This is a genomic window from Thalassoroseus pseudoceratinae (assembly GCF_011634775.1).
Classification (GTDB): domain Bacteria; phylum Planctomycetota; class Planctomycetia; order Planctomycetales; family Planctomycetaceae; genus Thalassoroseus; species Thalassoroseus pseudoceratinae.
The window spans coordinates 1,038,085-1,095,755 of sequence record NZ_JAALXT010000002.1 but is presented as its reverse complement, the minus strand read 5'-3'; the positions used below and the strand labels follow the sequence as shown (position 1 = coordinate 1,095,755).

At 55.1% G+C, this 57,671-nt stretch carries 45 protein-coding genes (2 of these 45 only partly in view); 23 read left to right on the top strand and 22 right to left on the bottom strand.

Annotated features, from left to right (window positions below; genetic code table 11):
* On the top strand, positions 1 to 131 hold the 3' portion of the coding sequence (locus G6R38_RS09765; RefSeq protein ID WP_166823578.1) for a DUF1559 family PulG-like putative transporter. The gene continues 883 nt to the left of window position 1, outside the view; only the last 131 of its 1,014 coding nucleotides appear in the window; its start codon lies off the left edge, out of view; its stop codon occupies positions 129 to 131.
* On the opposite strand, the gene G6R38_RS09760 is transcribed toward G6R38_RS09765, so the two are convergent.
* Positions 128 to 268, bottom strand: a complete 141-nt coding sequence (locus G6R38_RS09760; RefSeq protein WP_166823573.1) for a hypothetical protein — start codon at positions 266 to 268, stop codon at positions 128 to 130. The two genes, G6R38_RS09765 and G6R38_RS09760, sit on opposite strands and share 4 nt — an antisense overlap.
* 2 nt (positions 269 to 270) lie before the next feature.
* Between G6R38_RS09760 and G6R38_RS09755 the strand changes: the two genes are divergently transcribed.
* Positions 271 to 1,350 (top strand): Gfo/Idh/MocA family protein, encoded by a 1,080-nt coding sequence (locus G6R38_RS09755; RefSeq protein WP_166823567.1) that lies wholly within the window; start codon positions 271 to 273, stop codon positions 1,348 to 1,350.
* A gap of 44 nt (positions 1,351 to 1,394) precedes the next feature.
* Here the strand turns inward: G6R38_RS09755 and G6R38_RS09750 are convergent, their stop codons facing one another.
* Positions 1,395 to 2,063, bottom strand: coding sequence for an RraA family protein (locus G6R38_RS09750; RefSeq protein ID WP_206028526.1), 669 nt, complete (start codon positions 2,061 to 2,063; stop codon positions 1,395 to 1,397).
* Positions 2,064 to 2,210: 147 nt separating this feature from the next.
* On the opposite strand from G6R38_RS09750, the gene G6R38_RS09745 reads away from it, so the two are divergent.
* Both G6R38_RS09745 and mfd read left to right on the top strand, forming a co-directional pair.
* Positions 2,211 to 3,698 (top strand): M81 family metallopeptidase, encoded by a 1,488-nt coding sequence (locus tag G6R38_RS09745; protein ID WP_166823562.1) that lies wholly within the window; start codon positions 2,211 to 2,213, stop codon positions 3,696 to 3,698.
* Positions 3,699 to 3,846: 148 nt separating this feature from the next.
* Positions 3,847 to 7,104, top strand: a complete 3,258-nt coding sequence (gene mfd / locus G6R38_RS09740) for a transcription-repair coupling factor (protein WP_166823555.1) — start codon at positions 3,847 to 3,849, stop codon at positions 7,102 to 7,104.
* A 40-nt stretch (positions 7,105 to 7,144) separates the two neighbouring features.
* Here mfd and G6R38_RS09735 read toward each other — a convergent pair whose 3' ends face one another.
* The 4 genes from G6R38_RS09735 to dxr form a co-directional block, all read right to left on the bottom strand.
* The gene (locus tag G6R38_RS09735) at positions 7,145 to 8,227 is read right to left on the bottom strand and encodes an EF-hand domain-containing protein (protein WP_166823549.1); all 1,083 of its coding nucleotides are present in this window, start codon (positions 8,225 to 8,227) and stop codon (positions 7,145 to 7,147) included.
* Positions 8,228 to 8,351: 124 nt separating this feature from the next.
* Positions 8,352 to 9,287, bottom strand: a complete 936-nt coding sequence (locus tag G6R38_RS09730; protein WP_166823542.1) for a UbiA family prenyltransferase — start codon at positions 9,285 to 9,287, stop codon at positions 8,352 to 8,354.
* Between the two features lie 73 nt (positions 9,288 to 9,360).
* Positions 9,361 to 11,517: a site-2 protease family protein gene (locus G6R38_RS09725; protein WP_166823539.1), complete on the bottom strand. Its 2,157-nt coding sequence runs from the start codon at positions 11,515 to 11,517 to the stop codon at positions 9,361 to 9,363.
* Positions 11,505 to 12,653: a 1-deoxy-D-xylulose-5-phosphate reductoisomerase gene (dxr, locus tag G6R38_RS09720; RefSeq protein ID WP_166823536.1), complete on the bottom strand. Its 1,149-nt coding sequence runs from the start codon at positions 12,651 to 12,653 to the stop codon at positions 11,505 to 11,507. The genes G6R38_RS09725 and dxr overlap by 13 nt, the downstream gene beginning before the upstream one ends.
* Before the next feature lie 256 nt (positions 12,654 to 12,909).
* Between dxr and G6R38_RS09715 the strand changes: the two genes are divergently transcribed.
* The 3 genes from G6R38_RS09715 to G6R38_RS09705 are packed head-to-tail and all read left to right on the top strand — an operon-like array spanning position 12,910 to position 17,314.
* Entirely contained in the window at positions 12,910 to 14,430 is a 1,521-nt protein-coding gene (locus tag G6R38_RS09715) for a M20 family peptidase (protein WP_206028525.1), read from the top strand.
* Positions 14,431 to 14,454: 24 nt separating this feature from the next.
* On the top strand, positions 14,455 to 15,546 hold the full coding sequence (locus G6R38_RS09710) for a quinone-dependent dihydroorotate dehydrogenase (RefSeq protein ID WP_206028524.1): 1,092 nt from the start codon (positions 14,455 to 14,457) through the stop codon (positions 15,544 to 15,546).
* A gap of 52 nt (positions 15,547 to 15,598) precedes the next feature.
* Positions 15,599 to 17,314, top strand: a complete 1,716-nt coding sequence (locus G6R38_RS09705) for a DUF4129 domain-containing protein (protein ID WP_166823532.1) — start codon at positions 15,599 to 15,601, stop codon at positions 17,312 to 17,314.
* 14 nt (positions 17,315 to 17,328) lie between these two features.
* Here the strand turns inward: G6R38_RS09705 and G6R38_RS09700 are convergent, their stop codons facing one another.
* Entirely contained in the window at positions 17,329 to 17,952 is a 624-nt protein-coding gene (locus G6R38_RS09700; protein WP_166823530.1) for an RNA polymerase sigma factor, read from the bottom strand.
* Positions 17,953 to 18,085: 133 nt separating this feature from the next.
* Positions 18,086 to 19,507: a DUF1501 domain-containing protein gene (locus G6R38_RS09695; RefSeq protein WP_166823527.1), complete on the bottom strand. Its 1,422-nt coding sequence runs from the start codon at positions 19,505 to 19,507 to the stop codon at positions 18,086 to 18,088.
* A 265-nt stretch (positions 19,508 to 19,772) separates the two neighbouring features.
* Here G6R38_RS09695 and G6R38_RS09690 point away from each other — a divergent pair, with 265 nt between their 5' ends.
* Together G6R38_RS09690 and G6R38_RS09685 are read left to right on the top strand one after the other, a co-directional pair.
* Positions 19,773 to 20,444 (top strand): EF-hand domain-containing protein, encoded by a 672-nt coding sequence (locus tag G6R38_RS09690; protein WP_166823525.1) that lies wholly within the window; start codon positions 19,773 to 19,775, stop codon positions 20,442 to 20,444.
* Between the two features lie 165 nt (positions 20,445 to 20,609).
* Complete coding sequence (locus G6R38_RS09685; protein WP_166823523.1) at positions 20,610 to 21,647, top strand: hypothetical protein; 1,038 nt, start codon at positions 20,610 to 20,612, stop codon at positions 21,645 to 21,647.
* Here G6R38_RS09685 and G6R38_RS09680 read toward each other — a convergent pair.
* Together G6R38_RS09680 and purE are read right to left on the bottom strand one after the other, a co-directional pair.
* Positions 21,626 to 22,786 (bottom strand): 5-(carboxyamino)imidazole ribonucleotide synthase, encoded by a 1,161-nt coding sequence (locus tag G6R38_RS09680; protein WP_166823521.1) that lies wholly within the window; start codon positions 22,784 to 22,786, stop codon positions 21,626 to 21,628. The two genes, G6R38_RS09685 and G6R38_RS09680, sit on opposite strands and share 22 nt — an antisense overlap.
* Positions 22,787 to 22,840: 54 nt before the next feature.
* The gene (gene purE / locus G6R38_RS09675) at positions 22,841 to 23,338 is read right to left on the bottom strand and encodes a 5-(carboxyamino)imidazole ribonucleotide mutase (RefSeq protein ID WP_166823519.1); all 498 of its coding nucleotides are present in this window, start codon (positions 23,336 to 23,338) and stop codon (positions 22,841 to 22,843) included.
* A 135-nt stretch (positions 23,339 to 23,473) separates the two neighbouring features.
* Here purE and G6R38_RS09670 point away from each other — a divergent pair, with 135 nt between their 5' ends.
* The gene (locus G6R38_RS09670) at positions 23,474 to 23,863 is read left to right on the top strand and encodes a hypothetical protein (RefSeq protein ID WP_166823518.1); all 390 of its coding nucleotides are present in this window, start codon (positions 23,474 to 23,476) and stop codon (positions 23,861 to 23,863) included.
* A gap of 18 nt (positions 23,864 to 23,881) precedes the next feature.
* Here the strand turns inward: G6R38_RS09670 and G6R38_RS09665 are convergent, their stop codons facing one another.
* A complete protein-coding gene (locus G6R38_RS09665) occupies positions 23,882 to 25,060 on the bottom strand; it encodes a hypothetical protein (protein WP_166823517.1) in 1,179 nt (392 codons plus the stop codon).
* Between the two features lie 278 nt (positions 25,061 to 25,338).
* Between G6R38_RS09665 and G6R38_RS09660 the strand changes: the two genes are divergently transcribed.
* Positions 25,339 to 27,138, top strand: coding sequence for a hypothetical protein (locus G6R38_RS09660; RefSeq protein ID WP_166823516.1), 1,800 nt, complete (start codon positions 25,339 to 25,341; stop codon positions 27,136 to 27,138).
* Here G6R38_RS09660 and G6R38_RS09655 read toward each other — a convergent pair.
* The 9 genes from G6R38_RS09655 to G6R38_RS09615 form a co-directional block, all read right to left on the bottom strand.
* Positions 27,130 to 27,657 (bottom strand): DUF1569 domain-containing protein, encoded by a 528-nt coding sequence (locus G6R38_RS09655; RefSeq protein WP_240928152.1) that lies wholly within the window; start codon positions 27,655 to 27,657, stop codon positions 27,130 to 27,132. The two genes, G6R38_RS09660 and G6R38_RS09655, sit on opposite strands and share 9 nt — an antisense overlap.
* Before the next feature lie 26 nt (positions 27,658 to 27,683).
* The gene (locus G6R38_RS09650; RefSeq protein WP_166823514.1) at positions 27,684 to 27,932 is read right to left on the bottom strand and encodes a hypothetical protein; all 249 of its coding nucleotides are present in this window, start codon (positions 27,930 to 27,932) and stop codon (positions 27,684 to 27,686) included.
* Between the two features lie 58 nt (positions 27,933 to 27,990).
* Positions 27,991 to 28,248, bottom strand: coding sequence for a hypothetical protein (locus tag G6R38_RS09645; protein ID WP_166823513.1), 258 nt, complete (start codon positions 28,246 to 28,248; stop codon positions 27,991 to 27,993).
* Positions 28,249 to 28,283: 35 nt separating this feature from the next.
* A complete protein-coding gene (locus G6R38_RS09640; RefSeq protein ID WP_166823512.1) occupies positions 28,284 to 29,210 on the bottom strand; it encodes an ABC transporter ATP-binding protein in 927 nt (308 codons plus the stop codon).
* 186 nt (positions 29,211 to 29,396) lie between these two features.
* The gene (locus tag G6R38_RS09635; protein WP_166823510.1) at positions 29,397 to 30,797 is read right to left on the bottom strand and encodes a sigma-54-dependent transcriptional regulator; all 1,401 of its coding nucleotides are present in this window, start codon (positions 30,795 to 30,797) and stop codon (positions 29,397 to 29,399) included.
* A 212-nt stretch (positions 30,798 to 31,009) separates the two neighbouring features.
* Complete coding sequence (locus tag G6R38_RS09630; protein WP_166823508.1) at positions 31,010 to 35,035, bottom strand: FtsK/SpoIIIE domain-containing protein; 4,026 nt, start codon at positions 35,033 to 35,035, stop codon at positions 31,010 to 31,012.
* 38 nt (positions 35,036 to 35,073) lie between these two features.
* Positions 35,074 to 35,316, bottom strand: coding sequence for a hypothetical protein (locus G6R38_RS09625; protein ID WP_166823506.1), 243 nt, complete (start codon positions 35,314 to 35,316; stop codon positions 35,074 to 35,076).
* 3 nt (positions 35,317 to 35,319) lie between these two features.
* Positions 35,320 to 35,850, bottom strand: coding sequence for a hypothetical protein (locus G6R38_RS09620; RefSeq protein WP_166823503.1), 531 nt, complete (start codon positions 35,848 to 35,850; stop codon positions 35,320 to 35,322).
* 72 nt (positions 35,851 to 35,922) lie between these two features.
* Positions 35,923 to 36,195 carry a WXG100 family type VII secretion target gene (locus G6R38_RS09615; protein WP_166823500.1) on the bottom strand — a complete coding sequence of 91 codons (273 nt, stop codon included), beginning with the start codon at positions 36,193 to 36,195 and terminating at the stop codon, positions 35,923 to 35,925.
* Between the two features lie 275 nt (positions 36,196 to 36,470).
* Between G6R38_RS09615 and G6R38_RS09610 the strand changes: the two genes are divergently transcribed.
* The 5 genes from G6R38_RS09610 to G6R38_RS09590 all read left to right on the top strand — a co-directional run bounded on the left by G6R38_RS09610 (position 36,471) and on the right by G6R38_RS09590 (position 45,116).
* Positions 36,471 to 37,943: a tetratricopeptide repeat protein gene (locus G6R38_RS09610; protein WP_206028523.1), complete on the top strand. Its 1,473-nt coding sequence runs from the start codon at positions 36,471 to 36,473 to the stop codon at positions 37,941 to 37,943.
* A 195-nt stretch (positions 37,944 to 38,138) separates the two neighbouring features.
* Positions 38,139 to 40,205: an HlyD family efflux transporter periplasmic adaptor subunit gene (locus tag G6R38_RS09605; protein WP_166823497.1), complete on the top strand. Its 2,067-nt coding sequence runs from the start codon at positions 38,139 to 38,141 to the stop codon at positions 40,203 to 40,205.
* Between the two features lie 38 nt (positions 40,206 to 40,243).
* Positions 40,244 to 41,455, top strand: a complete 1,212-nt coding sequence (locus G6R38_RS09600; RefSeq protein WP_166823494.1) for an FAD-dependent oxidoreductase — start codon at positions 40,244 to 40,246, stop codon at positions 41,453 to 41,455.
* A gap of 649 nt (positions 41,456 to 42,104) precedes the next feature.
* Positions 42,105 to 43,460, top strand: coding sequence for a DUF1559 family PulG-like putative transporter (locus tag G6R38_RS09595; RefSeq protein WP_166823491.1), 1,356 nt, complete (start codon positions 42,105 to 42,107; stop codon positions 43,458 to 43,460).
* A 231-nt stretch (positions 43,461 to 43,691) separates the two neighbouring features.
* On the top strand, positions 43,692 to 45,116 hold the full coding sequence (locus tag G6R38_RS09590; protein WP_166823488.1) for a sulfatase-like hydrolase/transferase: 1,425 nt from the start codon (positions 43,692 to 43,694) through the stop codon (positions 45,114 to 45,116).
* Here the strand turns inward: G6R38_RS09590 and G6R38_RS09585 are convergent.
* A complete protein-coding gene (locus tag G6R38_RS09585) occupies positions 45,101 to 45,466 on the bottom strand; it encodes a SpoIIAA family protein (RefSeq protein ID WP_166823485.1) in 366 nt (121 codons plus the stop codon). The two genes, G6R38_RS09590 and G6R38_RS09585, sit on opposite strands and share 16 nt — an antisense overlap.
* Before the next feature lie 136 nt (positions 45,467 to 45,602).
* Positions 45,603 to 46,901 carry a class II aldolase/adducin family protein gene (locus G6R38_RS09580; RefSeq protein ID WP_206028522.1) on the bottom strand — a complete coding sequence of 433 codons (1,299 nt, stop codon included), beginning with the start codon at positions 46,899 to 46,901 and terminating at the stop codon, positions 45,603 to 45,605.
* 275 nt (positions 46,902 to 47,176) lie between these two features.
* On the opposite strand from G6R38_RS09580, the gene G6R38_RS09575 reads away from it, so the two are divergent.
* The 7 genes from G6R38_RS09575 to G6R38_RS09545 form a co-directional block, all read left to right on the top strand.
* Positions 47,177 to 47,596, top strand: coding sequence for a hypothetical protein (locus G6R38_RS09575; protein ID WP_166823481.1), 420 nt, complete (start codon positions 47,177 to 47,179; stop codon positions 47,594 to 47,596).
* Positions 47,597 to 47,658: 62 nt separating this feature from the next.
* A complete protein-coding gene (locus G6R38_RS09570) occupies positions 47,659 to 48,549 on the top strand; it encodes a ZIP family metal transporter (protein ID WP_166823477.1) in 891 nt (296 codons plus the stop codon).
* Positions 48,550 to 48,613: 64 nt separating this feature from the next.
* Positions 48,614 to 49,888 (top strand): HEAT repeat domain-containing protein, encoded by a 1,275-nt coding sequence (locus G6R38_RS09565; protein ID WP_166823474.1) that lies wholly within the window; start codon positions 48,614 to 48,616, stop codon positions 49,886 to 49,888.
* Between the two features lie 138 nt (positions 49,889 to 50,026).
* Positions 50,027 to 51,007 (top strand): aldo/keto reductase, encoded by a 981-nt coding sequence (locus tag G6R38_RS09560; RefSeq protein ID WP_166823471.1) that lies wholly within the window; start codon positions 50,027 to 50,029, stop codon positions 51,005 to 51,007.
* Between the two features lie 5 nt (positions 51,008 to 51,012).
* The gene (locus G6R38_RS09555) at positions 51,013 to 52,005 is read left to right on the top strand and encodes a TauD/TfdA family dioxygenase (RefSeq protein ID WP_166823467.1); all 993 of its coding nucleotides are present in this window, start codon (positions 51,013 to 51,015) and stop codon (positions 52,003 to 52,005) included.
* Between the two features lie 115 nt (positions 52,006 to 52,120).
* Positions 52,121 to 54,430, top strand: a complete 2,310-nt coding sequence (locus tag G6R38_RS09550; protein WP_166823464.1) for an FAD-dependent oxidoreductase — start codon at positions 52,121 to 52,123, stop codon at positions 54,428 to 54,430.
* Between the two features lie 124 nt (positions 54,431 to 54,554).
* Positions 54,555 to 57,671: the 5' portion of a spermine/spermidine synthase domain-containing protein gene (locus G6R38_RS09545; protein WP_166823461.1), read on the top strand. 42 nt of this gene lie beyond the right edge of the window; the window shows 3,117 of its 3,159 coding nt (coding positions 1-3,117); the start codon lies at positions 54,555 to 54,557; the stop codon falls past the right edge of the window.

Here is a 57,671-nt window from a genome sequence, read left to right as displayed (position 1 = left end):
TTCATTTCGCATTCTGTGACGGGAGTGCTCGCCCCATCAGCGATTCCATCCAAGCGGACGTGTACCTCAAACTCGTCACGTCGGCCGGTTCGCTGCACGGTGAGGGAATTCTCAACCAAAGTGACTATTAGCCGGACTCTTCCCCGCTTTTCCGCGTTGAACTAGCCCGAAAATCGCCGCTTTCCGGATGCAATGGGTTGTTATTCCGAGCGTCACCGGCGAGAATCGCGACGAATAAAAAATCGTAGTTATCAGAAGAGGAACTCACCCATGCCTCACGGCTTTGGAATTGTCGGCTGCGGGATGATCTCGAACTTCCACGCCGAAGCCATCGCCCACATCCCGAACGCGGAACTTGTGGCTTGCTTTGACATGCGAGCCGAAGCCGCCGACAAATTTGCCGAGGAACGCGGCTGCAAAGCGTACCACGACCTCAGCGAAATGTTGGCCGATCCGGATGTGCACATCGTCACTATTTGCACGCCCAGCGGAGTCCATTTAGACCCGGCTGTCGCCGCCGCGAATGCGGGCAAACACGTGGTCGTCGAGAAACCGCTGGAAATCACGCTGGATCGCTGTGATCAAATCATCAATGCGTGTGAAAAGAACGGTGTAAAGCTCGCGACCATCATGCCGAGCCGCTTCAGTGAAGCGAACATGGCGTTGAAAAAAGCGATCACCGACGGACGATTCGGCAAACTTACCCTGGGCGACACCTACGTGAAATGGTGGAGGTCACAAGAGTATTATGACAGCGGCGGATGGCGAGGCACCTGGAAACTTGATGGCGGTGGAGCCTACATGAACCAAGCGATCCACAACGTGGATTTGCTGTACTGGCTCATGGGTGATGTCGACCAAGTCTGTGGTCTCACCGACACGCTGGCTCATGAACGCATCGAAGTCGAAGACACTGGCGTCGCCTGCGTGAAGTTCAAATCGGGTGCGGTTGGTGTGCTCGAAGCGACCACCAGCGCGTTTCCCGGGTTGCTCAAGAAAACTGAAATCCACGGCACTAAGGGATCGGCGATTGTCGAGCAGGACAGCATTCTGCTCTGGACCTTTGCCGACGAAACGCCCGAAGACGAGGAAATCCGCCAGAAGTTCGCTGCCCAAGGGGGAACCGGTGGTGCGAGCGATCCGAAAGCGATCAGTTTCGTCGGTCATCAAAAGCAGTTCGAGGAACTCTTGGAATCCATCGAAGCCGGCAAAGACCCAGTCGTCGATGGATACGAAGGCCGCAAGAGCGTGGAACTGATCCTGGCGATTTACCAATCGTCTTGGACCGGCCAACGCGTCGAGTTGCCGTTGCCCAAAGACCCCGACAACCCGAAGAAACCAGCCGAGTAATTCCATTTGCCAATCCGTCGACGGAAGTCGGCGGATTGGCTGCTTTACAGCACGCCGTACTTCTCCCACGCCTCTGTGGCTTTCATACCATCTTTGATGGCATCGCGGGTGATGTTTTCCGCGTGCACTTTCTCCCATGCGGATCGCACGACTTCCGTCTCGATTTCCTGCGGCACGACGACCACGCCATCGACATCCGCGACGACCAAATCCCCAGGCGAGAATTTTACGCCGTCGATTTCCACCGGCACATCGACATCAATGACACGTTGCCGATGCTGGCTGTCGTAAATGCAAGTTCCTCTTGCAAAGACCGGGAACTGCATCGCCCGCATCTTCTGCACATCTCGCACGGCTCCGTCGACAATCGAACCCACGCAACCGGTGTTTCGAGCGGCCGTCGAAAGCAACTCGCCCCAAATCCCCGATTGCACTGAGCCACCCGCCGCCGCGATCAACACATCATCCGGTTGGCAGCTATCAACCGCTTTGAGTTCCAACGCATACGGCTCCGGGTCCTCATGGAACATGTCGGCCCACAGCGTCGTCTTGCAGCGTCCGATCAAAACGCCGTCAACGGTCCAAGGCGGCAACGCCACCCGTGGTGATTGCCGACGAAAACCGTGTGCATCCAACGCATCGCAAACCACCGCGGAATAAAAACACTCCCGCATCATATCCAGAGAAATTGTGTCCGGAGTCGCATTCGTCATCGGTCAATCAGCCTTGGTGAAATTTTCAGGTGCGTGAGGCATCGCATCAACAATGACTTGTGATTATGCTGTAAACCGTCGCTCGCTGTCATCCCTACCAACGAAAAAACGCGTCCCATTTTCCTCTCAACCCCGAGATTGAGTTTTATGCGAGTTGGCATTGTCGCATTGCTGCATGAGTCCAACACATTCGTCCCCAAACCGACGACTGTCGAACTGTTTGAAACATGGACCTGGCAAACCAGTTCGGCCATGCGAACAGCGTGGCAAGACGCACATCATGAAGTTGGCGGTTTCTTCGCGGGGTTGGATGACGCACAAATTGAAGCCGTTCCGGTTTTCGCCGCCCGAGCACTGCCCTCGGGAACAATCACGGCGGATGCATTCGACTTTTTGCTGGATGAGATCGAATCCTCATTGAGCCAAGCCGGTGAACTGGACGGTCTTCTCGTCGCTCCCCACGGTGCAACCGTCAGCGAACGTTTCCCCGACGCAGATGGGCATTGGTTGGCGAAAGTTCGACAGCAACTTGGACCAGAAATCCCCATCATCGGCACCATCGACGCCCATGCGAATCTGTCCCGACAGATGGTGGACAGTGTGGATGCCCTGATCGCCTACCGGAGTAACCCGCACCTCGATCAACGCGATCGGGGCATTGAAGCAGCGAAAATGATGGTACGAACGTTACGTGGCGAGATCCGCCCGACCATGTCCGCCACATTCCCGCCATTGGCCATCAACATCGAACGCCAAATGACAAGCGAAGACCATTTCCGACCACACTACGAGTTCGCGAACGCGCAACTCTCACGCCCCGAAGTGCTCTCCAACAGTATCGTTCTCGGATTTCCTTACGCGGATGTGGACGAGATGGGGTCCGCCACGATTGCCATCACCAACGACAACCCCGAATTGGCGACACAAACCGCGAACGAATTGGCCATGCGTTTGTGGGAACACCGTGATGATTTTCGCGGTCGATTGCTCAGCGTCGATGCGGCACTCGAACAGTGTGATTCGATCCCCGGTCCCGTGTGCTTGCTCGATATGGGTGACAACGTAGGTGGGGGATCCGCTGCCGACGGCACAACGCTGCTACATGCACTGCACCAACGAAATCGCGGGCGAGCGTTTGTGTGTCTCTACGATCCAAAGGCCGTCGAAGCGTGTCGTCAGATCGAAACCGGAACACGGGTTGAACTTTCGCTTGGCGGGCACGTGGATGATCAACATGGCGAGCCATTCCACACCACTGTTACCGTCGAAAGTCTTCACGACGGGAAATTCCAAGAGTCGAAACCGCGACATGGCGGAATCATGAAATTTGATCAAGGACCAACCGCAGTTGTCACCACAGATTCCGGTGTCACGATCATGCTGACTTCGCGGCGAATGGTACCGTTCAGCTTGGAGCAAGTTCGATCGGGACAACTTGACCCTGCGGCGTTCGATATTCTCGTGGCGAAAGGAGTCAATGCACCATTGGCGGCATACTCCGAAGTCTGCCCGAGCTTTCTACGGGTCAACACACCCGGCTCGACGTGTGCCGACATGACGCAACTCCGCTTTCAAAATCGTCGTCGCCCCATGTTCCCGTTCGAGCAGAACACCACATGGGCACCGACGGTCTGAGCCGAGAAGATATTGCCAAGCCGCCTCGGTTCGCTAAAATTTCTCGATAACGGTTTCACGGTTCCAATTGCGGGTTCTGTCTCGCGACGCAGCGGGGACAACGGAGTTTTCGTCGCCATCGCGGACACAGAAGACCGTTGTACGGTCAATGCCAACCATACGGCAAGTTATTCACGGATTGAACGAACTGACGAGTTGTATTCGTCGGTTGCCGGGTTTCGATGAGGTTCTCAGCACGCTCCGATCGGGAGGGCACGCGAGTCTCGACGGAACGTGGGGTTCCGCGTGCGCGCTGGCCAGCCTGACTCTTGCCGAGGAGTCAAAAGGACCAGTCGTTGTCGTGCTGCCACGGATTGCGGATGTCGATGACTTCGCTCTCGACGTGGCAAACTTTGGCGATCTAACCCCCGAAATTTTTCCAGCTTGGGCGACGATGCCCGATGAACAGAGCATCGCCGACTCGGTATTCGGCGGGCGACTGCGGATTCTGCAAGCCGTATCCGGTCCGGAACCACCATCGCTGATCGTCACCAGTTTGCCGGCGTTGCTACAACCGGTTCCGTCCGCTCAGAATCGTGCCGATGGAACACGGCGTCTGCACGTTGGACTTGAGGTCGAGTCCGATGACCTCATGCAATGGTTGATCGACCGTGGTTTCGATCGGGTTCCCGCATTGGAAGCTCCCGGTGAATTTAGCATGCATGGGGGTATTCTCGATCTGTTTCCGCCGGACGCCGTCGATCCGTACCGCGTCGAATTCTTTGGGGACGAAATCGAATCCATTCGCCGCTTCGATGTCGAAACCCAGCGGAAACTTGAGGATCTCGATTCCATCTCGATCACCGTGATTTCCCCAGATTCCAATGATGAATCCGCAACCGCGAGTTTCCTGGATGATCTTCCAGAGACCGCATGGATCGGTTTCGTCGAACTGCCGGACATGGTCCAGGAAGGGCATGCATATTTAGATCGGCTGGGGCGGCCGCCGGGGTTATTCGATGTCGAACCAACGCTCGCAAAGGCTCGTCAATTTAGCACGGTCACGTTGTCCGCGATTGGTGATGCGGTCGAAGATGTGCACTGCCAACTCCAAGTGGAGAGCATCGAAAAGTTCGCCGGTCCGCGTTCGGATGTTCTGCTGGAATTAGCATCGGCTTTGCAACCGGACGAAACGGTGTTGCTCGCCTGTCACAACGAAGGCGAACAACGGCGGCTTTCGGAAATGCTCGCCGACCTTGATGACGAAATCGCATCACGGATTCACCTGTGTTTGGGACGGGTTGGTGAAGGATTTCGGCTTGGCAGTGAAAATCTTGTCGTGCTTAGTGACGCCCAATTGTTCGGGCGGACCGATGTCCGACGAGCACCACGTCGGAAACGGCGACACGGGGAATCCCGGGCACTCGATACGTTTCTCGATCTTCGTCCCGGTGATCTGGTCGTTCATCTCTCGCATGGAATCGGGCGTTTTCGCGGGATGGAGATCCTGGAAAAAGACGACCAAGCCGAGGAACACCTTGCGATCGAATTTGCCGACTCCGTGCGAATTCTGGTGCCGGTCTCGCTGATTCATCTGGTGCAGAAATACGTCGGTGCCGCCAAGAGTTCCCCGCCACTTTCTAAACTCGGTGGCAAGAGTTGGGCGAAGAAAAAGGAAAAAGCCGCGGAATCGGTTCGGGATATGGCGGCGGATATGATTCGTCTGCAAGCCGCTCGTGAAGCCAAACCCGGTGTTGCCTGCCCGCCGGATAGCGATTGGGTCAATGAATTCGCCGCTGCGTTTCCGTATGTGGAAACGGAAGACCAAGACCACGCCATCGCCGAGTGCAAAGCCGACCTGATGCGGCCACGGCCGATGGACCGGCTCATTTGCGGCGACGTCGGTTTCGGTAAGACGGAAGTCGCGATGCGGGCCGCGTTCAAAATGGTGGATTCCGGCCGACAAGTTGCCATCTTGGTGCCGACCACCGTACTCGCGGAACAGCACTTTCGCAGTTTTTGCGAGCGAATGGCCGAGTTTCCGGTGTCTATTGATGTACTCTCGCGGTTTCGCTCCAAACGGGAACAGCGGGAAATTCTCGAACGCATGGCGACGGGCAACGTCGATATCGTGATCGGAACACACCGACTCGTGCAAAAAGATGTCCGCTTCCGCGACCTGGGATTGCTCATTATCGACGAAGAACAACGGTTCGGGGTCGATCACAAGGAAATGCTGAAGCGGATGCGATTGGAGGTGGATGTCCTCACGCTCTCGGCCACGCCAATTCCGCGAACCCTGCACATGGCGGTTCTTGGCATTCGTGACATTTCCAACCTCACCACCGCGCCGCAAGATCGCGTGCCGATCGAAACTCGGATCAGCCGTTTCGATGAACACCTCATCCGCTCAGCCATCGTGCGGGAACTCAACCGCGGTGGGCAGGTGTATTTCGTCCACAACCGCGTTTACAACATCCAACGGATTGCCGACCGCATTCAGAAAATCGTTCCGGAAGCGAACATCGGAATCGGTCATGGGCAAATGACCGGCGATGAACTCGAAACGGTGATGTACGATTTCGTGTCCGGTCGGCTCGACGTTTTAGTGGCGACGACGATTATTGAATCCGGTCTGGATATTCCCAACGCGAACACAATCTTCATTCACCAAGCCGACAAATATGGATTGGCCGAGTTGCATCAATTGCGGGGGCGTGTCGGTCGATACAAGCACCGGGCGTACTGTTATTTGCTGCTCGAAGAAGGCAAAATTCTGACGAGCGACGCCACTAAGCGGCTCAAAGCGATCGAAGAGTACAGCGAACTCGGTAGCGGTTTTCGTATTGCCATGCGGGATTTGGAAATCCGCGGGGCGGGCAACATTCTCGGCAACGAGCAAAGCGGGCACATTGCATCCGTCGGTTACGAGTTGTATTGCCAACTGCTTGAAAACGCCGTGCATCGCCTTAAGGGCGAACCGATCCGCGAGCACGTGCATGTTAACACGAACCTGCCGGTCTCCGCTTTCATCCCGCAGGAGTACATTCCGCACGGGCGGCAGAAAATCGAGATGTACCGCAAACTTTCAGCGGTTCAAACTTTCCAGGAACTTGCATCCATCAAGGAAGAATTTCGCGACCGCTTCGGGCCAATTCCCGAACCAACCGAACGGTTGATCGCGGTGCGAAACATGCAGTTGCTCGCCGCAAGTTGGGGCATCGCCGACATCCGACTTGAAGACCGTTTCGCCGTCCTCGGATATTCAGATCGAGACAAGATCAATCGGTTAAAACAGCGAATCGGTTCGGATTTACGAGTTGTGGATCACCTCAGTGCATATCTCGTTCTTCCTAATCCTGAGATCGCCGGTGATCCACTCGTGGAGTTTCTTTCCAAGCACTTGCGGCTTGAGCAATCCGTGTAGAATCCGCTGAGCGGCCCCGATATCGGAGAGACACTTTCGCTCAGTTGTTTTGCGGACGCCCCTGCCGTCGAAACTCATCTGGAGTCACGAAACCATCGCCGTCGGCATCGAGCCGATCAAACCCGCGTATCCTTCGATTCGCGGCTTCCTCTTGAGAGATCTTGCCGTCTTCGTTCTTGTCCGCGTCTTGCAGGAATCGCGGGAAACCGTCTCGATTGTTGTTCGGTCGCGAACCGGCATTCGGTCGCCGGTCGCCACGCATTGATTGTTCGAGTTCGCCCAGCGTGACTTCGCCGTCGTCATCGGTGTCCAATTCGGCCAGAACTTCAGGAGCTTTCGCCAACTCTTCTTTGGACAAACGGCCGTTGCGGTCGGCGTCCAATTTGCGAAACAAAGGCGACGGTTGTGGACCGCGTGGCGGACGTGCACCGCTCATCGGACCGAATCGTCGCATCATTTCGGTGAATTCCCCTTTTGTGAGAGACTCCGCATCGGCTTTTCCCATTTGCTGCAGCATGCGTTTCACGCCATCACGCATCCTCTCCGGCATTTCGCTGAGTTCGATCTTGCCGTTCTTGTTGCGGTCCAACTGTTCGGTGAATCGGTCGCCGCCGGCCTGCATTTGTCGACCACGTGTCATGGCGGTCTGGAATTCTTCGAATGTCAGTTCTTCTTTCCCGAGACGATCGAACAACCGCATGAAACGTTCGCGGAACGGTTCCGGGACTTCGTCCTTCGAGATTTTTTGATTTCCGTCTCGATCAATTCGTCGCAACATTTGCGACATATCGCCTCCACGACGCTGATTGGGACCGCGGGAACTGAAAGCATCATTCTTTGCCGGTTCTTTGGGATCACTCGCTGTGGTAAATTCTTTTGCAGTTAGTTTGCCGTCATCATTTTCGTCAGCAACTCGTACTAAACGATCAAAGAATTTGTATTGATCTTCTTCCAATTCAGAACGCTCGAGAACCCCGTCGCCGTTTTGATCGAGTTGCTCGAACAACCCGGAAGGTTCAGCGACGTCCGTAGCTTCGTTCTCAGCGGAATGCAAGAGGGGTGCGTTACACGCCAGCAGACAACCGGGCAGAACACAATTGGAAAGGAAACGATGCCAATTCATGAATTCGATCCTCGAAGCGAAGGTGTGAGCCGAAACCGTGCAATGGTCTGGTTCATGAAACACCAAGCTTCGACAATCGGGCCGCAGTTTTCTCGCCGTCCTGCTTGTATCCCGAAAGATAGCGTTATGTGACGTAAATCCAACGTCCGACGGTCAACGCAGGGACCAGCAGACCTGCGACGACCAACCCCAGTGTGACATTTCCAGTCCAGGCAGAAAGGAGAACGGCGTCGATCATGATGATCGAAAGTAGCATCACCCGAACCGCCAATTGGACTTTCGCAGGCGATGGGGTTGCCAGGGCATCGGCCAGACGACGGTTGACTGTGAACATGATCACACCAAACGCCAGCAAAAAACTGGACTGAACCCCGGAATTCTCGGGAGCAAATGCCAACCACGCAAGCAGTGCCAATAGCCCAAGATCGACGACCAGCAATCCACCGAACAATGGACCACGACGGCTTTCCCCTGCTTCCTCTCGGGCGAACAGTGTGACCCCCACAATGTAGATGAACAGGCCACCCGCAACCCACAAAAGTGGTGGCAGACCGTCTGTTTTCATAGCTGCGAAATCTGTCAGTCGCGACCAATCTGCATGAGCGCTTCCACCGAGAAGAACGTTCGAGAAACGACAACCACCCATCGCGAGCGGTCCGAGAATCGATTTCTTGAGGATGGCATCGTAAAGGAAGATACAGAGCGTCAACGCCACTGCGACCGCTAAAGACGACAGGCCAACGACCGCGGCGGCGGCTAGACCGATACCGATCAGCACACTTCCAAATCGAACCGCTGCCGCGACGGAAACACGCCCCGAGGGAATCGGTCGCTGCGGGCGTTCGACGGCATCAATCTCGCGATCGAACACGTCATTAAACACCATTCCAGCGAGGTACAAGCATCCCGAGGTCAACGCTAAAACGGCCAATTGCCACCAGGGCACGTTCGGTGCCGATTCTGCCCCCAAGCGTGTTAAGGAGAAGCCCAACGCGATGTCCGACAGAGCCGTAAACACCGCCGGAAACCGCATCAGTTGGAAATATGCTCGGATCGACATGAAGCAGGAATCGGGTTACTAGTGCCAAGAATCAATGGGGGATTGCTACGCAGACTCGGTCATCTCGAGCCGCCTAGCCGGGGTTGGAATGCACGAAGAGATCCAAGTAGAGCACGAAGAGCATCAACCCCACAATGAACAGGAATCCAAGCAATTGAGCCGTTTGCAAAACCCGTTCACTGGGTTTGCTGCGAGTGACCCCTTCCCAGATCAAGAACACCATGTGTCCGCCATCGAGCACTGGGATTGGCAGGAAATTGACAACCGCCAGGTTCACGCTCAAGAAACCCAGGAACAATAAGAGTTGATTGATCCCTTGCTTGGCGACCGTGTAACCCATTTCGGCAATCCCGACTGGGCCGTGAAGTTCTTTCGGTGAAATGTCTCCGCTAAACAGGCTTCTCAAGGTGAGGTAGATGTCGATGGCGGAGTTCTTCGTATAATCGACTCCCATGCCGATCGCTCCGGCGAAGCTATCAGCTTTTTGAATCTCGGAAAGCCCTCCGAGCTTTACTCCTCGATCACTTGGTTGAAACCAGTCTTTCGACGCAACGGGCACCAATTCCACATTGCGAACTTGGCCTTGGTCGTCGCTGACGGTCAACTTGACGCTCCGCGTCGGAACTCCTTGTATCAACCGAAAGGCGTAGGCCCAATTCTCGGTTTTGTCAAATTGAATGGGTTCGAGTCTGTCACCAAATCGATCCGCAGGCAAATCGGGATCGGCAATGAGGGCCAACTGCTTGATTCGTTCCCCCTTTTTCAAACCCGCTTTATCGGCAGGGCTGCCCGGTTCGACGTGCAGCACGACCGGGATCGCGTTGTAGGCGATACCGATCGACGGAATCGTCGCAGGCAGTCCCGGAGCAAGGACCGCACCACGCAGCATCAAATCCGTCCAGCCCGGATGATCACTCGGACGAACTTTCAATACAACGTCTTCCGCACCGCCTTCGTCGGGGGAACGGTTCACAACAACCTCAACGGTCCCCGGTTCCCAATCGTCGGGCGGATCTGTGGGAGCTTCACTGTTTCGCAACGCATGGAAATAGTCCGGTAGCCGCATCGGATCGATCTCGGTGCCGACAGCTTTTCCGTTGACGTGGGTGATCTTGTCACCGACTTTGAAACCGGCTTTCTCCGCAGGAGAGCCGTCCACGATATCGACGATTTGTGTGATATCCATCCAGAGGCCAAGGGTTCGGAACGACTCTGGTTTCACAGTGATCGGTTCTTCAACCATCGTGCCATTGCCGTCTTCGTCGAAGCGTTCGACGTAGAAATCAACGGCCTGGGACCGGACTTGCGGTTCCGCCAGCCATGCTTGAAGATTCGCAATCGTCTCGAACGCCTGTGGTTCTTCTCCCGCGATGGCGGCCTTGCGAATGACGTCACGACGTTGGAATCCGTTTTTCACGTCTGCCGCTGGCGTGCCGGGTTCGACGACCAAATCCTCAGGGTCTTCAACGTCCGTCACCCGAAGGCTTGCATACATTGGAGCGGCACCGATCATTCGTTTCGTGCCGGACACATCGGGTGTCAACGTGAACTCAAAATCGCTGCCGTCCCGTTTGACACCGGCGATTTCCAAATCACCGCTCGTCAAGGCGACCCCTCGCATCAGATCACTGAAGGACTCGACTTTACGGTCGTTGATCCGGGTGATGCGGTCGCCGTATTCCAGTCCGGCATTCCACGCCGGTTTCCCGGGTTGCACTCCGCCAATCACACTAGGCGTCATTTGCACGCCGGAGTTGAATGCAATCGCGAAGAACAGCATCCCGGTGATGATGTTCATGATCACACCGGCAGAAATAATTGCCATCCGTTGTGGCACTGACTTCGCCGAATACGAACGCGGGTCTTCGGCGATCTCCTCGTTCGACATCTGGCTCGGGTCCATATCGTCTTGGCCGAGCATCTTCACATATCCGCCGAATGGAATGATCGACAATGCGTATTCGGTCTCCCCACGTTTGGTGCTCCAGAGAATCGGACCAAAGCCGATGCTAAAGCGTTCGACTTTCACATCGCACCACTTCGCAACCGCAAAGTGGCCCAATTCGTGAAAGAAGATCACCAACCCCAGCCCGAGTGCCACGTACAGAAAACTGACGATCGACCCCAGCGAGATCGCCGCCGGCATCAGAAAAGCGGGAATGATCAGCCCCAACGGAGCCAGCGTGAGAACCGGAAGCAACCGTCCGGTGCGTGATTTCAAGCGTGCCAACGAGTCATCTCCTTACGAGCCCATTCGTCCCAGCGGAACAAGTCCGACAGTTTCGGGGAGGGATCGAACGTATGAGCATCCAAAACCGCACGGCAAGCGCGGGGGATCTGTGGAAAAGTGAGTGTTCCATCCAAAAACCGGGCGACCGCCACTTCATTGGCCGCATTTAATACCGAACCGCAGGTTCCCCCACGCTCGGCCACTTCAAATCCTAATTCCAAACCGGGAAACGCCTCGAAATCGGGCGGCAACAAATCGAGTTGCATTGCGGATTGCCAATCCATCCGCGGACACACGCCGTCCGTCCGTTCCGGGTACGTGAGCGCATATTGAATTGGTAGCTTCATATCGGGCGGCGACAACTGGGCAATCACCGACCCGTCGACAAATTCCACGAACGAGTGAATGATCGACTGCGGATGCACCACCACGCCAATCTGGTCCCGTGACAGATCAAACAGCCAACGAGCTTCGATCACTTCCAGAGCTTTGTTGATCATCGTGGCGGAATCCACGGTGATTTTTGGGCCCATGTCCCAAGTCGGATGGTTCAGCGCCATCTCGACGGTGACCGATTCCAGCTTCTCTTTCGCCCAACCGCGAAACGGTCCGCCACTCGCGGTCAGCACGACCCGGCGGACTTCGTTGGCTCGTCCAGATTGCAGGCACTGATAGATTGCGGAATGTTCGCTATCAACCGGCAGCAGTGTCGCACCGGTCTGTTTGGCGAGTCGCATGACCAACGGACCGGCAACAACAAGTGTTTCCTTGTTCGCAATGCCGACGGTTTTGCCACTCTCGACGGCCGCCCAGGTCCCACGTAATCCCGCGGCACCGACAATGCCGGAGATCACGACATCCACATCCGCTTCGGAGGCGACTCGTTCAACGGATTCCGGTCCGAATAACAGTTCGGTCTCGGGGTGGAATGCGGAGCGATCGACTTGCTCACGGATGTCGTTGTCACTCAGAACGGCCCAACGCGGGCGAAATTGCTGCGTTTGCTGCGCAAGTTCAGTCCAACTCCGATGAGCCGTCAACGCGACCGGAGCCATTTCAGACGCATGAGCCGCGAGCACGTCGAGACAACTCGTCCCGATCGAACCGGTCGACCCCAAGACCGCAACTTGCTTCATCCCTGCTGCACGTTCCCTGTTCTGACGCCACCCAGAAGAGTGGCCATCAAATAATTCGTCTTGACACCTTGCACGAAAATCTCAGCGACGGCATTCTAGAACGGCACCAATTTTGCCGCAAGAGCGAGTGGATTGAGCCAGATTGTTACCGAGAGTTTTGTAGGGTGCGTACAGCGCAGCGTAACGCACCGACTCCATTCAACGTCGATCACATGGTGCGTTGTGTTTCACTCCACGCACCCTACGAATTCTCGTTATGCCGAAAGAAACACCACGTCGAAGACCATTTCTCCCACCTCGACTTCGGCGTTGGTTGGTCAGGTTGTTTTTGTTTCTCTTGATCGGTCTTCTCCTGGTGATCGGTGTGATGACGTGGCGGACGTTGGCGTTGTCTTCCGATCCGATTTCTATATCAAGGGTCACGTTGCCAACAATTGATCAAGACGCAGCCGAGCGGTTGGCGGGGGCGTTGCGGTTTCGGACGGTGGCGTCGCCGGCGGTGTTCGATCCTGCGGAATTCCAAAAACTGCACGAATACTTGGAAACGAACTTTCCACGAGTCCATGCAGAGTTGCAACGCGAGGTGTTTGCCGAGTGCAGTTTGCTCTACCGTTGGCCGGGGAAAGATTCGTCAGCCACGCCGATTCTGCTGATGTCACATCTGGATGTCGTTCCGGTGCCGGAATCGGAGGAACCGCGTTGGAGTCATGATCCGTGGGGTGGTGAGATCGTGGATGGTTTCATTTGGGGACGCGGAGCACTCGATGTGAAGTGCGGCGTGGTGGGCATGCTTGAAGCGGTCGAACATTTGCTCAAGCAAGGGTTTCAACCGGAGTGTGATGTCTATTTCGCGTTCGGGCATGATGAGGAAATCGGCGGGCAGAACGGGAACGAGCAAATTGCCGTGCAATTACGCGGACGCGGTGTGCGGTTTCGGTTTGTGATGGACGAAGGTGGCGTGATCGTCTCAAACGCGATTCCTGGTTTGGAATCCCCTCTCGCATTGGTCGCGGTTGCGGAGAAAGGGTACGCGACGGCCCGTCTCTCCGTGGAACTCTCCGAGAACGAACGCGGACACTCCTCGATGCCGCCACCGCAGACCGCGGTCGGAATTCTGGCGGCCGCACTTTCGAAGTTGGAAGCCAATCCATTGCCGGCGAGTTTCTCGGGCCCCGTTGGTCTCATGCTCGAACACATTGGCCCGCATCTTCCATTCACACAACGATTTGCCATCGCGAATCGAGACGTATTAAAACCACTCGTCATTTCGTCACTCAGTCAGTCGCGTTCGCTGAACGCCCTGCTTCGCACAACGACCGCCTTGACCGTTGTCAAAGGAGGCCACGCCGAGAATTCTCTCCCCGGTGAAGCGGAGGCTCTTGTGAATTTTCGCCTTAAACCCGGTGACACGCCCGATTCCGTGTTGGAGCACGTTCGCAAGGTCGTCGATGACAAGCGTGTTCGATGTGAACTCCGCGGTGAGCCGACAGCGGCGTCTTACGTTTCTGATCATCAATCCGAGGATTTCAAACGAATCGCACGTATCGTGCGGCAACTTGATTCCGAAGTTCTGGTATCGCCGGGGTTGGCCGTCGTTGCAACGGATTCACGTCACTACGAAGGGCTCACCGAAAATACTTATCGGTTTCTCCCACTCCGTTTGAGTGCCGACGATTTGAAACGAATTCATGGTGTCGACGAACGAATCTCCGTCGAGAATTATTTGGAGTTCGTTCAGTTCTTCGTATTGTTGTTGCAGGACGCAACCGCGACGTAAACTGTGCGAATGAATTCGTACGCCATGTTTCTTCGTCCGCTCCTTTTTCAATTAGATCCGGAGACCGCTCACAATGCCACGGTCTCGGCTTGTCGTGTCGCGGCGAAAATACCGTTGCTGCCTTGGATATGCGAACGGTCCCTCACGTTCCGCGCCCCCGAACTCTGCACCGAAGTCGCGGGACTCCGGTTCCCAAATCCGATTGGACTCGCCGCTGGTTGGGACAAGAGTGGAAAGGCGTTGAACTTCCTGGATCGGCTGGGATTTGGAACGGTCGAAATTGGATCAGTTTCGGCGTGTCCGTCGGAAGGTAACCCCAAGCCGCGTTTGTTCCGTTTGCCGGACGATCGAGCGATTCAAGTCCACTATGGTTTACCGAACGATGGTGTGGAAACGGTGGCCGACCGTGTTGAATCCGCACGACTTCGAATTCCGGTGGGCGTAAACCTCGTGGCGACCAATCACGGCCCGCAGGTTCCCGCGAGTTCTGAAGAGGAAATTCTTGACGACTACGCCACGAGCATCGCCCGCGTCCACGCCTATGCGGATTATCTGACGCTGAATCTCAGTTGCCCGAATGCAGAAGGTGGGCGGGATGTGTTCTCCGAACCCGGAACGCTGCGAAGACTGCTGGAACGTGTGCAACCGTTGAACGTCGCCTGTCCGGTCTTTCTCAAAGTCGCTCCCGAGACGGATGCGAAAATTCATGAGCGGTGGTTAATGGAGATCGATCCGTTTGAATGCGTGAAAGGTTTCATGTTCAACCTGCCGTCTGGCCAACCACGCTCACTGAAACTCAAAACGCCGGCCAACATTTGGAAAAACCGTCCCGGTGCGATTGCCGGGCGTCCGGTGGCCGATTGGATCGATCGTTGCATTGCGAGTCTTTACCCGCGGTTGGATCACTCTCGACAGACCATCATTGGCAGCGGCGGTGTATTTTCGGGCGAAGATGCCTACCGCAAAATTCGTCTCGGTGCGTCGATCGTGCAAATCTACACCGCGATGATTTACGAAGGGCCCAAAGTAGTCACGAGAATCAACCGCGAACTGCTCGAACTCCTTCGACGAGACGGTTTCGAGTGCGTTCAAGATGCCGTCGGTGTTGGCGTTTGAATCCAGCGTGGTAAACTGAAGCAAACATCTCTGGCGGAAATCCCATCCGATCATGGCCAAACGCAAACCGACACAAACGCTTGCCGACTACGTGGCGATCGCCATCAGCCCGGCACTGATCATGTTGCTTGTGGGGAGTTTGGCGTTTTTTCTCCTCGATGTGATGTATCACGGCGATCACGCGGGGCGATTCCGCTGGGTCTTGGGTTGGTTCGTCTTTGCGGCGGTGCTGATTTCTCGCATCGCAATCGAGCAAGGCTCCGAACAGGCCTTCGTCTACACAGCGGCGTTTTGGATCGCGATCTTACTCGTCGTGATGCGGTTTCTCGATAATCCGTTGGTCGGCGTGGCATTGCTGGGAATTGTGTGGTGGTGCACGAAACAATTGACCTACGACTGCACCTTGATCGACGATTCCCAAGACGCTTCCGGTGAGGGACTGTTGCAAGTCGCGGGCATCGACGAGTCGTCAACAGACACATCGTCTGACGAAGAAATCACCGAGCGTAATGACGACTCCCCCAAACGCCCGCATTCTCCCGGACTGTGGGTAGTCTATTTTTCGCTGGCGGCGTTGCCGATTTTCGGCATCGGTCAGGCGTTCATTCCGCGATCCGATGAGTCAACCAGAGACGGTGCATTCCGTCTATTGTGGGTCTACGTGGCAGCGGGAATCGGGTTATTGCTGACAACAAGTTTTCTCGGGCTGCGGCGTTATTTGCGACAACGTCGGCTCACGATGCCGAAATCGGTGACGGCGACGTGGCTCTCTATGGGCGTCGGTTTGGCACTCGCGGTCCTGATTCTTACCGTGTTGCTTCCACGCCCGAACGCAGCGTATTCGATTTCCAATGTCGTCGATGAAGTCAGCGAACGAATCGGGCAGGCGTCCGACTACGCCATGAACAGCGACGACGCCGGCGAGGGCGAAGGTCGAGCGGCAGGTAAAGAAGACGAATCCGCGAAAGACGGTTCGCGGGGGTCGGAAGGCGAACAACCCAGCGAGCACGGTGAATCCGAGAAGCCGCAGGGTGGCGACGGTGAAAAAGATGGTCAAGGCGAGAACAACGGCAATGGGCAAAATTCCTCCCCCAATGGGGACGGCGAAGAGGAAGACAAAAAGGCCGAAGAATCGAACCAATCCAACAGTCAAGGATCGCCAAAGGACGATGAAGGTGAAGCGGAGAACGATTCTGCGTCGGAGTCCTCTCCAACTCCCGGCCAAGAGTTGGGGCAATCCATCCAGGAAACCGTCACCAAGTTGGCGAAAATCGTGATCTATGGGATTCTGGCGGTTGTTGTCATTGTCCTGCTGGTTCGCTATTGGGAATTCGTCGTCAACGCGATTCGCAAATTCCTGGCGGACTTGGCGAGTTTGTTCGGTGGACGATCAGAGCAAAAACCATCGGCGGCGACTTTGCAATCGGAAACCGAATATCGCCCGCCTCCGAAACCGTTCGCGAGTTTTCGCAATCCGTTTCACTCGGGGATGGCGAGTTCGATGCCACCGGAAGAGTTGCTGCGTTACACCTTCGCGGCGTTGGAAGCCTGGGGCAACGAGTGCGGCGTGCCGCGTCCGACCGAGATGACCGCTCTCGAATACGCCGCGCAACTCGGTCAAGCGGAACCGGAAATCGCCAGCCCCGCTCGGGAACTCGCTCGACTTTACACTCAAGCAGCGTACTCGTCCCGACCACTGCCGAACGATGTCACAAGTCGCGTGGAAAAAATCTGGGCATCGCTGGAACGCACACCCACGACGGCTTGAGTCGTCAATCAGAATCACTCGGGCGTTTCGATGCCCAGCAGATTCGCTCCGCGGTCACGGATGCTCGCAAAACGGCGGCGGATGGTGCGGGCGTCGACGCCCATCTTCTCGGCGATTTCTTTCTGCGTGAGTCCTTCCATTCGCATTTGGATGAGCTGCTGTTCTTCCTCGGTGAGATTTTGCAGCACGTATTCCAGCGTGTCGGCGAACTCGACGACTTCGGCGGGCGAGAGCGGATCACCAAACCGGCTGATCGCATACCCCTGGATGGCAGGTGACTGCGTATTCCCGGTTTCCTTGGCGAGATCGCGTTTGTCAGCCTGTTCCCGACGGACTTTGTTTCGGACCTTGTTTAAGGCCATCGTCAGCAGCAGTTTCCAAAAATCATTTTCGCCATCGAATTCAAACCGTCCGGCTCGCGTGAGGCGGAACATTGAACGAAACACGCTCTGCACCACGTCTTCCGGGCCAAGTCGTGGGTTGAATTTCCGCGAGAGATGTTGCCCGACGAGATTCATCAGCCGCAACAAATAGCGATCATGCAGCGTCGAAGCGGCGGCTTCGTCACCGGTTTCGCGATAACGTTCGACGAGTTCGGCGTCGGTGAGTGTGTTCAAGTCCAGTTCAGAGTCCGTCATCAATGCCAACTTCTTTTTCAGAATCAGGCTGGTGTGTGTTCCAAATTCCTACGACAACAACCAAAGAAGAACGAGCCACCGTGCTTACTTACGAATTCTCCTTGCATCTCTGCGGCACGTCCCGCCAATGAATTCATGCCATCAACGGTTCGACCACGTGCCCGCCGACATCGGTCAGACGAAAGTCTCGGCCTTGGAATTTGAAGGTCAGTTTTTTGTGATCAATCCCGAGCAGGTGCAAAATCGTGGCGTGGAAATCGTTGACATGGACGATGTTCTCCACGGAATTATAACCGAAATCATCGGTCGCACCGTGAGTGATTCCGCCACGAATTCCGCCGCCCGCCATCCAGAGACTAAATCCTTTGATGTGATGATCGCGGCCGTTCCCCTGTGCCATCGGCGTGCGACCGAATTCACCGCCCCAAATGACCAGGGTATCTTTGAGCATGTCACGTTGTTTCAAGTCGGTGATGAGGGCGGCACAGGCTTGGTCGACTTCGCCCGCCGTGCCCTTGATCGCTCGCTGAATGCCGCCATGATGGTCCCATGCTCGGTGATACAACTGCACGAACCGCACGCCCCGTTCCGCCAATCGGCGGGCGAGTAGACAGTTCGCTGCGAAAGAACCATCGCCGCCCTTGGTTCCATAGAGATCGAAAATGTGTTTCGGTTCGCCGGAAAGATCGACGAGTTCCGGAATACTTCGCTGCATCTGGAACGCAGTTTCATAGGCCTGAATGCGTGTCGCGACTTCAGGGTTTTGCAGGAAACCGTCGCCCAGGGCGTTCAACCGGTTGACGGTCTGCACAATGTCGGCTTGCCGTTCGCGGGTAACACCGGGCGGATTACCGACATACGAAACCGGATCGCCCGTTGAGCGAAACTCCACACCTTGGAACCGGCTCGGCAAGAATCCACTGTGCCATTGTCGAGCGGCAATCGGTTGGGCTTGGCCGAATTTCCCGACGGATGTCAGCACCACGAATCCCGGCAGACTTTCATTCTCACTACCGAGACCGTAGTTGAGCCAACTTCCCATGCTGGGTCGTCCGGAAATCAGCGAACCGGTATTCATGTAGGTGTGAGCCGGGTCATGGTTGATCGCCTCGGTAACCATTGAATTCACGATGCACAAATCGTCGGCGACCGCTCCCATTTTGGGAAACACCTCAGCCATGCGTTGGCCGGAATCGCCGAAACTTTGGAACTTCACCTGCGGGGCGAAACACTTGAGCTGTCGTCCCTGCAACTGCGCGATCGGCTGGCCTTTGGTCAATTCCGCCGGCATCGGTTTGCCGTGCATCTCGGCGAGCTTGGGTTTGTCATCGAGCGTTTCCAAATGACTTGGCCCACCGGCCATACCGAGATAAATGATGCGTTTCGCTCTCGGAGCATGATGCAGCGGACTCACGACACCTTGCCATCGTTCGGTCTGACGAGATTCCTCAGCCATCGACCGGGATCGCAAGTACGACGCCAACACAGCGGCCCCGATCCCCGCCGTCCCTGTCGAGAGGAACGTACGACGCTGATGACTCACCGGGAAATTCATGAGACGCATACCCGAACGGAAGAATTAATTGAGACAGGAATGGATCGCTCTGTGATCATTACGTCACATCGACTCCGGAGATGCAAGCGTAATCCCGCGACACGATCTTCGAAGGCGAGCGAGGGTCACAATTCTTTTTTGAAATTCTCCCCAAAACCAGAGAAACCCTCGCCAGGAATCGGTGTTTAACTTCCTGTGCCCGACGAAACAACGGGCATGAGATGCTGGCAGAAAAATACCCCACTTGGAATTGGAGAGAGTCAGAATGCGTTTTGAAAAACTCAGTTGGTTCGCAGCGTTGGCAATGGTTGTTTGTACCGCTCAGGCGTTTGCTCAACCCGGTGGTGACCGGGAACGTCGTGGTGACCGAGAAGGGCGTGAACGTGGCGAGCGAGGTGAACGTGGAGAAGGCCGTGGGTTCGGGAATCGCGGCTTCCGTCCGCCGCCAAACCCAATCGTTGAAGCCATCGACAAAGACAAGAACGGCAGCTTGTCGGCCGAGGAAATCAAAAACGCGGTCGCCGCTCTGAAAACCCTCGACAAAAACGACGACGGCGAAATCAGCCGCGAAGAAATGCGACCAGAAGGCCCTGGCCGCTTCGGTCAAGGCGGTCCCCGTCCTGACTTCAATCCTGAAGACTTTGCGAAGAACTTCGTAAGCCGTATGCTCGATCAAAACGACAAGAACAAAGACGGCAAAATCGCCAAGAGCGAAGTCACCGGTCGTTTCGCCGAGAACTTCGATCGTGGCGACACCAACAAAGACGGCTTCATCGACAAAGCCGAAATGGAAGCGATGGCAAAGCAAATGGCAGAACGCTTCGGTCGCGGACGCGGTGAAGGTGGCCGTGGCCGTGGACCACGCGGCGAAGGCGAAGGCAACCGCCCACCACGTGGACCTCGTCGTCCTGCAGTCGAAAGCGCAGACGATCTCTAAGCCGATCGTCCGCTGACGCCTCAAAATCAAAAAAACACTCACCGGTTTCGATCGGTGAGTGTTTTTTCTTACGCGCAGACTCCGTTTCGTTCAGTCCGCGAGTTTGCTATACCGGACACCAGCCAACATCGAAATCTGATCGAATTTTTGTTGAGGAAATGTGCAATGAGCCGCCCAGTTGACCTCTACATTTGCGGTTCACAAACCGAGCAACCTTCCGCATACGATGCGAATTTTCTGAACGTGCACTCTGTCGCCAATCGTCCGCTCGACCGGCTTTCAACCGCGGAAGTGAATGATTATCTTCACACGGCCGAGAGCGATCTCGTTGGGTTCGTCGATTCACGTCTCGTGGACCGGCTCGGCAACGCGGGGGAGTTCGTTGGTCAGATTATGGACGACGATTCTCCGGCGGCTTTGATTCTCGGAAACGACGCCTCTGCATCGGATTGGCAGATTTTTCCGCAACCAATTGCCGCGTTGATTCGCCCGATCGCCGAAAATGCAGTGGTTTTCGTTCGCAAAAGTCATCTCGATCGACACGGAAGACTCGCCGATGTTGCGGATCCGCTTTGGGAATGGCTCGTCCGTAGTGTCAATCGCGGTGAGAAAATCCAGGTTCGGGAAGAACCTGCACGATCTGGGTCCGGCACATCGATGGCGGATGAAGGGCAAACGTTGCCGAAACTGGCACCGAAAGAACCGGGGCGATCACGACAATGGCTTCGCAATGCGATCGACTCACTCGACCCCCGAAGTTTGACGAACGACGCCATCCCAGACACCGAGTTCACCGCCCTCAAAGCCGGGTTGTTGCAGATTCACGATTACCTCGATGCTAGCCATCAACACTCGCAGAGCATTGAACACGAAGGACGGTACCGGGATGGCAATTATTGGCACGCGATCATGCACCGTCGCGAACCGGACTATGGCAACTCGAAGTATTGGTTCCGCAATGTGGGTGATCATCCGATCTTCCCCCAGTTAGCGGAAGCTGCCCAGACAATCGGTACGCATTACTCCGCCACAGACATGACGGATTCGTTTGCCCAAGCCGATTGGGACCCATTTGCGTTCGTCGATTTCTGCCAACACTGTGCCCGCACTGGTGATGCAAAGGCCATTCGTATTGCAGAAGAAGTGCAGTGGCAGGAGATGCAACTGCTCTTGGAACACACCTATCGGGAAGCTGGCGGCTGAGTCAACGCGGTTCGTGCGTTCATAACCGATGCTCGGGCCGCCTCAACGGTCTCGCCATACGCCGTGAGATGGCCCATCTTCCGCCCGGTCCGTGGTTCTTGTTTGCCATACAGGTGGAGTTTGACGTTGGGATCGCAAAGCGCGTGATCCCAATGGGGTTCGCCATTCGCCCAGACATCACCGAGCAAATTTGCCATTGCCGCCGGTCGCAGCAATTCGTTTGAGCCCAGCGGCAAACCACAGACCGCACGAACTTGTTGCTCGAATTGGCTCGTGGCATGGGCTTCGATGGTGAGATGCCCCGAGTTATGCGGACGCGGGGCCAACTCATTGATCATGAGAATCTCGCCGGGAGTCTTGAAGAACTCCACACACAAGACGCCGATGACATCGAGCGTGTTCATCACACGGCGAGCAATATCGAGAGCGGTGTCAGCCGTCGTTTGTGGGATTCCCGCTGGAACAGAAGAGACATCGAGAATGTGGTTTTCGTGATCATTCAGGATCGGTCCGTAAAGACGTAAATCCTCATTCCCATCATGCATGGTGCGGGCGGCGACCACAGAGATCTCGCAATCAAATTCGATGAACGCTTCCAGAATCGCTTCATCGGTCTGCAACTCTTGCCATCCACGTTCGGCGTCTTCGGGGTTCTTGATCACGGTCTGGCCTTTGCCGTCGTAACCCCAGGCGGCGGTTTTCAGAACGGCGGGCGTTTTCAACTCTTCGATCGCATCCTTGAGTTCTTCTAGCGAACGCACGGGAGCAAACGGCGTGACTGGTAGTCCATGTTTCGCTAAAGTCGTTTTCTCGCGGAGACGGTTTTGGGTCGTCTGCAACACAGCGCCGGCCGGTCGCACGGGAACAAATTGCTCAGCGGTATCGGTTGCGCTCGCAGGGACGTTCTCAAATTCAAACGTCACGACATCCACACTTTGCGAGAATTCCGCAATGGCTTTGGAGTCGGTGTAGTCACCGATGAACTCTCGATCGGCGACTTGGCCAGTCGGTGAATCGCCCTCGTTGGAAAAGACGTGAATCCGGTACCCCATCTCACGGGCCGCGAGCGCGAACATCCGCCCCAATTGGCCGCTGCCAAGGACTCCAAGTGTCGCACCAGGTAGAATCGGTTTGTTCATAGAATGCACAGGAACTAACGCAAAAATGAGGTCCAGTCGATCGACGCGGCGATCTTACTCCAAACTCTTCGCCGATTCGAGGACGGTTTCCGTCTGCTCTTGCTGGAACGTCTCCAGTCGGGTCCGCAAATCGTCGTTGTGAGTGGACAAAATCCGAATCGCCAGCAAGGCCGCGTTCTTCGCCCCGCTATCGCCAATTGCCAACGTGCCAACTGGTACGCCGCCGGGCATTTGCACGATTGACAGCAACGAATCGAACCCGTTGAGTGCTCGGCTTTTGACCGGCACTCCTAAAACCGGCAGCGTCGTCAGCGATGCGACCATGCCCGGTAGGTGAGCGGCTCCCCCGGCACCAGCGATGATCACACTCAGCCCTCGTTCACAGGCCGACTTGGAATATTCCACCAAGCGTTCTGGCGTTCGATGCGCGGAAACAACTTCCGCTTCATAGGGAATTTCGAACCGCTGGAGCATTTCCACTGCATGACGCATCGTGTCCCAATCAGACTGGCTCCCCATGATCACGCCCACAATCGGCGTTGCGTTCGACATTTTTTCCGTTCCTTCTAGCTCTCGATGTCGGACCAATTGGGTTCGTTCATCGACCGTCTTGGCAATTTGATTCTTGGTACGTTAAAATACGCGTCGAACGTATCAAAAACACCCCTTGAATAGAACGAGGTCCCCGTGTCCCGCCTCATTTTTGCTTTGATGATCAGCATGCTGACAATTTTCACTCTGGGGTGTCCATCCCAGAATGACGGTGAGCTTTCGTTGGATCAGAAGCTGGAAGCTGCCAAAAAAATCAGCGACCCGACCGCCCGCAACGAATCGTTGAAAGAAGTTTCGTTGGCCGCTGCCGCTGCTGCCGACGATGGCGTGGTCATTGACGCATTGAACGAAATTCAAGATGTTGAGTTGCGAAACGCGACTGCGGAAACGGCAGCGAAAGTCCTCGCCGATAAGGACGATGGAGACGCTGCCTTGGAAGTGGCTGAATTGATCACCGATGAGGACCAGAAAAATGAAGTCCTCAAAAGCTTGGCCGAGAGCAATCCGATCCCAGAGACGGAATGATCACTCTCGATCCGGACCTCACCGCTTTATGCTGAGGTTCAACATGACGTTGATATTGCTGACCCCGCTCGCACCTTCATCGAAGGTGCCGAGGTCAAACCAGTCGTGGATGTACTCGAAGTCCACGCCCAGGTTGGCATCGCCGATCCAGTGATCGTACAACCAAATTGACTGCCAAGGCGTGCTAACCCCCGCACCGGCAACAACGCCCCAGAATACGTCTGTTTCTTCATTCCCGGCATCGAGATCGAAATTCACACCCGGTTGCGAGTCGATGAGCCCTTGAATGGTTCCGAACGCACTCGGTGTGGGAAACTCGGAGAAACGAGCGTCGACATGCCCCAGTCGCACACCGACCCGACCGGTAAATTGGAAGCCGGTATCATCGTTGGCGGTGTTGAAAATCGTGCCTAATGCGGCGTGAATCCAGCCACGATGCAGTTCCTGAAGCTCCGTCTGGACGGAGTCAGTCAGCACCTGTTGGGAAATCGGATTCGTATTGACGGTTTGCGTGAGCGTGCCATCGCTCACCGTTCGATTGCCGGCTTCACCGTATTGGTGCATGTAACCGCCGCCCAATTCCGCGAACGGAACCAAATCCTCATAGGGCCAATCGATCAACGCCCGTGCCGAACCTTGAACCGTCCAACCGGGTTCGAGGATGTCCGCGTATTTTCCATTGCCAATGGAGAACACTCCACCGGCTCGGATCGTCTTAAAGATCACGTTGTGCGGATGGGTGATGCGTTGAACCGGTTCCTCTGGAAAACTCGAATGGCTGTTCAGAGGATACCCCGGAATCCCGTCCATCGACGGCGGCGTGTAGGATTGCTCGACAACCGGCGGTGCGGCTGGTGGAAGGGAATGAGGTTCCACCATGGTTGGTTCCGTCGGCGTTTCCAAATACTCAACCGGCATTGCATAGTTCGAGGAATCGTTTTCCGTTCCCCAGAACCGCTGTACCGCCTGACTCACCGGTTGCGAGCTCGGTTTCTTCACCGTTGGAGTTTGGCTGTCAGCGGGGAACAGGGAATCGTCTGACAATCCCATCGAAAACCGTGAGGATTGGGCCATCAGCGGTTGAACGCCCGCCAAGACAACGCAGAAGCAACACGTCCCCAGCAGGAGTTTCGCTGGCCAGAACGTGGATCGCTCGCGTGACTTGGATGCAAGCGGAAAATCGGCAGTGTGCGGCATGATCGGCACCAGTCCGTAGGTTCAGCGGTCCCCCCATGTCGTCCATCGCAAAACCACGATGGCGACCCATACATCACCTGTATCGATTCCCCGATCCTAAGGTCTTTAACACATCTGCCATCTTTAACGACAAGTCAACCCCGTTTGCGCGCCATGCAACTCCAACACTGTGACACCATTACGCCGACAGTGTTACCAACACGTTACTCAGAGATTCCGCCAGAACCGTTACAATTTGACCTCGCTATCTGCTTCGTCAATTCCACAGGAGAAATCACATGTCGCGGTCTGCTCTCATCGTCCTCGTGGGGATACTCACGGGGCTGAATTCACTCGGCGAAAGGTTCGTTTTTGGCGCGGAGAAAGATGATCCCCACGAACTGAAACTCACGACCGAGCGGTTAATTATCTTCAAAGATGGCTATGCGATGGTCATCAAAAAAGGCACAGCAACGACCAACGATGATGGCGAAGTCTTTACGAACGAAGTTCCCAATGCGGCCGTACTTGGTTCCTTTTGGGCGGTTCCCAAGCAGGGGCGTTTGATCAATATGCTCGCGCGGGAAACCGAGCGCGAAGAAACCACCACGACAACACAATCGGCAGCCCATATGCTCGATTTGCTCGATTCCAATGTTGGCAAGGACGTCAAACTGCAATTGTCGAACCGTGAAGAATTGCCTGGGAAGATTAAGGAAGTCTTGAAGCAACCGACCCAAACAAACGTGGCTCGGGAGCGTTGGGAAGACGTCGGGATTGACCCATTTGCAATCTCCGTGCTCTCCGCCAACGCGGATTTTGCTCGCCCGGTGATGAGTGGAATTACCGGTCAATATGTCGTGATGGCAACGAAAGACGGAGATGTCGTTTTACCGATCAACGACGTTCGTCATCTCGTGGGCGACGATTTGGAAACAGCGGTCACTCGCAACGTCACAACAAAGATCAAGTCGAAGCAGCTCACCTTCCGATTCGATCAGCCGGGCGTGAAACAGGAACTCACGCTGATGTACTTCCGACCGGGGCTCCGTTGGATTCCAACCTACCGCATGGCACTTCGGGATGATGACAAAAACCGTGAGGCCACGCTGAACTTGCAGGGGGAAATTCTCAACGAAGCCGAAGACTTTTCCAAGGCGGCGATTGATCTCGTTGTTGGCGTGCCGAACTTCCGTTTTCGAGAAATTGTAAGCCCGTTGATCCTGGAAAAGACGCTCGTCGACACGCTCGCTCAAGCTGCGCCGCAGGTGATGGGCCAGATGAGTAACAATTCGTATAGCAACGCGATGTTCAGCCAAAGAGCGAGTGAATGGCGAGGAAACCGACGCGGCGGTGATGCCGGTGAAGGTGGAGGGATCGTCTTGCCGGATGAGCTGACCACCGGCGGCGCACAGAACTTGTTTGTCTATTCGCTGCCAAAGATGGAACTCAAAAAGGGCGATCGCGCCTCGATTCCAATCTTCATCGGACACGCTCCGTACCAGAATGCTTACACTTGGGATCTGCATGTTACACGCACTCGCGATGGGGCCGCCCGCACCGGGTCGGAGGCCAACTCACCGCTCAAACTCGCGAAGAACGATGTGTGGCATCAAATCGAAATGCCCAACAACACCGATGTGCCCTGGACCACCGGGGCGGCTCTGATCATGCAGGGGAACTTGCCGCTCGCTCAGGAATTGCTGACGTACACATCCCGCGGGAGCGAAGTTCGCGTTCCGGTAACGATTGCCGTCGATGTGCGGGCGAATGCGACCGAGAAGGAAATCGGTCGGGTTCCGAACGGTATGCAATGGAACGGATATGCATACGCCAAGATCGAAAAGCAGGCCCAATTGAAAATGACCAACTATAAGCCCTACCCGATCCGAGCGGAGATCTCATTCCGCTTCGGTGGGAAAGCGACCGAAGCCTCCGACAATGGCGAAATTACGCTACAACCCTACACAGCTGGCGACTGGAAAGATTTCTACGGTGACCCGACCGTCAACAATAGTTCGATCGTTCGTTGGCAATTCAATCTGAAGCCGGGTGAATCTTTCGAGCCCACCGTCACCTACCACTATTACTCACGGTGATTTGTCCGGTGTTCCAGACTCGACCGGCATCGCGGCTTCTGTCGCTGCGTCGGTTTGGGGGACAACGAAACTCAGGTGCAATTCGGCGTGTCGGCAGTGCAGTTGGATTGACTCTGCGGGTGTCAGTCGGCCGAACACCGGATGTGGTTGGCGGGGTTCTTCGTGCTCGAAGCGATCAAGCACCGCGAAAATCCGGCTCAACGAGGCCGTTCGATCCACTCCTTTATCGGGAAGAATCTGTGTCGCGCGTTTCGGGAGTTTGAAGCCCGCAGGCATCGGTTTGGTCAGAAAACGCTTTTTCACCATCGGTCCCGCGATCGACCGCACGAACCATGGCGACTTGAAGTTGAAGCCGTCAAAGGAAGCTTCCATCGCACTCGCGAGATGGTCCAGAATTTGAGCAAATGACCAATTCCCGATCGTTCTGATATTTGCACTCGCGAGGCGGTTAATCTCGCTGCGGATCTCACTGATCGAATCGAAGTGCAACGTTCGCCGCGAAGACTTTTTCCAGCCCATAGCTCCGATGCCCACTCAAAGTATCGTTACACAAAGTACCGCACGAACCGCCAAATAACGCTGATCGCAATCAACACGAATCCCAATAGCATCACGATACTCGCGGGGGATAGCGACTCGCTGTCTTGCAGACTCTGTGCAATGTCCTTGTCGGACATCCGCTCGTCAATCATCGGCCCGCGTTTCTCCGCCGCTCCGCTGAAACCGGCCAAGAAGTAGGCGATGATCACAAGGACAATCCCGCCGGCCAACAAATACCAGGGTGCGGAAATCATGGCTCAAACCTCGTTTTCGTCGAGACCGGCGGTCATTGCAGGACACACGGAAACCTTATTAATCCCGCAACGGAGTCAGCTGAAGAAGCAACTTAACAAGAATAGACATTGCGAGCATGACAAACCCAATTACGACAGCCTTCTCTTCTGGGTGCGGCACATGCCCCTTCCTTGCAATCTCACGAATCTCTTCGTCGCTCATGTTGGAATGAATATCGGGTCGCACTGATAAACCACCGAGCCAAATGACGAGAGCACCAAAAAACATGTTCATGGTCCCGATGAAGCCGATAGCAAACAGTAGAAAATTCAACATGACCAGTTTTTTGTGTTCAGTGTTCGCAGATAAAACTACTGCTGCACGCCCTTGGTCAATTCCATGAACGCGGTTTCAAGGTTCACGTCTTCTTCGCGGAACATTTGGATGCGATAGCCGGCTTCGATCAACATCGTCGGGAGCGTGCTGTAATCGAGCGTTTCGCGGTCCAGATATGCCCGAATCGTTTCGCCTTGCATCGTGATCGACGCAACGGAATCGTGTCCTTCCAACAGTTTGGCGGCCCCTTCGGAATCGGTGGTTACACGGATGTCGAGCGTGATCGTCTCTCGAGCCTTCCGCATGACTTCCTTCACATAGTCGTCAATGATCAAGTTGCCCTTCTCGATCATGCCGACCCGCGTACAGACATCAGCCAATTCTGGCAGAATGTGGCTGGACACGACGATGGTTTTGTTCGTTTCGCCCAGCCGTTTGAGCAGTCCGCGAATTTCGATCCGTGCACGCGGGTCCAGACCGCTCGCCGGTTCGTCCAGCAACAACACCTGCGGTTCATGTAATAACGTGCGTGCCAAACCGAGACGCTGCGTTTGCCCCCGCGACAGTTGGCTGGCGTACGCATCGCGTTTGAACGACAGGTCGACCAATTCGAGCTTTTCCTCACAGACTTTCCGCCGGGCCGGTCCGTCGATGCGGTAGGTGGCGGCGAAAAATTCGAGGTATTCGATGACGGTCATATCATCGTACACACCAAAAAAGTCCGGCATGTAACCGACCAGCCGGCGAATTTCTTGCGGATGCGTGTAGATACTCTTTCCGCAAACGTACGCTTCGCCGTAATCCGGATTGAGCAGCGTCGCGATCATCCGCATGGTGGTCGTCTTGCCCGACCCGTTCGGACCGATGAACCCGAACACATCGCCTTCCTTGAGATTCAAATTGATCTCGTTGACGGCGACCAAATCCCCATATTTCTTGGTGAGACTCTGCGTTTCAATCATCAAAGAGTTCCGACACGATGAACAGCGAAATGGATGCCTTGAGTCTAACGCAAAAAGCCCCCGGGTTGCATCCCGGAGGCCTGATGAATTCTTGATGATCGTAGGCTGGGTCGCGACCCAGCATTTGTTCCGTGTCGTCGCGAATTCGTGCTGGGTCATGACCCAGCCTACCAATCATGGACCGCGCTACCCGGCTTTGGCTTGGTGTTGGGCCTGGTACTGGTTCAGTTTGTTGTACAGCGTTTTCAACGCGATACCGAGTTCGCTGGCGGTTTTCGGTTTGTCGCCGTCGTGCTTTTCGAGGGTGTCGAGGATGACTTCCATCTCGACTTCTCGGAGCGTGCGAACTTTGCCACTGCCGGAGAACTTCACCGCGTGTGCACCGGGACGCGCTCCTGGTCGGGTGACCGCCCGCGGCAAATCTTCGGGACTGATCGGTTCGCCTCCGGAGAGAATCACCGCGTGTTCCAACGCATTCGCTAGCTCGCGGATGTTGCCGGTCCACTCGTGATTGATCAACGCTTCGGTTGCTTCCGGCGTCAAGATTTCGCGGGAAACATCGTCACGTTTGAGATGTCGAGCGATCAACGCCAACGCGATTTCCGGAATGTCTTCCTTGCGTTCGCGAAGTGGTGGCAGATGAATTTCAAAGGTATTCACGCGGAAGATCAAATCCTCGCGGAATGTTCCCTCTTCAGCCATTTCCTGAAGATCACGGTTCGTCGCACAGACGATTCGCACATCGACGTTGAATGGTTCATTCTCACCGACGCGGCGAATTTCACCGGACTCCAAGAACCGCAAGAGCTTGACCTGCATGGACTTATCGAGTTCGCCCAATTCGTCGAGGAACAACGTCCCGCCGTGGGCGACTTCGAACAAACCTTTGCGTGGTGCGTCGGCTCCGGTGAAGGCACCTTTGCGGTGACCGAAGAATTCGCTTTCGATCAGATTCTCCGGCAGTGCACCGCAGTTGACCGGAACAAACGGCCCGTCGGCTCGCAAGCTCTGCTCGTGAACGCTGCGGGCCACGAGTTCTTTCCCCGTCCCGGTTTCACCGAGGATGAGGACCGTCGAATCCGTGGGAGCGATCTTTTCGATCAGCGTCTTCACACGGGTCATGCCCGGTGATGAACCGACGATGTTCGTCTTGCCCTCGGCTCGTTTCAGCCGAGTTTCCAGGGCAATCGCCTTGTTCGTCAGGGCCTTCTTATCGCCGACACGTTGCAAAACGTTGGCGATTTCGAAGAGTTTGCACGGCTTGGGTAGGAAGTCGTAGGCACCTTCGCGGAGTGCGCGAATGGCTTCCTTCATGTCGCCATGACCGGTGCTGATGATGAACTCGGTTTCCGGCGAAACCTTCTTGAGATGTTCGACAACATCCCAGCCGGATAACCCAGGCATCTTCAAATCGACGATGGCGGCGTCGAAAGACGAATCTTCCAAGACCTTGAGTGCCGATTCACCGTCTTCGCAGATCGTGAGATCGTGTCCCATCCTTGGGAGCTCAATCTTCATGACTTCGCGAATGGCCGGTTCGTCGTCGACAAACAAGACCCGTAATTTGTGTTGCGTCGAACTGCTCAAGAGAGATGCTCCCCAATCGGTCCACGAATCCCGCCGTCAGACCGGTTGCAGTCGGTTGTGAATGTAGTAATGCAAGAGATTGCTGCGAGGCGGGGTGATAACAGAAACTTCAGAATGCCACAATCGCGGTTTTTGAAGATTTTTCCATCTTCTTCGCATGCCAACCATTCAGAAAATCGCCAACATTTCTCGGCTTTTCGCCAGACACTTGTCTACATAATGGTCCATTCGTTGATATCTTCCGCGACGTCAAGTTGTTGCGGTGGCTCAACTTCGGCTTCGGTGCCATCGCCCAAAAGTTCATGGAGTGTCTCGGGCGATGGTGGGCCGTACGGTCGGAACTTCTCTACGGTGCCTTGATCATCACGGTACAAAAGTGCGCGGTTCGGACCGAGTCGGCTTGCGGCAGGAGAGTCGACCAGGTTGCTGGAATCTCCGGGACTCATCTGAAACACGACACGAGTTTCGAATTCCCGCAGCAACTGACGACCGAACCACCGATCAACCGTGTTGTAAGAGTTCGCAGAAACGATGGTATGAATGCCAACCGCCGGACCGTCGCGGAGAACCTCCCCAAATGCTTTGCCGGGACTGGCCGGTTTGTCGCGATCGAGACTGGTTGTGAACCCGAAATCGTCCTCAGCTTTCCGCAGGTCGCGGAACTGACTGACATCATCGATGAACAAAAACACCGGTGATGCCGTCGAGTTTTCGTCAATTCGACGTTTCACTTCCGTGGCGATCTCACGAATGACATCAGCCGTTCCATTTGGAGTGACAGTCCGAATTGCCTGCGGCAGCAATTCCGAGAGCGTGGCCCAGCTCGCATTGTGGTCGTCTGTACCAGTCAATCGGCAGAAGGTTGGTAGTTCGGAAGCGTCATCATCCGCCACTCCTGCTGCAAGACTTAGACACGCCCCAATGAACAAACCTTCAATCATCGTCCCCGCCTGACCGACGATCAACACATTCGCTCCCGCCTGACGCACAAATGCAGTCTGCGTGGGATGACTGATCGAAACCGGTTCCCCCCACCAAACTGTAAGCGGACTTTCGGTGGTATCCGGCGGCATGTTCTGCAACCGCTGAACAAGTTCAGTGTTTCGTTTCAAACTCGCTGGGACATTTCCCTCGAACACGATTGGACTGGCCAGTTGGCGACCGTGTTTCGTCGCCAAATCGCGAACTTGCTCTAAATACCGGTCGTGTTCTTCATCACCCAACCAAGCGACCTGGAACAAATTGTTCCCTTCGAGCATGCCGTTGGCGTCGTTATAGATGGCTTCGCCAGGCCGTGTCAGCAACCGTGCGGCGGTGTTATCTTCACTGAGGATCAGGTGCGCATCGGCCTCACTGCACTGCAATGCGATCCGAACGGCCATCTGGCTGAGCGTTGTCCGTGCCAACGAATACGCACCGCCGAGCGTTTGCGATCCAAGTAGCACGTGGATTCCAAACGCACGCCCCTGACGTACCAATCGGTCAAGCAGCAGACTCGCGGTTTGGGAGTGGCGATCGTCTTCGACAAAGAACTCTTGGAATTCATCGACGACCAGCAGAATGCGTGGCATCGGTGTGTCGGGTTGGGTATCGCGAAACTGACCGATGTCCTGCACACCGAGATCACGGAAGAGTTCCCCACGTTCTTTGAGGACATCGTCCAACCGTTGCAATGTGCTAACGCCGAATTCGCGATCACTTTCGATGGCGATCACCTTCGCGTGCGGCAAATTGTGGGAGGCGTACGTTTTGAATTCGACGCCTTTCTTGAAGTCGATTAAATAGAATTCGATGTCGTCCGGGCTGTACTTCAACGCCAATGTTGTGACGAGTACGTGAAGCAGAGTCGATTTCCCAGACCCGGTTCGACCAGCGACCAACGCATGCTGCGATGTGCCGATACCGAAGCGAAGATGCTGCAATTTCGTGGCGCCGGAACGACCGAGCGGACAATCCAGCACGCCTCGACTGTCATCGGTCCAATACCGATCTTCGGTGGGCACGATGCGGTGGAACGGCACTTCGACTCGTCGCACATGTCGCGACAGATCGCCCAGCTTCCTCACGATTCCCGTGAACAAGTTCGGTTCGGGGGGATCATCCGGGACGATCGGCAAGTCGTAGTGACCATCGATCGAACTTTCAAATCCGTTCCCCTGCCACCGTAATACGGTCGCGTTCTGCTCGACATCGGAGAGTTGGAAACCACGCGGCATGGTCTGGCGGGTGTCGACACTCAGTAGTGTGTAAACGCCGCAACGGGGGCCACTCGCCATGATGCTCGTCAATCGAGACGCCGCCCGTTCGGTAAACGCCGACGGAAACCCAGCGACCACCAAAATCCGATACGGCTCCGCAACCTCACCGGCGTGATGGTTGTAGTCTTCGATGGTTTCAAATTCGTTCCGCAGATATTTTTGGAAAACGTTCTCTAAGTGTTCGGTCAGATCGGTGAGTTGTTGATCGATATGAGCCGACTCGGTCCAAATCCGATTGGTTATCAGTAAGTCGTCGTAGTCTGCCAGGTGCATGAACGCGGAAAACGGTTCACCGAGCCCTACGGGATCAATCACCGTAAATCGCACTTTGCCGGGCGGAAGTTGCGTGAGTAATCGCAACATCGCCACCTGTAATACACTGACGGCTTCGTTTCGACCGCCTTGATTCGTTTCGACCACCAAGGACGGCGAATGCGGGAACGGCAACATCAACGGAAGATTCCACGCGGTTTCCGTTTCCAGATCGACCGCCTCCGGTTGGAATTGGCCTCCGAGATGACTTTGCAGATCCAGCCGGAAATCACCGAGTCGCATTTGTGATGGAATCTGTTCTGGCACCGGCCAGTCGGATTGGAGCACCTCGTCCCACTCATGCGATCGCGATTGGCCAGCCGATTGAATTTCCTCTGCCGCTTCTCGGACACCGTTGAGCATGAGTGACCATTCACGTTCCATTGTCGTGCGGCGATTCGCTTCGTCGGTTAGTCGATGAGTTTCTAATTCCGCAATCCGATCTTCGAGTTCGGACCGTCGTTGCTCCAAATTCCTTGTCCAATTCTCAAGCTGTTGATGATGCTCCTGTTCCACCGCCGTTTTCTGCTCAGCGGCAACGGTGTTCACTTGGTGAATCCGTTCTTCCTGGACAATCGCGGCGGCATGGAGTTTTTCATCCCGCGTGACCGTGAGCGCTTCCAGCCGCTCGGTGCGTTCGGTGTTGAATTTTTCCTCGGCCATTCGTCGACGTTTCTGAACGAATGCCTGTCGCTGCCGGAAGTCTTTCTCGCGTCGTTGCAGTTCCGCCTTGGAGCGTTTGTTCCATTGTCGCTGGGCATCGCTGGCAATGACGATCGACTCATGCATCGGAATAAATGCCGTCCACGTTTTGCGGGCTGCGATGTCCCACAGAATCAGACCGATCAGCCCACAAACCACAACCAAAGCACCACCGCTGGCGAGTGCCCAACCGATGCGGTCGAGACTTCGCAGCCCAATTTGTTGCGGATCAACTAGGAAAAACAAGACGGCAAAAACCGCCAACCAAATCGTGAAACCAATAGCCAGTACACGCCAACCGGAGACGATTCTTGGAAACCAACGTTTCTCGAAACTGGCGTGATGTTCGTCGAATGCGGCTTTGGCCGCGTCGAAACGTTCGCGGGCTCTCTCCGTGGTTTTCGCGGTTTCGACGTGCGGACTACTCAGGTCACCACGCCAGTGGCCACGGGATCGCACCGTTTCCGCAACACGCTCATACGTTTCTCGCAGCGTCGCAAACTCGACGATCAATCGCTCCTCGGTCGCCTCGGTGTGGTCACGGAACGATTCGTATTCACGCTTGGGGCTGTCGTCCGATTCATCATCGAGCAGCGACGATAACATCCAATCGTTGTCGCGGTACTTGGCTTCCACGGCTTCGGTCTGCGTGGACCAAGTTTGATTGGCTTCGCGGGTCGCAAGTCGATATTCAGACTCAGCCGCTCCGATCTCGGCTTGATGCTCAGTTTCGATAGCGGCCAATCGCTCGCCGTATTCGCTTTCGATCTCTTGGTGCTGTTGCTCAGCGGTCTCGATCAGCTTCGCGAGTTCGTTGCGGCGTTCATCTAATTCCGGATCTTCCCCGGCCATCCGCATCACGTTGATGGCTTCCTGGGCTTCGTGCCGTTGCTGAACGCCCGCGAGAAATCGATCGAGCAGTTCCCGATACCGAGCTGGTTGAAATCTTGAATCAGATTCGTTCATAGGTGGATCACTTTGGTCGCTTTGATGTCGAGATTCCATTAGAGCGTGGGACGTGTCTCGAGCAGGCATTCCCGTTCAGCTTGGCTCAACACGTCCCCCAGGTGATTGACCGCCCGCAACGCGTCGGTGATTTCTTTCAGCAATGGGCGGAGGTGCTCGTCTTCGAGGTGTCGGCTGTTGCCATCATTCCAGACGTCTTTCGTCGCCTGCCAATGTTCCAACAGGGTTTCCGTGGCGGTTTGGAGTGTCGCGGCTCCGGTGTTCAAATCGGCGGATCGCATGAGTCAATTGCCCTCGTTAGTCGGGGAGGATTCAGATTCGTTCGCGTCGTTCAGCGGCCGATCAAGATACTTCTCCACCGACGCCAAAGTTCGTTCGAGCAAGACGATCGTCCGCTGCAGATCGTTTTCGAGATAATATTTACAGCGTCCGGACCGGCCTCGGTATTCATCGCTTTCTTTGTGCAAATTGATCGCCCAACGACGTGTGGTTTCGACTTTTCCCTCGGCATCACGCAGACTCCTCTTCGCCGCATCCAAGGCTTGTTTTTCCTCGATACACGCTGGCCGTTGCCCGCCAACGGTGCGATTCCGGCGGGTCTCCAGCCGAACGCGAGCCTCGGAGATATCGTCATAGCATTGCCGAACACGTTGCTTCCATTGGCTCGGCAGATCGTGATCGAAGAACTCCAACGCCCGCGAAACTTGTTGATTGAGCATCGCCAACGCCGTCAACGATTCATCCTGGAACCGCCGAATAGCAACCAGGAAATTCGCAATGGCTTCGACATCGGTAATGTGTGCGGAACCGCTCATGGGGGCTTTCTATCGCGATGAAGCCGAAACTCGGTGTGATCCGTTATCCGAAAGACTGGAATCAACATGTCGTTAACGCTGTTGTAGATACTCCTCAATGCGCTCGGCTTTACGAAGCAGGAACGGAATGTACTGTTCGTTCACTTCCACAAACCTCGCCATACTCTTGAGGTTTCTGTCGAATTCTTCGGCGAAACGGCGATTTTCCTGGTCACGCCAAGTTGTGGACAGCGTCTCCAAATGGCCAGAGACGGCCGTTGCCTGCTCGGCAAGTGAGTTGTTGAATTGTTTGAGAAGCTGGGCAAAATGGCGCAACTCCTCGGGATCAGCAATAGCTTGAGACATGATGGGGTTCTTTCGCAAATAGCAGAGGTCACTTGTTGAAACGAATTCTCGCGTCACGTATCAATAAGAGTTCTCGAAATGAAATCGGATGCCATCTCTGACTTCGTTCATCCTGTCAATTGTACCGATTTTCCGCCGGTGTCGTGGGAATTGCTCTGCGAAGCGTCACTTTTGATACTTGATCAAGAGAAAACGGAAGACATCTCCCACCGGACCGGGTACAATCGATCACTCATTCAAGACTCGAGTTTCTCGTTCAATGATGGTGAATTGAAATGCGTTCGCGAATTGGATTGATTTGCTTGACGATTCTGATGGTGTTTGTTGTCGCAGTCGGACCAGTGTCGGCTCAGACAGCCAACGTGCAGATGTATCAGTCGCGGAACTTCCGCATGTACACCGACCTCGCGGCTGCGGATGCCCGCGATTTGCTCTCCCGGTTGGAAACGATGCTCGGGCTGATTTCCGCGTACTGGGGCCAACCGAATAAACAAGTCATCGAAATGTACGTGGCCGAGGACATTACCCGTTGGCCGGCTCAAGTTCTCGCTCAAATGGACCCGGACGGCATCCAACAGATCCGAAGTGGGGCCGGTGTCACGGCGAGTGTCTCCCGGATTTCCGCAATCTCCCGGCAGACGAAATCAAAGGTGTACGCGGTCGCGGACCACGGAACACCGCAGCATGAAGCGGTGCATGCGTACTGTCACCAGACCTTTGGCACATCGGGACCGTTGTGGTACTCCGAAGGCATGGCCGAGATGGGGCAATACTGGAAAAAAGACGATGCCAGCGTGAATTGCAGCGAAATTGTGCTGCGATATCTCAAGCAGAGCGAACCGAAAAGCCTGAACGAGATCGTCAACCCACAGACGGAATTCACAGGCGACTCTTGGCAGAACTATGCGTGGCGGTGGGCGTTATGTCATTTGTTGGCTAACAACACGAACTACGCTGCACGTTTTCGGCCGCTCGGGCTGGGCTTACTGATGAAAAAGAACGTCAGCTTCGAGCAAGTCTATGGTTCGATGTCGGATGAAATCGTGTTCGAGTATCTTGAGATGCTCAAGTCGATGGAAACCGGCTACCGTGCGGACCTTTGCAGTTGGGATTGGACCGCGAAATTCGTGTCACCGACGCGAAGTCGGACGCTGCGGTCGGAAATCGAAGCCGGTCGTGGTTGGCAAGCCACCAAGGCACGGCTGACCAAGGATACCGAATACAACTACTCCGCGGGTGGCTTCTGGAAAACCTCGAAAGAGGGCGTGCCCGTTTCCGCCGCGGGTGACGAGGACAATCGCGGACGGTTGATCGGTGTTTTATTCGATGACTACAAATTGAGTGAACCATTCGAGCTCGACACTTACGGAACATTCACCGCCGAAGCGGACGGTCAATTGTTTGTTCGATGCCAAGATGAGTGGGGGCAACTCGCTGACAATTCGGGGGAAATCGATTTTCTCATCAAAGAAAACGATTCCACCCGTCCCCTCCCCCGACCAGATCAACGCACGTCACAAACCATGCTCGCGGATGCGGACGAGTCGGAAACAAAATCCTCGACCTCAACCCCAAAAAACACCGAAACCGACGACGCACTTCGGAAGGCAAAATCGAAACTTCGGTTCGGCAAACTGCTGATGCAGAACAATGCAGCGAAAGCTCGGCGATACCTCGAAGAAGCCATTGAACTGGCTCCCTCATCCGATACCGCCAAGGCTGCGAAAAATTTGCTGAACGAACTTTGAGACTTTGCGGATGACGATCGCTCATCGCCAAACGAGCATTGCCATTCGATGAAAAGAAGTCTCGCGTTGACGGTATTCAACCGAATACTGCCGGACCTCATCTTGACAGAATAGCGATTCCAGCCGACACTCCACGGCGATACCAACCGTGAATGATTGACCATTGCGGATGTTCTGCAAGGAAGCGGACACGCTATGCCCGAGACAACCACACGCCAAAATACCCCTGTCCCACCACGACCGGACACGCCACCAAAACCGACGCCCCGACCATCAGATCCGCGGGTTGCGGTTCAAATCGTCAGCGAAATTGAACAATTGGCGACGTCCGAAATCGCCGAAGATCAGTTCTTCGGTCAATGGCTGGAAAAAACCTCTCGACAAACAGGTGCGGTAGCGTCGGCCGTTTGGATGCTCGACGCCGGTGAGCGAATCGGTTTGTTGAGTGAGCAGAACCTCGACAAAATCGGGATGGGCGGCAACCGTGCGGTGGTGCAACAGAACTTGTTCCTGCTGGGTGCGGTTCTGAAGTCTGGCGAACCGGTGATTCACGTTCCTGGGGAAACGGGAGCCATCGAACTCCCGAGCGAACACGTGTTGTTGTTGGTGCCGTTGCGGTTGGGTGATCGTGTCGTGGGAGTCGCGGAACACTTCCTGCCGACCGACTCGCCGGAACTGTACCGACTCGAACATTTGCAATTCTTGGAAGAAGCAGCCGCGTATGCGGGTCGGTATTTGTCGTGGCGTGACGAAACGACTTCGCCGGATCGACAACTCGGGTTTTGGTCCGAATTCGAACGCACGATTGGGGGATTGCATCGCAGTCTCGATCCACAGGAAGTCGCGTTAACGGCTGCAAACGATGGACGCAAATTGCTGAATTGCGATCGCGTGAGTATTGCGGTCAAACGGGGTGTCCGTACAGAGATCATTGCGGTCAGTGGCCAAGCCCGCGTAAAACGTCGTTCCAATTTGATCCGGGCCATGCGACAGTTGGCTCGTCCGATTTTGCGTGCCGGCCAACCCATCACGTACGTTGGTCACACCGACGGGCTGCCTCCGTCACTTCTGAAACCATTGACAAACTTCGTCAAGGAAAGCCGATCCCGCATGGTCCGAATGGTGCCGCTCTTGGAGCCGTCACCACTCATGGAATCAGAACGCCAAAAGGACAAGCGTCGTTACCGGTCGCAAAAGTGCTTCGGCGTACTCATCGTCGAACGGACCACCGAAGGCTGGCTGACACCACCGAAGCTAAAACAAACCGAATTGCTCGCCGACCACCTCGGAACCGCATTACACAACGCCCGAACACACCACCAGATTTTTCTGCTGTCGTTCTGGAAATTCCTGGGGCGAATTTGGCAAGGCTTTCACGGGCGGATCGTATGGCAAACGCTGTTGGCGATTTGTCTGCTCGCCGGCGTCGCCTGTGGGTTGGCATTCATTCCGGCGGATTACCGAGTGGAAGGCACCGGGCAATTGATGCCCTCAGTGCGGCAGGAGATTTTCGCTCCCTGGGATGGTGAGGTCACGGAACTGGCCATCACAGGAGGAGACCACGTCAACAAGGGCGATGTTCTGCTGAAACTCCACAACGACGAACTCAACACCCAGCAACTTGATACCCGCGGAAGACTCGCCGAGAAACAACAACTTCTCAAGACTTTGGAAGCCGGGATTGCCTCCGCCAGTCGCGAATCCAAACGCGAAGAAGAAATTCGTTTGCGTGGGCGTTATGCCCAAACCGCCATCGAAATTCGCAGCCTTAGCCAACAACTGATCGAACTCGAATCGCAAATTGAAAAGCTCACAGTCCGGGCTCCGATCGATGGAACGGTTTCCACATTCCAAGTCGAGCAGCTTCTACAAAGTCGTCCCGTCCGACGTGGCGAGCGTTTGCTGGAAGTCATGAACGAAGATGGTCCTTGGCGTCTGGAACTCAAGTTGCCGGAACGTCGTTTGGGTCATCTTCTCGAAGCCTCGACGCAGTCGAGTTCGCATGAGTTGCCAGTCGATTTCGTGTTGGCGACCGATCCGGAGCGTCGGTTCTCGGGGAGCCTCGGTGAAATCGCGACCCGCACAAGCGTCTCCGCAACCGAGGGCAGTGTGATCGATGTGCATGTGGACGTGGACGCCGCTCAAATCGACCAACGCCGAATCGGAGCCGAAGTCCGCGGAAAGATTCACTGTGGTCAAAAGAGTCTCTTCTACGTGCTATTTGGTGACGTGGTTGAATTTGCTCAAAGTCATCTTTGGTAAGCCAACTTTGCATGAATGATCGGGACGAGGAATTCGACATGTTGCAGCGTGATCTGGTGATCTTCGGTGGTGGTGTTGCAGGCTTGTGGTTGTTGGACGATGCCATCCGTGCTGGGTATTCGGCGATACTTATTGAAGCATCTGCGTTGGGAACTGGTCAGACGGTCGCGTCCCAGGGAATCATCCACGGCGGACTCAAATACACGTTGCAAGGATTGCTCACCGGTTCGGCGGCGGCCATCCGTGAGATGCCCCAAATCTGGCGGGATTGTCTCAGCGGAAAGCGTCAGCCGGATCTCTCCGAAACTCCCGTTCGGAGTGACAGTTGCTATCTATGGCGAACCGATTCCGTCTCGTCACGTCTCGGGATGATCGGAGCAAAATTCGGATTGCGAGTGGCTCCGCAAAACTTGGATCACCAAGACCGTCCGGAAGCCTTAGACGGTGTGCCGGGCACTGTAGCCCGTTTGGAAGAACAAGTCATTTCGCCCGCCGGTCTGATCAAGAACTTGGCTTCAAAGCATCAGGATTCGATCATTCAAGTCGATGCTGATCGAACTGAGTTTGAACTTGCGCGGAATGGGCAAGTTCAGTCAATCCGCTTCGTTCACCCGAATACGGAAGAAACGTTGACGGTAGCTCCAACGCAAATCATCTTCACCGCTGGGGCTGGAAATGCCACGCTCCGCCGACAAGCTGGATTGAATTCGCAAACCATGCAACGTCGACCACTGCATATGGTGCTTGCACGGGGTCCGCTGCCGAGACTAAATGGTCATTGCGTGGACGGTGCGAAGACACGCGTGACGATCACTAGCGATATGGATTCTGAAAATCGAACCGTTTGGCAAATTGGCGGACAACTTTCGGAAACCGGGGTCACACAATCGGCTCGCGAATTGATTGCGAGTGCGCAGGCTGAACTATCCGTAGTTCTTCCGAAGATTGATTTCTCGAATGTGGAGTGGGCCACGTATCGCGTTGATCGTGCTGAAGGACGCACTTCGAACGGTGGTCGTCCGGAAACTTACCAAGTCGACGAAACCGGCAACATATTGACGGCGTGGCCGACGAAACTCGTCCTCGCTCCCCAACTGGCGACGGAAATTCTTGACCGCCTGCAACCACCATCCGGTCAACCATCAGAGGCGGTTAGCGATCAATGGCCACGCCCTCAGGTTGCTAAGTGCCCGTGGGAACTAGCAACTTGGAGCACACTCTCTTCGAGTTCTCATCGAGAAGCCGCCTAGCTCATCCCGCCAAAACTAGTACTCTCACGAAAAAACTAGTAATCAGCTCACTTGTCATTCGAATGTGAGTTTACCTAATACTGCAAACGGTTTGCCATTGATTTCGCAATCAAAAACCATCGCCCCACGAGTGGCTCACACCTAGTCGTAACAGGTTCTTTCTATTGAGTGCCTGGAAACCATGTCTTCTTTGCGTTCGCCGCAGATACAGAAGACTTCCATACGGTCTAGGTAGTTTCTTTGCGCCTCCTCAAATTATTGAGAAACTCGCTACAGCTTCACAAAAAGCTCACATTCCGCAATTAGAGTTCTCACGCAAGAGTTGGTCAAGCCACGTAACCGTTCTCTATCAATCTTGATTGCTCGGTTGTTGACCAAACTTTCCAGTAAATCATGTAGGAAAGTTGATGGATCAGACATCAATGCTCCACACACTCCCAAAATATATCGGTCGTAGTACTCAGGAATGACGATCGCCAGCGTGTTGACCGCAATGGATACTGCGATCAACTGATCTGCGTGCATGCACTCGTCTTGGTCCGGGAAGACCACCACTGTTGATGGTAGAAGCTTGAACTGTCTCGCATTGCGCTCGGAGATGTCTTCGAGGCAACATGACCCAATTTGGTGACTAGAGGAAGAGGACTCGATGAAACGCTCGAATGTGACAAAGCCGCAACGTCGCGGTTTCACCCTGATTGAACTTCTTGTTGTGATCTCGATCATCGCGATTCTGATCGCCTTGTTATTGCCAGCCATTCAATCCGCTCGGGAAGCTGCTCGCTCGACACAGTGCCGCAGCAATCTCAAGCAAATCGGAATTGCCTTGTACGCATTCTCCGATAAAGACCCGCAAAAACGACTTTGCTCCGGTGCCTACGACTCCAAACGTGACGGTTGTTGGGACACCTACGGCTGGGTTGCCGACATGGTCAGCGTCAATGCCGGAAATCCCAACGAAATCCGTTGCCCATCGAACGAACTCAAGGGCATGGAAAAACTGAACGACCTCCTCGGCGGTAGCACGAACAACGGCCAAGGCTCGTTCTACGATCGTCAAGACAAAGGGATCTGTGGTGCTCTCGCCGCGGGCAACCTCACCTACGAAGGCGTCACCTACGATTCCGCAGCCGAGATGGTCGGTGAGACGGTCCGAAAAGGCTACAACTCCAACTACGTTTCCGGTTGGCACATGGTGCGTAGCGAACCACGATTGGCTAGCGCCAATACACTTGGCATGACCGACTCTGCCGGTAAACAAGGCCGTTGGGTCGACACCAACATTGTCGCCAGCGGACCAGATGCCCGGACCGACGGTAGCGACCTGAAAAGCATTCTGAACACCAAAGGCCCGCTGACACAAAACCAAATCAGCCAAGCTGACGTTCCTGGAAGCTCAATCGGAATGTTGGCCGACGGGGCACCTGGAGACATCGGCGAAGCTATCCTCAAAGAAACGCTGCTGAACCTCGACGGTTCCATCACGGATGCAGGTTTGACCGCTGGTGCACGATTGGCTGAGTCTTTCAATGACGGTCCTGCATACTGGAACGGCAGCTCCATCAAATTGGTCAAAGGTGCTGGTGGAGCCGCTCCTCATCTCGTGCTGGTCGACAAGTTCTTGCCACTAACTTTCCCGACAGTTGGAACCGTGGTTGGCTCCTCGAACTATCCAGAGAGCGAATACGCAAATCCGGTCACGGTCGGCGGGACGACCCCAACCGGTGACGATACGGCGACCTTCGATGACAGAGTCATTCTGCAAGACCTCCGCGACTGGTTCGGCGTTCACCGTGGTGGTGCGAACGTCCTGATGGCTGACGGTTCGGTCAAGCAAATTGCCGACCTCAACGGCGACGGATTCTTCAACCCAGGTTTCCCAGCAGAAAACGGTTCAAACCAAACCGATGGTTACACCGACGGCACCTGCGAAGTTAACGCGTTTGAAGTCTACACCGGAACGTTCTTGAACACCGATACCTTCGTCAAAGGCAACTTCGAATAATCGAATTGGCACATCGAAGGTTCGGCAACAAATTTTGACCGGGGTTCGGCAACTGCTGAACCCCGGTTTTTTCGTGGATCAACCAAGCCGCTTCAAGACGCCCCATGGGTTTGCTTCCGAAACAGACAAGCGATAGGGTGAGGAACTGTTGGTGCTCGTTTGATGGAGTCCATTTCTGAAACGAGGTTCGACCAACGAAACAAAGCCAATCACTCGATCGAGAGCGCTCTGATGTGGAAATCAACCTTCTGGCTTGTCCTTGCGGTCTTGTTTTCTCTCCCATGCCGATCCGTCTCCGCAATAGACCGTGGCCCCGAACACCCGAATGTGATCTTGGTGTTTATCGACGACATGGGCTGGACGGACTTGTCCTGCTTCGATGGCCAAGGCCCGCGGACTCAGCATATTGACCAACTCGCGTCTGAAGGAATTCGCTTCACGCAGTTTTATGTCAACTCGCCGATTTGCTCTCCGTCACGCGTCGCAATTTCCACGGGACAATACCCGCAACGTTGGCGGATTACGTCGTACTTGAACAATCGACGAAGCAATCGGGAACGTGGGATGGCTCAATGGCTGGATGTCAAAGCCCCCATGCTAGCCCGTGAACTTCAGCGAGCGGGTTATGCAACCGGGCATTTTGGCAAATGGCATATGGGTGGGCAACGAGATGTCGACAACGCACCGCCGATCACCGCGTATGGATTCGATCAAAGCCTGACAAATTTTGAAGGCATGGGAGCCAAGCTTCTCCCACTGACGATGCAACCTGGCTGGGAAAAACCGGGCCGAATTTGGCAAAAGGCTGTGCGATTGGGCGAACCGGTCACGTGGATGCAACGCTCTGAAATCACTGGCGGATTTGTCGAAGCGGCGTTGAAGTTCATCGATCAAGCACAGGCCGACAAGAAGCCATTCTATGTGAATGTTTGGCCGGACGATGTGCACGCCCCGTTCTTTCCACCGCTCGAAAAATGGAAGGATGGTCGTCGAGCACTCTATCACGGTGTGCTAGATGCGTTGGACGAACAACTCGCGGCGTTGTTCAACCGAATTCGTAATGACGAAGAACTTCGCCGTCAGACTTTGATCGTCCTCTGTTCGGACAACGGTCATGATGTCGGTGCCGGTTCGTCCGACCCATTGCGTGGCGGGAAGACTTGGCTGTACGAAGGCGGAATCCGTTCGCCACTCATTACGTGGGGACCAGGATTGCTCGCGAAAGAAAAGACCGGCACGGTCAACGAGGAATCCGTGTTCTGCGCACTCGACCTCAACCGATCCCTTTACGACATCTGTCATGTCAACGTGCCAAAGAACGCAAAACTCGATGGCGAAAATCTCGCGGAGACGCTGCTCGGGCATTCAAAGCAGAGTCGACAATCGCCGATCTTCTGGCGACGTCCACCAGACCGCCCGGGTTTTGGTCATGGATACGATGAGGACAACCCAGACTTAGCCGTGCGTGACGGTCAGTGGAAATTCACGGTCAACTACGACGGCAGCAGTCCACAACTTTATGACTTGTCGGAAGACGCTGCCGAAACCAATAACCTAGTCGACGCGAACCCGAAAGTTGCGGATCGCCTTCACAAAGCGATCCGCGAATGGAATTCAGAATTGCCACGGGATGCCGGCGATCAATCCTCGGACTGAATCCACTGGCGAGCTTCGGCAAGTTCGCCCTGATCAAAGTACTTGATCTTGGCTGTTGTAAACGGCTTGCAGAACACAGACATTCCTTTTTCCCATTTGCTCTCGCCGACAAGTGCCAAACGCTCGATGTCGCTGAAATGCTTGGCATCGAATTTGATGTCTTCCCATAACGCACTGAGTTCCCAGCCGTGGAAATCATGCAGCACAACGAGCATCCGCACTTTGCCGAACTGCTGAATTTTTTGTTCCATCAGCGGAACGAACATCCCGTAGGCTTCCGAAGTGAGTTTGCCTGAGATTTCGATTTCAACAATCTTGCCACTGTCAACTTCGGTGATCTTGCACGACATTTGACGCTCCCAATCGATCTAAAATTCAGTCAACTATGCGTCGTGTGATGCGAGGACAACGTTGCCTCACATCCCGTCACGACAGAACACACATCTGAGAATTTCCAACAGGCTCCGCAAACGTTTTTTCACTTGGCTACTTTGACAAGAATGCATCACGGAGTTCTTGAATCACCTCCTCGGACATCGACGTTACCGGCCCTAGCGGACGAGTGTTGATCAGTGCCTCAGCGGTAGCTTCCAGAACTTCCAACCGGTCAAACGCATCCAGCACGCTGGTCCCGATGACCAAGACCCCATCGTTCTCTAACAGGGCCACTGGTTGATCCACCGAAATTTGATCCGCGAGTGCGTTGGTATCCTGATACGGCAGCCCAAACGGGATTCGTCGGACGTCTCGAAGAAAGAGATAGCTCTCGGGGATCGTGCGAGCATCCAAGTTGCTTTGCGTGACGCTAAACGCTGTGGCGTTGACGGGGTGGGCAAACACGATCGATTCCACCTTGGGATACCGTCGATAGATCGCCTGATGAGCTCGACTCGCCCGACTCGGTGTCTTCCCGGCTTCGCATTCATCACCGTCAACTCGCACGAAGTCGCCTAAATCCAGCTGCTCCCGGTCTTGTTGAGACGGGGTGATCAGGAACGAGTCCTCACCGAGTCTCGCCGAAAAACTGCCTTCGGTGCTAATGAGGAGACGCTGACGACATCCACGTCTAACAAATTGCTTCAACTGTCGTCGCAACTCCTTTTCGTTGCTGGACATCTCCGGCGAGGAACTGCTGTCTTGCACGGTCTGTGCCACATCGACTTGTCGATTCTGGAACGCCAAGAATTGTGAATCGGTCAGGGAGTTCACGTCTCCGATGTGACCGGCTTTGATGAGGATCTTGGCAAGGAACTCTAGGGTTTCGAAGCGTTGATATGCATCGGACAGCGTACGACCGCCGACGACGACCCCGTGATTTTCCAAGACCACCGCGTTAACGGAATCTTCAAAGGCATCGGCGATGTTCTCTGCGAGTTTCTGACTGCCCGGCAATGCGTACGGCGCAAACCCGACGTTTCCGCAAACATGCCGAGCTTGGGGAAACAGTCTGGTTTGCGGAATCTGCCCGGCAATGCTGAACGCAACCAATGCTACAGGGTGAGCATGCACAATGCCGCCGAAATCGGGACGCCGCTCGTAGATGGCTTGATGGAACGGAAACTCCGAGGACGGGCGGTGTGGCCCGGTAACGTCACCAGACTTCGCAACACAGACAATGTCATCGCGGCGGAGACTACCTTTGTCGATCCGAGCCGGGGTGATCCAAACGTCCTCACCGTCCCGGATGGAGAGGTTGCCCCCCGAAGTAGTTGTCATCCGATAGCGATAGATTCGCTCCATCGTTTGCATGATTTCATCGCGAGGGTGAAGCAGCGAAGTTGGCATTCGAATTCATCCTACAAGAGCGGCTTTCGTTGGTATCGTGAGTGTACCAAAGCGAACACAAACGCACACCCAAACAGCGGCCTTTGCACAGGCGATTGAAAAAGCGAATACTCGCCAACCCGTTAGAGACGGTTGATATTTTATTGATCACCAGACGACTTAACGCCGGATGTTTTTGGGGCTGTTGCATGGACGCTTACATTTTCATTAGGATGGCTGTCGGTTCCAATCGACGAAAGCCTCCGTCCAACATGCCGTCCCAACCCATTGATTCCATGTCGCATTCCAACAAGGATTTGTCGTTGGTGGATAATTTGCTGATCAGTATCGAAGAATTGGTTTTGGAAGCCGAACGGCAAGGCGAGCCGCTGGAGATCGATCCTTGGCGTGAACGGCTATTCGAAATGTTCGTGACTGCACACGGAGCCGGTTATCTCGAGGGTCACGATGAAGGTGACGAGATCATCGGCCGAGGTTCGAGCACGCCGGACTTAACCGCCGATTCGTTGTGTCGTCAGTTGGGTGATCGATGGGGGTTGGCGAACGCCGCTCGTGAGTCCGTCGCGCAGCAACAGAAACTGCCGTCCGGTGAGCTTGGCAAGATGCGGCTCCTGTGGTCCTTGATGCGGATGTGGATGGAGTGGACCTACGCCTGGAAACGTTGGCCGGAATTCAACGACCATCAAGTTTCCTAATCGCCAAGTAAGACCAAGGAAATCTGGCATCTGTTGATGCTGTTTGTGAACCGAGTCAACTCATGCAGACGACGGTACTGATTTCGGTTTACTGTACCTTGATCGTCGCGGCTTCGCTGACCGGCGGGATGCTTGCGAACCGTTTGAAACTCAGCCACACGCAGATGCAGATGTTGCTCAGCGGCGTGGGTGGTTTCATGCTGGGAATCGCGTTGTTCCATTTGTTGCCTCACTCCCTGCACTTGACGGGCTCCATCCACGCATCGACGAACTGGCTCGCCATCGGTTTGATGACGATGTTTTTCCTGATCCGGGCGTTTCATTTTCATTCTCATGAACCCGCCGACTCGTCAGAGTTGCATGATCACGACCACGATAATGGCGGTCATCATGCCCACTCCCCGATTGCCCACCGCTGGGGTTGGTTCGGTGTCACACTCGGGTTGGCACTTCACACACTGATTGACGGGATGGCGTTGGGGGCGGATGTCGCCGCACAAGAAGATTCCCCCGTTCGATGGTCGCTTTTCGGATTCAGCACTTTCTTAGCGATCCTTTTGCACAAGCCGCTCGACGCCGTTTCCATCACGTCTTTGATGGCGGCTTCCGGCTGGTCGACGACTTGGCGGAACGTCATCAACTTCGGCTTTGCGTTGATGTGCCCGATCGGAGCATTGGCGTTCTTTCTGGGAGTTCAAGCCTTCGGAGCCGAACACCAATTCATCGTGGGCTGTGCCTTGGGATTCTCAGCGGGTGTCTTCTTGTGCATTTCGCTGGGTGATCTCCTCCCGGAAGTGGAATTGCATTCGCATCACCGAATCCAATTATCGCTGGTATTGCTATTGGGGATGGGGTTGGCATGGGTCATTGAACTCACCCATAGTCATCCGCCGCGTCAACCACCACTTGAGATTCGTTCATCGCTCCGGATAGAATCTGAGGAACCATTCTAGCGGTTGTTCTGTGGTTATCGAAAACCGCAAACCGATCTCGACGAAGACTCATTCGGAGGGTTCCATGGGGATTCGCATCATCACACTGCTCTCGGTCGTTGCAGCGTTTCAGTATGTTGCTCCGATTGCATTCGCGGACTTAATCAAACTGAACAGCGGAGGCGAAGTCCGTGGGCAGTTCGAACACAAGACGAAAGTGGCCGATCTTCCGGAAGTCACGATCACGACACCGACCGGTGCAACGTTGATCATTCCGCAGGAGGAAATCGACTTTGTCACCCGGCGATCGCAAGCCGTCGAAGAGTATGAGACGCGAAGCCGCCGAATCCCGAACACCGTGGAAGCCCATTGGGACTTGGCCACTTGGTGCCTCAAAAACAAATTGCCGGCTCAACGCGAACGCGAATTGGAACGCGTGGTGGAACTCGCCCCCGACCACGAAGACGCTCACCGCAGCCTCGGCCACATTCAGCACGATGGAACTTGGATGACGAAAGAGGAAAAGTTCCTCTCCCAAGGATACGTCAAACACGATGGCAAATGGATCACGCCTCAGGAAAAGGCGTTGCTCGAAGACGCCGAGTCCCATGACCAACAGGACAAAGATTGGATCAAGAAGATTCGGCAGCTCAAGGGCTACCTGCTCAGCCGACCGGCCCAAAGTCAGCAGGCACTCGCCGAGCTCAAACGAATCAGCGATCCGCATGCGGTTCCGGCGTTGTCCTATTTCTTCAGTGACGACCCCAACGTGTCCATGCGATCGTTGTACGTCGGAATTCTCGGGCAGATCTCCGGTCCTCGGGGAGTGACGCCGCTGGTGAAGCAGTCGCTGTTTGACGTTGCTCCGCAAATCCGACGGGCCGCCCGTGACGCCATTCCGGAAGAGCAGTACAAACTCGCAATGTCGCTTTACGCTCGGGAACTCAGCAATGGTTTGAATACAATCGTCTGCCGAGCCGGAGCGGCTTTGGAACAAGTCGGTGACGACCAAGCCGTGCCCGCACTCATTGGCGCCCTGGTCACCACGCATCAATACCGCATTCAAGTCCCCGAAGACTCCTACAGTTTCGGAGCCAACGGCACATACGGTGGTGGCACGCAACTGCCGCCGGATATCGAAGTCGGTTTACGGACAGGCATGTTCAACGGGGCCGTGGTGAACGATCCCGGTGCCGCCGGTCGCCCCACGAAAACCGTAACGGTCAGTGTCAACCACGAGAATCCCCAAGTCCTGAGTGCTCTCAAAAAGATCACCGGCAAGAACTTCGGTTACGACGAACGAACCTGGGCCTTGTGGCTGCAAGCACAACAAGCCGGTCTGGTTTCCAACGACGAATAATACCGAATCGCCCCGTCCAGATGAGCATTTGAACCCATGACTGGTTGACTCAGGCTCGGTCTGTTTTCGTTCTGATTTCCGCGTGGTACAATGCACGTCCGCCGGAATCATCAACACGAAAACACATCGGAATCCATCATGTCCAGTTCGTTGACACTCTCGACAGGCGACAAACTCCCATCGGTGGGTTTGGGTCTGTGGAAAGTCGATCCGTCCGAAGCCCCGTCCCTTATTCAATCGGCCGTCGATGCCGGTTACCGGCATTTCGATTGTGCCTGTGATTACGGCAACGAGGACGCCGTCGGCGAGGGCTTGCAAGCGATTTTCGATTCCGGTGCCGTTTCGCGAAGTGACGTCTGGTTGACTTCAAAACTTTGGAACACCTATCACGCCGCCGAACACGTTCGCCCGGCCCTTGAACGAACGCTCCGCGATCTCCGCGTCGACGCGCTGGATTTATACCTGATCCACTTTCCGATCGCGCAACAATTCGTGCCGTTCGAGACCCGTTATCCGCCCGGTTGGTTCACCGACCCAGACGCCGCCGAGCCGAAAATTGAACCGGCAAAAGTTCCGATTCAGGAAACTTGGCGAGCGATGGAGTCGTTAGTTCGCGAGGGCTTGGTTCGCAACATCGGTTTCTCGAACTTCAATTGCAGCCTGATTCGCGATGTTTTGTCCTACGCGGAAATCCGTCCGTCGGTCTTGCAGATTGAATCCCATCCGTATCTCACGCAGGAAAAGCTCGTTCGATACTGCCAGCAGGAAGACATCGCGGTAACGGCGTTCTCTCCGCTGGGTGCCCCGTCGTACGTGGGGATCGGCATGGCCGAGAAAGAGGAATCGGTCATGAACTTGCCGGAAATCAAAGCCATTGCGGAATCGCACGGTCGATCACCGGCCCAAGTGGTCCTCCGGTGGGGGGTGCAACGGGGAACGGCAATCGTCCCCAAAACATCCAAGCCCGAACGGCTCAAAGAAAACATCAGTTTGTTCGATTTCGAGCTGACCAACCAAGAGATGCAGACCATTGCCAGCCTGAATCGCAACCGTCGATTCAACGATCCCGGCGTGTTCTGCGAGGAAGCGTTCAATACCTTCTTTCCGATCTATGAGTAATTTTTATGTCGACTGAAACTCTAACCGTCGAACCCTTGTCGCTGCCAACCCAGCAGGAATACGACGGCATCCCGTTCCCGCTGGTTCTGGCGTGTCGAACGGCCAACGCGACCGTGGAAGCCGTCCGTGATTGGGTCCAAGCGAACCGCGATGAACTCGATGAGCAAGCCTCGCGACACGGGACGATTCTATTCCGGGATTTTCCGCTGACATCCGATCAAGATTTCGATGCCTTCATTACAGCGTTCGATTACGAGAATTTTGCATATCGGGATTCGCTATCGAACGCCGTGCGGGTCAATCGCACACCGCGGGTGTTCACGGCGAACGAAGCGCCGTCGGAAGTGACGATTTTCCTGCATCACGAGATGGCTCAGACACCGGTCTACCCGAGTCGGTTGTTCTTTTTCTGCGAACATGCTGCGGAAGAAGGCGGAGCCACACCGCTGTGCCGATCCGACATTCTGTTCCGCGAACTTCAAAAAGCCTGTCCGAAGTTCGCCGACGATTGCGAGCAAAAAGGACTTCTGTATTCCAACGTGATGCCGGCTGTGGACGACCCCAAGTCCGGCATGGGCCGAAGTTGGCAGAGCACATTGCGAGCAGACACGAAAGCCGCCGCCGAGGCACGACTTTTGGAACTCGGTTACTCATGGGAGTGGCTAGAAGACGGTTGCTTGCGAATGACCACTCCAGTGATGCCGGCGGTGCGGACGCTTCCGGATGGTCGCAAAACATTCTTCAATCAACTCATTGCTGCCGCCCATTGGCAAGACAGTCGAAATGATGCGGAGAAGGCGATCACGTTCGGCGATGGCAGCCCGCTCGACCGGGATGCCGTCGCGATTGCGGTCGAACTTGGTGACAAACTGAGCTTCGACGTTCCTTGGCAACGTGGCGATGTGGCGTTGGTCGATAACTTCGTGGTCATGCACGGTCGCCGCCCCTTCGTCGGCACGCGGAAAGTCCTCGCCTCACTCGTTGCAGCGAATGTCTGAATGAATCATCATCAGTGTGCCACAACTCTGTGCGTTGAATAAACCAATCCACACAGTTCATCTCGACGGCTTACAAAAACGTGGCACACGTCGAATTCTATTGAGGTCTCAACCCATGCGTTCAATACTTGCTCTCGTGCTGATCGGCTGTCTTAGCACACCGGTTTTCGCGGAATCCCTTTTGGTTGAAGCGGAGAGTTTCCAAGACCATGGTGGTTGGAAACTCGATACGCAATTCATCCACGAAATGGGTTCGCCGTACTTGCTTGCCCATGGTCTCGGTCGCCCGGTGGCGGATGCCAAAACGACCGTCAAGTTTCCTGCTGCGGGCACGTACCATGTGTTCGTGCGGACGAAAGATTGGGTCGCCCGATGGGATGCCCCTGGTCAACCTGGACGGTTCCAACTGCTCGTCAACGGTCAACCACTGGACGAGACGTTCGGCACCAGCGGAGCCGAATGGTTCTGGCACGACGGCGGCACGGTGAAAATCGGCGACGCGGATCAATCTGGTCCCGTTGATGTGGATCTCGCTCTGAAAGATCTAACTGGTTTCGACGGACGTTGTGATGCGATCTACTTCACCACAGATTCCGAACCGCCGCCGAACGCTTCGAAAATCCTTCCGGGATGGCGACGCGACTTGCTCGGATTGAAGGAAGAACCGACCGAAAAATCCGGCTACGATGTGGTGGTCATCGGCGGGGGTTACTCCGGCATGGGAGCGGCGTTGTCGGCCGCGCGGATGGGCTGCAAGGTGGCTCTGATTCAAAATCGCCCGGTGCTCGGCGGTAACGGTTCCAGCGAAGTCCGGGTGTGGGCAATGGGCAACATTCGCCGTGGGAAGTATCCCCGCATCGGGGAAATCGTCGAAGAATTCAGCGATCACGCCAAGAAATCCCCCGGCACGTACGAGGAATTCGAAGACGCCAAGAAAGAACGTATCGTTCGAGCGGAAGACAAAATCGATCTGTTCCTGAACCATCATGCGTATCAAGTTGATTCGACGAAGCTCGAAGACAGTGAAAACGGTTATCAACGAACGATCAACGCTGTCTATGCTTTCGACACCCGTACCAGTGAGCACACGAAATTTAGTGGGCGGTTGTATGTCGATGCGACCGGGCACGGCACAATCGGCGCACTCGCCGAAGCGGATTGGGACATGACCCCCAAAGACCGCATGGGCATGAGCAACATGTGGGCCTGGGGTGAAGGCGAGAAAGAAGTCGACTTCCCCGAAACTCCCTGGGCACTCGATCTCACGATGCGAGACTTTCCGTATCCACGGGATCATCATGGCCAATGGTTCTGGGAATCGGGTTTCAACAAAGACGCCCTCGGCGATGCCGAGGGCATTCGCGATTGGAACCTGCGAGCCGTCTTCGGTGCTTTCAATGCGATGAAGAACAAAGACGGTGCCGCCAAACACAAGACTGCGTTCCTGACCTGGATCGCTTACATTGGCGGTCCTCGGGAATCCCGGCGGTTGATGGGAGATGTAGTGCTCACGCAGGATGATGTCGTTTCTAAAAAAGACTTCAAAGACGGCTGCGTGCCGAGTACATGGTCAATCGACCTTCACTATCCGAAGCAACAATACGCGAAGAAATTCCCCGATAATCCCTTCATTTCGATCGCCGTGCACGACCGCCGGATCGACCGAAATTATGGCTATCCGGTGCCGTATCGCTGTTTCTATTCGCGAAACGTCGACAATCTCTTTATGGCCGGCCGCTGCATCAGCGTGACACACCAAGCCCTCGGCACGACACGGGTGATGAAGACCTGCGGCATGATGGGCGAAGTCGTCGGCAAAGCCAGTTGGGTCTGCGTGACGCGTGGGTGTTCGCCGCGTGATGTGTACCATCAATATTGGGATGTCATGCATGAACTGCTGCAACTTCCCGGCAAAGCGCGTCGCGAAAGTTTGGGCGGCGAAATTGAGATTCCCGCTGACGCCCTACCGCTCGCTGGTCCGAACGGTCCGCCGACCGGACTCGATCCCGCCAAGCTGGACGGCGTGATTATTGATGATCATCAAGCCAAGATGACCGGCAAATGGACCGCCGGAACCGGATTGAAAGGGTACGTCGGTTATCATTATCTCTATGCCGGTTCCAAACAGAACACAGCGGTCACGTTTGAACACAAACCAAAGAAATCCGGACGATACGAAATTCGCATCGCCTACCTTTCCCATGAGAATCGCGGTGCCCACGTGCCCGTCACGGTGAAAACGTCGACGGAAACGAAGACTGTCAAAGTCGATATGCGGGAAACGCCACCGATCGACGAAGGATTTCTCTCCCTCGGAGAGTTTGATTTGAAAGCCAATGAAACCGTCCGTGTGACTGTCTCCGCCGAGAATGCCGGAGGGAATGCCCACGCTGATGCGGTTCAAATTTTGCCCATCAAACCATGATCCCGACTGACCACCGGCGTCTTTTCGGACGCCGGTCTTGCGGGAAATTGGAGAAATTCGGTAAAAACCGGAAATAAACACGGAATTCGCACACCTCGAATACTTCAACAACGGCACGGACGCCATGCAACGCCTTTCCTTACCGCCACGAATTGCGTCACTCCGCAACCTTCTCGCGACGAATTTCGTCCAAGCGACGGGTGTGGGATTTTTGGCCGGTGTGTTCTGTCTGAGTTGGTTATTGCAGCTCACGAGCATACTGGGTTCTTCACTGGCCGTTTCCACCGCGATGATGTTGTCAATCGTAACAGGGCTCGTCATCGGTTGGCCCACGGGGGAGGCGAAACCAGGATTTCGCTCACGCACAATTGCGACCTGGCTTGCCGGTTGGACTTTGTTATTCCCATGGCTGTTGCAAGGTCTTTCCAGCGGACTCGATCATGTGCCTGTCACATGGTGGAGTACACCGGCGTTGAACCTGGGACTGCTATGTCTCATCGCTCTCGTTCTGCTCACTGCCCCGACTTTCGGACTGCTTCGATGGGCACAGGCTTGTGTCAATCAGTCTGAGTGCAATCCGAAAGTTGCTTGGCGTGGTTTGGGCTGCGGATGGGCGTTGGCGGTGTTTGCGATGGCCTACCTACTTGGTCCGTGGGGTCTCTTTGCCGTCACGGTCAACGTCTTGGCGATCGCAACATGTGTCGGTGCCGGTTGGTCGGCTTGGAAGCATCCAAACTCTGTCATGAACATGACACAAGAGCCCGCTGCCCCCCAATCGGTTTCACTTTCCATGCGGCTGATGGGCGCGGTGTTCGCATGTGGAGTCGGTGCCGCGGTCGCCGTTTGGTGGCAAAGTTTGACTCAACTCATGCCCATCTCGAATTACTTGCAGTGGACCGGTTGGAGTAGTCTGCTATTCGGTTTGGTTCTTGGTTTCACGTCGACTCGGTTCTCTCGAACGTTCGCAGGTGTTGTCGCGACGATTTGGGTCGTGGCACTTCCATCGATCTTTCCACACCTGACCGCAATGTCGATGAACTTCAATGCCAGCGTGACATCGGTTCTCGGATTGATGCTTCTCCGTGGGGGACTGGTTGCCGTATGTTTGTTCCCAGCAGGATGGTGTTGGGGACGGTTCACAAACAATCAAGACTCGAACACCTCCGCGATCTGGCCAACGCTCCACTTTGAAGCCTTTGCCGTCGGCGTCTTAATCGTGCAATGGGTCGGAATGTCAATCGTCTCCGTGCCGACTCTCGCAACGGCATTCGCTGTGATTTTCCTGGTTTGTGCCGCGATGGTTTGGAAGCCGCGTTGGTCGCATCATCGTGTGCGAATCGCGACGGGATCGCTCGCCACGCTCGGAATTCTCGTGGCTTGTCTTTTCACTGCCGAATACCAGCCGACCCGCAGCGCACGGATGCTTTTTGATTCCACCGTCTCGATGGCTGCTGCTGCCGGTTTGGATGAAGACCTGCTCCCGTTTGTCGACGAGTCCCGTTTGCTCGAGCGTCGCGTTGCCCCCGATTCCACCTGGACGGTGTGGAAGACTCGGGGATATCAAATTCAACTTCGGCGTGATGGGCTTCCCGCAGGTGCGGCAAGTCTCGAACCGCGATTGGCACCGCAATCGTCATCGGATGTCCTCCCGACTGTGATGCCCTTGGTGTTGCACTCGCGGCCGAATCATGTGCTGATCCTAGGCATGGAATCGGGAGTGGCATTGGAAACCGTCTTGGCATTTCCGATCCCGCAAGTTACTTGCATCCAGCCCAGCAAAACGTTGACGACTTTGTTGCAACACCATGTGTGGTCCGTCCGTGGGTTGGATCCGCTTTCCGATCCCCGATTGACCCATCACGTTGCCGACCCGGTTCTCGCAATCCGTTCGGGCGAATCGAAATACGATGTCGTGATTTCATTGCCAAACCATCCGGCCACTTCGGATGGAACGGCAGAGACCACGACCGAATTCTACGACCAAATTGCGGAATCGCTGGACGACGGTGGAATCTTCTGCCAGAAGTTTTCCCACATTGATTTCGGCCCGGCGGTCATTCAAACCGTCGCCCGCACGATGCGTGAATCGTTCTCCGAGGTGGTGTTCCTCGAAATCGCAGCCGGGCAACTGGCAATGTTCGGTTCGAACACACCAGGAGCCCTCACGAACGAAGATCTCGCGGATCGGCTTCAGCGTCCACACGTTCGCGAAGCCCTCGCAAACATCGGCATGGACTGGGCAATCCCGATGAATTTGCCGGCCTATAACACCGAAAACTTGGACGAAATGCTCGCTCAAGGTTCTTGGTGGCATGGCCAAAACACGTCTGCGAGTGGTCGATTCGCATTGGGCTTGCCTCCGGAAATGATGAAGTGGGGACCGAAATACCAACGGACTCAAGCCATGATGGCTCCCCATACCGAACGGTTCGCCAATTGGGGAACCGTGGAAGCGGACGACCCAGTGTTGCTCCGACGATTCAGTGAAATTGTCATGCACAACGATTTGATGGTCGGCGTGCCCGACGAATACTGGTTGTATCGAAAATCGACGAAGCAACAGATCATGGAGAACCCCCGCTCTCTGATTCGCCAAGTCGGCGGCGAGATTCCCAAGCAGGACATTCACCCCGAAGACCGTCGACGTATGAACTATTTCAAGGCGTTGGATCGGGCGTTGAAAACCATGGACGCCAACGACATTGCCTCGGTCGCAAATTACGCGACTCCTTACGATCCGCTGGTGAGCGACTTTCTCCACAAGGAAGTCGCGGAACTCTACTCGCGATGCGATCCACCAGAGCACGAAGCGGAACTCATGCACCGTCTGCGAGCAGCCAATTATGCCTCCGCTCAGGAAAAATCCGTGCGAAATGTGGCGGCGGCGATCATGATTCTCGTTCAACATCCGGAAACCATGCCGGATGCGATGCAGCGGTTCGACCAGCTCAATGCACTAGTTCAAACCATGAAACTCCGCTGGGCCGCACGATTGGGCTACAAACCGGATTCGTCCGACGTGATGCTCAACGACATTGAAAAAAGTCTGCGAGCCACAGAACAAGCATTGAAGACAATGGACGAGCTGGCAGCGGAAATCGACATTTCCGCCGACGATTGGCGAGCTCGCCGGAAGTTTGTGGAGAAGACCGTCATCCACCCGCTTCGGGATTATCGACGTGAAATGCTGCCATATCACTTGAAAAAGAAGATCACCAAGTCCGCAGTGAAAGCGGCCCGA

What these genes read in the sequence shown, in the direction of transcription:
- G6R38_RS09745 (WP_166823562.1), top strand. Translation starts at nt 2,211, where the DNA reads ATGCGAGTTGGCATTGTCGCATTGCTGCATGAGTCCAACACATTCGTC.
- G6R38_RS09555 (WP_166823467.1), top strand. Translation starts at nt 51,013, where the DNA reads ATGTCGACTGAAACTCTAACCGTCGAACCCTTGTCGCTGCCAACCCAG.
- G6R38_RS09610 (WP_206028523.1), top strand. Translation starts at nt 36,471, where the DNA reads ATGCGTTCGCGAATTGGATTGATTTGCTTGACGATTCTGATGGTGTTT.
- G6R38_RS09600 (WP_166823494.1), top strand. Translation starts at nt 40,244, where the DNA reads ATGTTGCAGCGTGATCTGGTGATCTTCGGTGGTGGTGTTGCAGGCTTG.
- G6R38_RS09665 (WP_166823517.1), bottom strand. Translation starts at nt 25,060, where the DNA reads ATGCCGCACACTGCCGATTTTCCGCTTGCATCCAAGTCACGCGAGCGA.
- G6R38_RS09565 (WP_166823474.1), top strand. Translation starts at nt 48,614, where the DNA reads ATGGGGATTCGCATCATCACACTGCTCTCGGTCGTTGCAGCGTTTCAG.
- G6R38_RS09680 (WP_166823521.1), bottom strand. Translation starts at nt 22,786, where the DNA reads ATGAACAAACCGATTCTACCTGGTGCGACACTTGGAGTCCTTGGCAGC.
- G6R38_RS09620 (WP_166823503.1), bottom strand. Translation starts at nt 35,850, where the DNA reads ATGAGCGGTTCCGCACACATTACCGATGTCGAAGCCATTGCGAATTTC.
- G6R38_RS09730 (WP_166823542.1), bottom strand. Translation starts at nt 9,287, where the DNA reads ATGTCGATCCGAGCATATTTCCAACTGATGCGGTTTCCGGCGGTGTTT.
- dxr (WP_166823536.1), bottom strand. Translation starts at nt 12,653, where the DNA reads ATGAAGCAAGTTGCGGTCTTGGGGTCGACCGGTTCGATCGGGACGAGT.
- G6R38_RS09695 (WP_166823527.1), bottom strand. Translation starts at nt 19,507, where the DNA reads ATGAATTTCCCGGTGAGTCATCAGCGTCGTACGTTCCTCTCGACAGGG.
- G6R38_RS09615 (WP_166823500.1), bottom strand. Translation starts at nt 36,195, where the DNA reads ATGTCTCAAGCTATTGCTGATCCCGAGGAGTTGCGCCATTTTGCCCAG.
- G6R38_RS09550 (WP_166823464.1), top strand. Translation starts at nt 52,121, where the DNA reads ATGCGTTCAATACTTGCTCTCGTGCTGATCGGCTGTCTTAGCACACCG.
- G6R38_RS09715 (WP_206028525.1), top strand. Translation starts at nt 12,910, where the DNA reads ATGCCGAAAGAAACACCACGTCGAAGACCATTTCTCCCACCTCGACTT.
- G6R38_RS09710 (WP_206028524.1), top strand. Translation starts at nt 14,455, where the DNA reads ATGTTTCTTCGTCCGCTCCTTTTTCAATTAGATCCGGAGACCGCTCAC.
- G6R38_RS09650 (WP_166823514.1), bottom strand. Translation starts at nt 27,932, where the DNA reads ATGATTTCCGCACCCTGGTATTTGTTGGCCGGCGGGATTGTCCTTGTG.
- G6R38_RS09570 (WP_166823477.1), top strand. Translation starts at nt 47,659, where the DNA reads ATGCAGACGACGGTACTGATTTCGGTTTACTGTACCTTGATCGTCGCG.
- G6R38_RS09590 (WP_166823488.1), top strand. Translation starts at nt 43,692, where the DNA reads ATGTGGAAATCAACCTTCTGGCTTGTCCTTGCGGTCTTGTTTTCTCTC.
- G6R38_RS09585 (WP_166823485.1), bottom strand. Translation starts at nt 45,466, where the DNA reads ATGTCGTGCAAGATCACCGAAGTTGACAGTGGCAAGATTGTTGAAATC.
- G6R38_RS09735 (WP_166823549.1), bottom strand. Translation starts at nt 8,227, where the DNA reads ATGAATTGGCATCGTTTCCTTTCCAATTGTGTTCTGCCCGGTTGTCTG.
- G6R38_RS09690 (WP_166823525.1), top strand. Translation starts at nt 19,773, where the DNA reads ATGCGTTTTGAAAAACTCAGTTGGTTCGCAGCGTTGGCAATGGTTGTT.
- G6R38_RS09685 (WP_166823523.1), top strand. Translation starts at nt 20,610, where the DNA reads ATGAGCCGCCCAGTTGACCTCTACATTTGCGGTTCACAAACCGAGCAA.
- G6R38_RS09560 (WP_166823471.1), top strand. Translation starts at nt 50,027, where the DNA reads ATGTCCAGTTCGTTGACACTCTCGACAGGCGACAAACTCCCATCGGTG.
- G6R38_RS09655 (WP_240928152.1), bottom strand. Translation starts at nt 27,657, where the DNA reads ATGGGCTGGAAAAAGTCTTCGCGGCGAACGTTGCACTTCGATTCGATC.
- G6R38_RS09625 (WP_166823506.1), bottom strand. Translation starts at nt 35,316, where the DNA reads ATGCGATCCGCCGATTTGAACACCGGAGCCGCGACACTCCAAACCGCC.
- G6R38_RS09580 (WP_206028522.1), bottom strand. Translation starts at nt 46,901, where the DNA reads ATGCCAACTTCGCTGCTTCACCCTCGCGATGAAATCATGCAAACGATG.
- G6R38_RS09630 (WP_166823508.1), bottom strand. Translation starts at nt 35,035, where the DNA reads ATGAACGAATCTGATTCAAGATTTCAACCAGCTCGGTATCGGGAACTG.
- mfd (WP_166823555.1), top strand. Translation starts at nt 3,847, where the DNA reads ATGCCAACCATACGGCAAGTTATTCACGGATTGAACGAACTGACGAGT.
- purE (WP_166823519.1), bottom strand. Translation starts at nt 23,338, where the DNA reads ATGTCGAACGCAACGCCGATTGTGGGCGTGATCATGGGGAGCCAGTCT.
- G6R38_RS09645 (WP_166823513.1), bottom strand. Translation starts at nt 28,248, where the DNA reads ATGTTGAATTTTCTACTGTTTGCTATCGGCTTCATCGGGACCATGAAC.
- G6R38_RS09660 (WP_166823516.1), top strand. Translation starts at nt 25,339, where the DNA reads ATGTCGCGGTCTGCTCTCATCGTCCTCGTGGGGATACTCACGGGGCTG.
- G6R38_RS09595 (WP_166823491.1), top strand. Translation starts at nt 42,105, where the DNA reads ATGAAACGCTCGAATGTGACAAAGCCGCAACGTCGCGGTTTCACCCTG.
- G6R38_RS09700 (WP_166823530.1), bottom strand. Translation starts at nt 17,952, where the DNA reads ATGACGGACTCTGAACTGGACTTGAACACACTCACCGACGCCGAACTC.
- G6R38_RS09640 (WP_166823512.1), bottom strand. Translation starts at nt 29,210, where the DNA reads ATGATTGAAACGCAGAGTCTCACCAAGAAATATGGGGATTTGGTCGCC.
- G6R38_RS09750 (WP_206028526.1), bottom strand. Translation starts at nt 2,063, where the DNA reads ATGACGAATGCGACTCCGGACACAATTTCTCTGGATATGATGCGGGAG.
- G6R38_RS09575 (WP_166823481.1), top strand. Translation starts at nt 47,177, where the DNA reads ATGTCGCATTCCAACAAGGATTTGTCGTTGGTGGATAATTTGCTGATC.
- G6R38_RS09755 (WP_166823567.1), top strand. Translation starts at nt 271, where the DNA reads ATGCCTCACGGCTTTGGAATTGTCGGCTGCGGGATGATCTCGAACTTC.
- G6R38_RS09605 (WP_166823497.1), top strand. Translation starts at nt 38,139, where the DNA reads ATGCCCGAGACAACCACACGCCAAAATACCCCTGTCCCACCACGACCG.
- G6R38_RS09705 (WP_166823532.1), top strand. Translation starts at nt 15,599, where the DNA reads ATGGCCAAACGCAAACCGACACAAACGCTTGCCGACTACGTGGCGATC.